The organism is Shinella sp. GW821-FHT11G07 (assembly GCF_058808115.1).
Genome location: NZ_JBXARJ010000021.1, coordinates 1 through 55,489 on the forward strand (window position 1 = coordinate 1; position 55,489 = coordinate 55,489).

A 55,489-nucleotide genomic window follows, 5' to 3' on the forward strand; every position below is an offset into this window, starting at 1 on the left:
GGTTGCGCTTCATTCCCTGGTCCTCTCAATGGGCCAGAGCTTACTTCAAAATGGATTATTTCAACGGGGCAAGGTCAGAAGGGCGCTCGACCCTTATCGGGGAGCGCCCTTCCGACCCGGAGGACTACAAACGCGCGACGATGGATCGTCGCTGCAGGCAGTCATCGACGGCGGGTAGTAAGCGAGGGATGGGGGAAGGTATCCGACAAATCAAGGTCATCCGGATGGGTCAACACCTGAACAGGCGTTTCGAGGCAGGCGTCGCAGATCCCGCACCCATCATCGTCCATCGGCTGCCCAGCCTGACCACAGCAGGCGCAGACCACTGGTTGGCTCCCCCCGTAGCATCGCCGAGGCAGTGTAATTACAACAGCGTCATCGGACAGGATGTCGATGGCAATTTCTCGCATCGCAGGTTTCTCCCTCAATTCGTGATGAGGAAATAGTTTCGGCCAAGGGCTTTGCAATGGCGAGTTCTCACCATTGGTGTGCCCGTCTTGCCGCCATGTCGTGCCGCACTATCTCCGATGGACGGATGGTGAATTCGTCTCCGCTTCCGAGAGGACAACCAGTCGTTCCGACGGCACGCGGATGCGAGCCCGCGCGTCCGGCGGTTTTTTGTATGATGCACGATTGGAGGCCTAGATGGATAGACATGATCCTTTCAAGCTCTCACGATTTGTCGACGCTCAGGAACTCGCATTTCCTGCGGCCCTCGACGAACTGCGGGCGGGACGCAAAGAGACCCACTGGATTTGGTTCATCTTCCCGCAACTGCGCGCACTGGGCCGTTCGCCGACCGCCCAGTTCTATGGATTTGTATCATTGGAAGAAGCACGGACCTATCTCGAACATCCTGTCCTGGCAGACCGCCTTGCGCAGGTCACAGATGCCGTTCTCACGAATCGCGGTCGAACCGCTCATAACATCTTCGGTTCGCCCGATGACGAGAAGTTCCGCTCCTCGATGACGCTGTTCTACGAGGCTTGCGACCACACTATTCCGCGGTTTCGCATCGCCTTAGAACGCTACTTCGACGGCGAGGCGGACAGCCGCACCCTGGAGCTTATCCGACGCTGATGACCAATTGCAGAAAACTGCTTCGCGCTGGCGGCGCTTCAAAAGGAGCGGGCCGCTACGTCTTTTCGCATCTAAGCGGCCGTGTCTCGACTGTAGAACATCCTCGCAGACGCCTCGACGACCGAGCGATGCTTCTTTGCATCAAAGGCACCGGCCGGAAATGTTTCGATGAGATATTTGGCAAAGGCCTCCTTGGCGCCATCGGAGGCGTCAAACCAAGGTTGCACGGTCATTTCGTCGAACAGCAGTTTAAGGCCGTGTAGCTCCTCTGGTTCAAATGCCGTCTTGACGAAAATATGATCCATGTGCGCCTCCCAAAATGCGCGCTTCAGATAAGAGACTTCGTTACTATTTCAAGACATTGCCGCTCCACGTGACTATAGATAGTTTCCGCCGGCACGCGGGCCGAACGCAACATCCAGCTGGCTCAATTAGGCACCGCCGCGAAAGGCGTGCCAGGCAAAAGGCCCGATCCTCCAGGACCGGGCCTTTCGCCGCGACTGCTGCTGGCTGAAGCACACACACTCCAGCAACAGCCCACCCCCGGATGATGTGATCCTACGCCAGCGCGACCGTCGCCGCTTTAAACTTTGACATACTGATCATGCGTCCACATCGTTCCTCGACCGCCGTCCCGCAAATTAGAACTGCTAGAAAGCAGGTTCTGCTATGGGAAGAATTTTGGGGGTCGGGATGTTCGAACGATTTTCAAGATAGACTCTGGCCGGCGCGAATGCTTCATTTACGTCTTGAAGGAATGCCTATGGTGTACGAGTGGGATGAAATGCGCGCCCGACGGACGCGAGTAATTAAAATTGCCTCGATGCTGGCTTTGACAGCGTCTGCAATCAGTGTGCCGGTCGCGTTGCTGCTGACCGCCTCGCCGCTCTAGATGGTTTGCATATGCATCGTGGCCTTAGAGCGCTTATGCAAACCGCACGGACAAAAGCGCCCAATGCGATCGATATCACGGTCGGTCGACGTAATCGTCAGCGGCGTGCAATGCTGAGTTTTAGCCAAACCAAACTGCCCACTGAGGTGGGGGGACGTTTCAGCAGGTGCAAAAGCACGAAAAAGGGCGTAGATAGCGTCGGATCGAGCCGCTGGCAAAGCATCGCCCGATTTCTCGAGGTTCCAGTATCGTATTTTTTTGACCTCGGAGCCTCCCGGTTAGAACAGGCCACTGCCTCTAGCGAAACTTTGTACGACTTCGTACTTTCCAGGGAAGGCCTGGAGCTAAATTAAGCTTTTCTCTCGCTTACCTCTCGGCAATGACCAAGATGACATCGATATCGAGGAAGCGCACGCTGGAGACTAGGTCTCAGTGACCAATTCGTGGTGCGCATATGTCCTCGCTCAAATCATAATCTCACCTCCCGTGACGGGTATGATCGCACCGGTCATATAGCTGCCGAGATCAGAGGCGAGCAGAACGAATGCTCCCGCCAGTTCAGCGGGCTGGCCTGCGCGGCCAAGCAACGCCTGCTTCCCGAAACTCTTTGTCTTTTCTGGCGGCATCGTCGAGGGGATGAGCGGTGTCCATATCGGCCCCGGTGCGACTGCATTGACGCGGATGCCCTTGTCAGCGACCATTTCGGCAAGGCCAGCGGTAAAATTCGATATCGCGCCCTTCGTTGCGGCGTAGGCTAGGAGATGGGGCGACGGCTGGCGTGATTGAATCGATGTCGTGTTGATAATTGCGCTTCCGGGTTTCATGTGCGGGATTGCCGCCCGCGCGAGAAAAAATGGCGCATAGATGTTGGTTCGAAAGGTTCGATCCCATTCCTCGGTGCTGATATCGCTAATGTCAGCATAGGTTCGCTGGAAGGCAGCATTGTTCACGAGAACATCGAGCCGGCCGAAGTTTTCCAGGCACTGGCGTACGAGATGCTCGCAGTGATCTTCGCTGGTGATATCGCCAGGAAGGATAACAGCTCGTCGGCCCGCATCCTCAACCCACCGCGCCGTTTCGTTCGCATCCTCGTCTTCGCTTTGATAAGAAATGACGATGTCGGCACCCTCGCGCGCAAATGCGATCGCGACAGCGCGGCCGATACCCGAGTCTGCCCCTGTGATTAGTGCCACCTTCTGTTTAAGGTGCCCCGATCCTGCGTAGCTTTCTTCACCGTGGTCTGGAATAGGCTGCATGTTTTTCGTTAGACCAGGTGGAACCTGTTCCTGAGCGGGTTGCGGCGGCATTGGACGGTGTACAGCGTCGTCACGCATCCCTATCTCCGTTGGTAAGGGGCTTCACCACCAAACTCGCGGTCGCCATTTATGTTCCCTGCTTCGAGAGACCACAGCCCGTTTGGACACTATGCGCGGCCGGAACTTTTGAAATTGATGGACGGTTTTCTCTTCCACCTGATCACCGGGTGAAGGAGAAATTTATGAAAATCGCCACCTACAACGTCAACGGCATCAACGGCCATCTACCCGTCCTCCTTCGGTGGCTGGGGGAAGATGCGCCCGACATCGTGTGCCTGCAGGAACTCAAATCACCGAACGAGCGCTTTCCTCTGCGCGAACTGCAGGCGGAAGGTTACGAGGCCGTCTGGGAGGGGCAGAAGAGCTGGAACGGCGTCGCGATCCTCGCAAAGGGTAGGTTGCCCGTATTGACGCGACGCGGCCTGCCGGGAGAACTCGACGATCGCCATAGTCGCTATATCGAGGCCGCTGTCGACGGCATCCTGATCGGCTGCCTATACCTACCGAACGGCAATCCAGCGCCCGGCCAGAAGTTTGACTATAAGCTGCGCTGGTTCGAGCGTTTGCAGACTTATGCGGCGGACCTACTCGCACTCGACCTGCCGGTGGCGCTGATCGGCGACTTCAACGTCATGCCGACCGATCTCGACGTCTACGCGCCGGAGCGCTGGCGCGACGACGCATTGTTCCGACCGGAGGTCAGAAAAGCCTATGCCGATCTCCTCGCACAGGGATGGACCGACGCAATCCGCCACCTGCACCCCAAGGAACGCATCTACACTTTCTGGAAATACTGGCGCGGCTCCTTCGAACGTGACGCCGGCCTGCGCATCGACCATCTCCTCCTCAGCCCGGCGCTTGCGCCCTGGCTGAAGAAGGCGAGCGTCCGCCGCGCGCCGCGAACCTGGAAGCATACCAGCGACCACGCGCCGGTTATAATGGAGATCGAGCCGCCATCGGAATGACGTCAGGCCAACGGCTGCGGCCACGCCCGGCGCTCGCGCGCCCTCGCGGTTCGCCGCGCCTCGCGCAATTCCTCAAGAGTCGGCAGCCACCATCCACGAAGGCGCTCATACTCTTCCGGCGCCTTTTTCGAGGGCCAGGTCTGCACCAGCTCCTCCAGCGAAGGCGTTCGCCATAGAACCCAGACATGATCTTCCGCGACGTCCGGATAGAGATCGGCAATCTCGTCGCGCTCGACCAGCTCACCGGTGATGTCGATCAAGACAACGATCCCATAAAGCCTAGTCGCAAGCGGCCGATCCAACAGCGGCAAATCATCGCCTGGAAGAGGGATGCGACGGCGCTTGCGCTCGGCCGCCCGGCGGCGGGACAGTCTTTCCTCGTCGGTTCCCTTGCGCGCCTCGGCCCGCTTGCGCCGTTCTTCGGGTTCATTTCGCAGCGCTTCCACCTCGATAGTCTCCCAACGATCGACAAGATCGTCATAGGAAGCGAACGGCACACGCCAGACCTTATGCTCGCCATCCCAGCGGGCAAATGGAACCTGCCGGATTTCCTCGACGAGTTTGCGTGAAAAAGGCGTTCGGATGCGAAACCCGTCCCTGTCGACGCTGAGATAGGGGCTGAGGATCGGCTCGAACGCATAAGCGTCCCTACCCTTTGCCTCGGCGTATGGATCGACTCGGGATTCTTCCTTAGCCAGCCAGCGATCGATGCGCCGGCGCGCGGTCGTGCCGGGGACGATCCACGCCTTTCGCCGGTCGCTCCAGCGAGCACGCGGAAAAGCCTCGCGAAACCGCTGCACGGTCACCCGGTCGAATCGAAACGCGACGGTGGCGCGCTCGTCGGCCTCCACGGCTGTACCGCTAATCTCGTCATCTTCGACCATCGCATCACCCGTCACGCTTCTTCTAGTTGCGATCCTAAAGGAACGCGCGCCACGACGGAAAGATGCAGCGAATCAACGGCATGATCGAGACCCGTCAAGAGCGAGGGACAAGCGGTCTAACTTATTGATTCCCGATTCTTTTCGACTCGGAACAAATTCGCTCGTGATTCGCTTGAGTCGCTTTGGTTGCGTCGAGTCGGGAGTTTTCAAGAATGGGCGGTCACCGTGCTCAGCGGAAGGGTTTCATCAAGTTCGGCGAAGTGAGTTGCGGTGTCGGCCTATACACGGCCGCCAGCACGTCCGAGCGCATCTCGTTTCACACGATCAACCGCCGCACCGGCAATCGCGTCAATCGTGTCTTCGTCGATAGCGGCACCGGCAAGGAGGTCGAGCGCGAGGACCAGACCAAGGGCTTCGAGATCGAGAACGGCCAGTACATCATGATCGATCCGGAGGAGGTGGCCGCTACCATTCCGGACAGCGGCAAGACGCTGCAGATCGAAGCCTTCATCTCCTGCTCCGACGTTGACGACGTCTATTTCGACAAACCCTACTATCTCGTGCCGACCGACCGGGTTTCGTCGGACGCCTTCACCGCGTTGCGCGATGCGATGGAGAAGTCGAAGGTCGCCGCTGTCGCGCGGACGGTCCTGTTCCGCCGCATGCGCACCGTGCTGATCCGCACCCATGGCAAAGGGCTGATCGCCACCACGATGCAGTATGATTACGAAGTCCGCTCCTCCGAGAAGGCCTTCGACGAGATACCCAAGCTGCGGATCAAGGGCGAAATGCTCGATCTCGCCAAGCACATCATCGCCACCAAGAAGGGGACCTTCGACCCGGCCGCGTTCGACGATCGCTATGAGACGGCGGTCGCTGAACTGGTGAAGGCGAAAATCGAAGGAAAGGCCTTGCGGAAGCGCAAGGCGGTCAAGGTCTCCAAACCGGACGACCTGTTGGCCGCGCTGCGCGAAAGTGCGAAGATGCTGAAGGCCGGTGGCGGTGAATCAAAGCGGTCCGCCGCCAATGCCAACAAGGGCGCCGCGCGCAAGCCCGCGGCGCGCGCCCCGGCATCGAAGGCGCGCGGCTCGTCGTCCGCACGGCGTAAAGCCGGCTGAGGAGAACGATCATGGCACCGCGTCCCTATTGGAAAGGCTATCTGAAGCTTTCCCTGGTCACCTGCCCCGTCTCAATGTCCCCGGCAACGTCGGAGAGCGAGAAGGTCCGCTTCCACACCTTGAACAGGCAGACAGGAAATCGTGTCGTCTCGCAATATGTCGACGCGGTCACGCGCAAGCCGGTGAAGGAGGAGGATGAGGTGAAGGGCTATGCCCGTGGCGAAAACGACTATGTCCTCCTCACCGACGACGAACTGGAAGACGTCGCGCTCGATACGGTGAAGACGATCGACATCGACAAGTTCGTGCCGCGCGACAGCATCGAGTGGATCTATCTGGAAAAGCCGCATTATCTCGTACCCGACGACCCCGTCGGCCATGAGGCCTTCGCCGTCATTCGCGACGCCATGGCGTCCGACAAGGTGCTCGGTATATCGAAACTCGTCATCGGCCGGCGCGAGCGCGCCGTCGTGCTCGAGCCGCGCTGCGAAGGCATCGTTCTCTGGACGCTGCGCTTCGGCGACGAGGTCAGGCCGGAAGAGTCCTATTTCGAGAATATCGACGATGAATCGGACCCCGATCTCATTCCCCTTGTCGAGAAATTCATCAAGCAGCACACCAAGACCTGGTGCCCGGACATGGTTTCCGACCCCGTGCAGGATGCTCTCCTCGACATCATCTCGAAAAAGAAGAAGGCGCTGAAACCCTCGAAGAAGAGCAAGGCCAAGGAAGAAACCGGCGCGGCTGGCAGCAACGTCATCGACATTATGGACGCTCTTCGCAAGAGCTTGGCGGCGAGCGGAAAAGGAAAGCGCGCATCCTGAAATCTTTACGCGGGGCACTTACGTTCATACTCTCCCACGCATGATGGATCTCCATGAAAGTGAAGCGCCGATCAGCCGTACCCTTGCTCGATGAATCCGGCACTGCGCTGCGGTCGCGGCCGGTCCGCCGACGCGACCCCGAGCAGCCAAGCTTGCCCTTCGATCCGATGCCCGAACGCGTCGAGCCGTGCCTGGCGCTTCTCCGGCCGACCGCGCCGGAAGGACCGGAATGGCTCTATGAGATCAAATGGGACGGTTATCGTCTCGCCATCCACATCGAGCCGAAGGGCGTGCGGATCATCACCCGCGGGGGCCATGACTGGACCCATCGCTTTCCCGGGATCGCGGAAGCGGCGAAGAAGCTCGGCGTCGGGACCTCCATCCTCGACGGCGAGGCCGTGGTTCTCAACAAGGAGGGCCACGCGGATTTCGGGGCGCTGCAACGCTCGCTGGGCGGGCGCGGTGGCAAGCGCGCGTCGACGGAGGCGGTCTTTTTTGCATTCGATCTCCTCTATTTCGATGGCCACGATCTGACGAACACGGAGCTTTCGGTTCGCCGGCATCTCCTTTCGGACTTTCTTGACGGCGCAATCGGCGCGGTGCAGCTTTCGGAAGAAGCCTACGGCGATGGCGTCGAGCTGCTGGCGAATGCCTGCTCGATGGGCCTCGAAGGCATTGTCGCCAAGCACCGCGAGCGGCCATACCGGTCGGGACGAACAGGCGACTGGGTCAAAATCAAATGCGTCCAGAGCGAGAGCTTCATAATCGTCGGCTACGAGCAGTCCGTTGCAGCGCGTGGCGGGATCGGTAGCCTTCTGCTTGCCGCCCGACGCGGCGATAGTTGGGTGCCGGTCGGCTCTGTCGGAACCGGGTTCAAGGCGAAGGATGCCGAATACCTGCGCAAGACATTGGACAAGCTGAAGACGAAGAAACCGGTCGTGCCAGTCAAGGGAAAGAACTACGTCTTCGCGCTGCCGACGCTCATCGCCGAGATCGAGTTCCGCGGCTGGACCGACGACGGAAATCTGCGCCACGCCTCCTATAAGGGTCTACGCGAACGACAGGACAATGCCGCTGTCTTCGACATGGATATCTTGGCCAGCCGCAAGTGATCGTCGCTACCGATCGAGATCTGCGTGATCGAGGCCGAAGTGGTCCAGCACCAGCTGCAGATTGCGGCGATTGGATTTGAAATAGACGTCAAAGACGTCGCCGAGCACCGGCACGCTTCCTGCAACCGTGTCGAGGCCGACATTGACGAGCATCTTCACCAGCCTGTCATTCGGCACGCCGAGACGGCGCGCCTCGTTGACGATGACGAGGCTGATGGCCGCCGCTGCGATATCGCCGACGCCGGGGATCAGGCCAAAAACGGAGTCTGCGCCAAGCGATATGCGCGTGCCGGGAACGCGGAGCGCCGTGTCCATCAGCCGCGCCAAGCCGCGAATGCGCCGAAGGCGGATCAGGTGCTCGATGGGAAGACTGTGATTTTTCATGCTTCCTATGTGGTCTTGGCGCGCTGCCGTTCAAAGATCATGCCGCAGCCTTGTGCTTGCCGAGCCGCTTGATGGCCTGTTCGAGCGCGCGCTGTCCGTCGCAATAGTCCTCCCAGGCGCTTGTCTTTGCCAGCAGCGCCGGCACGGTCCGTATGGTGAACCGCTTCGGATCAAGGTCGGATTTGACCTGAGTCCAGGTCAGCGGCATCGACACTGTGGCGCCTGGCCGCGCTCGCGGTGACAGGGTCGCGACGGCGGTCGCCATCCGGTCGTTGCGCAGATAGTCGAGGAAGATGCGCCCGTCCCGCAAGCTCTTGGTCATCTTGATGAGATAGGCGTCGGGGTTGTCGCGGGCCATCTCCTGGCAGACGTCATGGGCAAAGCCTTTGGCCTCAGCCCAGGAGAGCGGCTTTCGTGCATTGACGGCAAGCGGCGTCACGACATGCAGTCCCTTGCCGCCCGTGGTCTTGCAGAAGCTGATGAGGCCGAGATCATCCAGCCGGTCGCGCATTTCACGGGCGGCCGTAACCACCGCCGAGAACGGCACAGCCGGACCGGGGTCGAGGTCGAAGACCAGCCGGCCCGGCACCTCGGGTTTTCCGGGTTCGCAGTTCCATGGATGCAATTCGATACCGCCGATCTGGGCGATGGCGACGAGGCCTTCGACACGGTCAACCTGCAGGTATGGGTTCTTGTCACCGAAGACCTTGACCAGTTCCAGCAGGTTCGAGGTGCCGGGCATGGCGTGGCGTTGGAAGAACGCTTCGCCGCCAATGCCGTCCGGCGCGCGGATGATCGAACACGGCCGGCCCTTAACGTGCTCGATCAACCAGGCGCCGACGGCCTCGTGATAACGGGCAAGATCCTCCTTGGTAACGGGCTTGTCGTCACCGGCGTCCGGCCAAAGCGGTTTGTCCGGATTGGAGATGAAAACGCCCATGACCTCCGCTTTGGAGCCCTTGCGCCGCGCGGGATTTCTGTTGGTGTCCGGCGCGGGCTCGGGCGTCTCCGTCTTCGCTGGCGGGGCCGGCTTCTGGGCTTCGACCTCCGGTGCCGGCTTGTCTTCCCGAAGGCCTTTGAAGGCAGCCTGGCGGACGAGACCATCAGCGGTCCCGCCAGCGAATTCGATCTCGGCCACCAGCTCGGGCTTGAGCCAAAAGACTCCCTTCTCTCTTTTCGGCGCCCCGATCCCGGTGAAGGGCGATCGTGAAGTTTCGAGCGCCTTGAGTTTGGGCAGAAGCGTTTCGACCTTCTTCGCGCCATAGCCCGTGCCGACCCGGCCGACGTAGACGAAGTGGTCTCCACGATTGACGCCGACGAGGAGGGAGCGGAACTTTCCGTTCGTCTTGGCATAGGCGCCGATCACAACCTCGTGCCCGGCCCGGCATTTCGATTTCGCCCAGGTGTCGGTGCGGCCGGAGTGGTAGGGCGCATCCGCCTGTTTCGAGACGATCCCCTCAAGCGAGAGCTTGCAGGCGGAGCGTAGAACCGCATCGCCGCCCGTCTCGAAATGCTCGACGAAACGCAGATGCGCATCCTTGGTCGCGTCCACAAGCAACTGCTGCAGGCGGGCTTTGCGGTCGACCAGAGGCTTTCTGCGAAGGTCTTCCCCGCCATCGAACAGGAGGTCGAATGCAAAATAGACGAGATTGCCGGTGTTGCGCTCCGACAGCGCTGCCTGCAGTGCGGCAAAGTCCGGGGCGCCGTTGTCGTCGAGCGCGCAAATCTCCCCGTCTATGATGCAATCGGGAAGCGCCGTGGCTGCTTCCGCAATCTCAGGATACTTCGCGGTCCAGTCCAACCCCTTGCGGGTTTTCAGCGTCACCCCGCCGTCGGCGACCCGCATCTGAATCCTGTACCCGTCGAACTTGATCTCATGCAGCCAGTTGTCGCCGCCCGGAGGGCGTTCGAGCGTCTGGCAGAGTTGCGGCGGTATGAAGTCGGGCACGTCAGCGACGGTCGATGTAGCTACATCCTTGCTGGCCCTCTTTTTGCGCTCGTCGGCCGCGAGGCCGTGCTTGCTGTCCCACACAGCATCGGCCTCAACCTCGCCGCTTGCCGTCATGAACGCTACCGGCTTCCGCCCCTTGCCGGCGGCGATCTGTTCCATCTTCCGGCCGGATGCGACCGACGTCATGTTCTCGTCCAGGATGGCAGCGCCGTTCTCATCGACGGCGTGTTCGTCGTGATGCTTGATCAGCAGCCAGTTGGTCCGCTTACCGCCATCGCGATCATTGCGCATCCGCACCAGAACGAAGCTGCCATTCAGGCGCTTGCCATCGAGCATGAACTTGAGGTCACCCTTCTTCAAAGCTTCTTCCGGGGACTTGTTGCCTTCGGGTTCCCAGTAGCCGCGATCCCACAGCATGACCGTACCACCGCCATATTGGCCTTTCGGGATGGTGCCTTCGAAGTCGCCATAGTCCAGGGGGTGGTCCTCGACTTCGACGGCCAGCCGCTTGTCATGCGGATCGAGCGATGGGCCCTTCGTCACCGCCCAAGATTTGAAGACGCCGTCGAGTTCGAGGCGAAGATCGTAGTGAAGGCGAGTGGCATCGTGCTTCTGGACAATGAAGCGAAGCTGATTTGATTGTCGCACAGCGGCAGAACCGCTTGGTTCCTGCGTTTGCTTGAAGTTGCGCTTGCTCTTGTAGGTTGAGAGCTTGTCACTCGCCATGTTGACCTCGTTACTTTCGCTCCACGGAGGCGCTCACCTACTACCAGATCCTTCGGTCCAGCTGCGTGGCGATCATCAGGACGGCCGCAGCGCCGGGAACACCGAGACGTAGGCTCCGGACGAGCCGGCCAAGAAGACAGGTTATGGCTATGGTTGCAGCGATCCTTAGCCAAGGATGACGTTCGCCCCGCGACAGTGGTGTATCAATCCCCTCCGCCTGCCCATGAATCGCGACAAATCTGCCGCGAAGGTCAGCGACTTCCCGTCCAAGCGCCGCGAGCTGTCCCTCTGTGGAGAGGTTATCGCTCTTCACATCTGGATTGCTGACCAGACGAGCCTCTTCGATTTCCCACAGGTGCTCGCGCAACTGAGCTGGGCTGTCGAACCCCTTCGCTCTGATATCGGTCATCCTAAATATCTCCATCGCCAAATTCAAAGCCAGCAACCAGAAACATGGGCGCTGTGCGTTGGAAACCCCGCTGCACGACAGTTGTTCCCATCGCCCGCGCGTCGCCGATCGCGTACACGCGGGCGGGTAGCATTGGCCGAATGACGGACTGCTGAAGCGGGCACCGTACGGCGGCACTATGAAAAAATTGACAGACGTTGACGATTGCTCCGCATGACCTAGCTTTGGTCAAATGGAGGCATGGATCATGCGCGTTCTGATTGTCGAAGATAATTTTTGATTGCTTCTCATCTGGAAACCATTGTCGAAGAACAAGGGAACGACAGCTTGGTCCGGTTGCAACGGTCGAGCAGGCTCTTGTCCATGCGCCGCGAGCGGACGTCGCATTCGTGGATGTCGGACTTTCCGACGGGAACAGCGGGCAATTGCTGGCGCGCCGCCTTGTCGACCGCTTCGGGATAGAGGTTATTTTCGTGACTGGGGATCCGGGCACCCTTCAAAACGGCTTTGATGGGGCTCGCGCGGTCATACGGAAGCCTTTTCGCGAGGAGGACATCATATCAGCGCTTACTGCAGCGCTCGACCGACGCCAAAGGATGGTCGGAAAAGCACGCTTACCACAATAATCTCGCCAAGGAATTTGCATGCCACCACAATGGGACGGCCGTATCGACCCAGATGAAGCGGGGGCAATTGTGCTTGAGATTTCAGGCCTTGCCTGCGGTACTATAGTGATCGTGCAAGCGCCACCATTTGTAGGGCTCTCCCGGGGTCGACCGAGAGGTGCATCCTGCCAGATTTCCTGCCGGCCTAGGGGCGATAGATCAAGAAGCGTGAAGATCGGGCCTACTGCCTCCACACCGCGACCGTTCATGAAATAGGTGCGATACGCTCGATCACCGTTTCGGACGAAGACATTGATGCCGAACATGTCCTCGACATCGAAATCCTGAGAAAACCGATTGTCCGGCAGCGTCACCCACGGCGTCGACCAGCCCATCCGCTGCTTGTAGGCGGCGATTCTGTCCTGCGATGCGGTCGACGCGAACGTAATGTCCCGGGCTGCAGGGAACTGGATAAGAACATGCCAAGATTCTACTTCCACATTCGCGACGGAGAGAGCTAGGAGCTGGATATCGTTGGGGCGGAGGTCGACAGTCTCGAATCTGGCTCGACGCGATCCTGCCTCGCTGCGCGTGACCCATCGGTCAGGGAACCGGCCTCGGCCTCTCGATGATTTACGGGTTCGCCCAGCAATCAGGTGGACATGTCCATATCTACAGCCGTGTCGGTCTGGGAACGACAATCAAGCTATACTTGCCGCGAAGCCTCGATGAGAGACTATAGGATGATGGCATAATCGAACAAGGGCCCGCCCCACCCCGCGGCGAAGGTCAAACGGTGCTGGTCGTTGAGGATGACGATTCGGTTCGCATGCTCGTCGTCGATCTCCTGAAGGAACTTGGATATCGCGTAATCGAAGCCATCGACGGCGCAGAGGAGATGCCCGTGATCGAGGGCAAGGGACGCCTTGACCTCCTGGTCTCTGACGTCGGACTGCCCGGACTAAACGGCAGGCAACTGGCGGAGATTGCGATCGCGGCTCGCCCATCGCTCAAAATACTCTTTATCACCGCTTACGCGGCGACCGCGGCATCGCGCGCTGATTTCCTTGCACCAGGCATGGAGATGATCACCAAGCCATTTGCAATCGACTCGCTCGCAAAAAAGGTAAGTGAGATGCTCAACGCCGGTCCGTAGACACTTCGAACTCTCGCAACGTTCGTGAGTAGACCGGGTCGGCGCGGTGCGTCAACGGCAAATCGACTACAAGTAAAAAGGCCGGCAATTGCCGGCCTTCTCCTTGAACGCTTTATCGCCTGTAGCGCAGGCGTTCCTGTTCGATTTCGGCAGGGCCGTAGGGGTCCAAGGTTTCGTCGAAGCGCGTCCAGCCGCCCTCGGCATACACGGCACGCCGCTGATCAGGATCGACCCAGTTGGACTTGCGCAGGATCGCTTCGGCCTCTATCTGGAGGCTTTCGTCCACCTTCGCGGTCACGAGCGTTCCGCCGCGGCGCACACCTTCGGCATAGACATGCGCATGGTCCTCGGGCACGCCGGATTCGGTCATAGCGCCGATCAGGCCACCCGCTGCACCGCCTGCCACCGCACCGGCAACTGCGCCGGCAGCTGTGGCGGCGAGCCAACCGGCCGCCACAACGGGGCCGACGCCGGGGATGGCCATGATGCCGAGGCCGGTCAGGAGGCCGCCGACGCCGCCGACGGCAGCACCGATGCCAGCGCCAGCGCCAGCGCCTTCAGCGGCATTGGTTTCCTTGCCGTGGCGTTGGTCCGCATTGTTGGAAACGATGCTGATATCGCTGGAGGGCACGCCGCGTGCCTCGAGCGCGCTGACGGCAGCGCTCGCATCTGAGTAGTCGTCGAAAAGTCCGGTAACGGTTTTCATGGGAATCTCCTGAAGTCTGAAGTTACTTGGCGACGATGTTGCCCTGGTAGTCGAGCGCGACGGTCACGGCCTTGCCGTCCTTCATCGCCTTGGCCTGCCAGATGCCCTTGTCGTCCAGGGCAAGGTCGGTCACGTCGGCATATCCGGCCTCGGTGATGCGTTCCTTTGCCTGGTCTTCTGTGAAGCTGTTGGCTCCCTCGACCGGTGCTGTCGCATTCTTGGTGTCCGGCGTGGCAACCGCGGGTGTGTCGCCATCAGTCGTCGGGGTCGTGGACGTCTGAGCAAAGGCGCCAAAAGTCGAGGCGCCCACAAGCGCTGCGGCTAGGAGAAGTTTTTTCATGATTCTATCCTCGTTGAAGCCTGAGAGCAGGCTCCATAGGAACACCGCTCCGGCTGCATGGTTCCATCAGAAGAAAAATAGAAAATGGCGATGATAGGCCGTGGAACATCAGCCGTTTCAAAGAGTTGAGGCGCCATGCTGCGAACATTCGCTCGCAGGCAATTGGAGGTCTTCAAATGGGTCGCGGTATTCTTCTTTGGCTTCTGGGCATTCCCCTGCCGATCGTCATCCTGCTCGTTCTCTTCCTGCGATAGGAGGCGTATATGTCTCTTTCCAGCTCAGGTGTTTCCGACGTCGGCGTGGAATCTAGCACGCCCGCTTTAGCGTGGGGTCCCGTCATCGGCGGCGCGGTGGCCGCAGCGGCAACCTCAATAATTCTCCTTCTTCTCGGCTCTGGCGTCGGCCTTACGATGGTGTCGCCATGGGCAGGCGACAGCGCGTCCTTTACCACCGTGGGCGTCACGGCCGCGATCTGGTTCGTGGTCGTGCAATGGCTCGCTTCCGCTCTCGGAGGGTATTTGACCGGCCGCTTGCGAACCAAGTGGGCGAATGTCCATACGGATGAGGTGTTTTTCCGCGATACCGCTCACGGTTTTCTGAGCTGGGCGCTGGCAACTGTGGTCGTCGTGGGTATGGCGGGATCCGCCTTTACGTCGCTTGCCGGGACGGGCGTGCAGGCCGCGTCGACAGTCGCAGCAACCGCGACGGTTGCAGGCTCGGCCGCGGCGGCAAGCAGTGATGCGTCGCCCGACGCGGCCACCGGCTACTTCACCGACCTTCTGCTTCGGCCCCAGGATCTCACGACAAGGGCGCAGGCTGACGACGCATCGGCGACGGCAGAGGTTTCCCGCATCCTGTTGCAAGGTGCGGTCAGTGACGGCGTTCCGGAAGCCGATAGGGCCTACATCGCTGCAATCGTCTCCTCGCGCACCGGGGTGACGCCCGAGGAGGCCAAGGCCCGCGTCGACCAGGTGCTGCAGCAGATAGACGATGCGAAGAACGCCGCGATCAAGGCTGCGGACGAGGCAAGAAAGTCTGCGGCCACCGCCGCGATGCTCGGGGCGTTGTCGCTTCTCGTCGGCGCATTCATCGCCTCCGCAGCCGCCGCCCTTGGTGGACGCCAGCGGGACGACGAGGAAGTTGCATTCATTGTTAAACGCTAAGCTCTTGTCATCGCGAAGCCGCCCTCGTTGGGCGGCTTTTTTTTGCAGCAACAGATTTATTGTGCAGCGCAGCAACCTTATCGCTGCTGATGGGTTAGGGTGTATGTGCGCCAGCCCGGCGCATCCCTGGAGCACCCCATGAGATCGTTATCCGATACACTCGAACGCATCGCACGGATGCGGACGGTCAAGCCCGATGCCACGACCGGTTCCATCCTGCGCAAGCTCGATCCGTTCGGGAGCAATCCCGGTGCCCTGACCGCGTGGCACCATGTTCCCAAACAATTGCCGGCCGCCCCGGCCCTGGTGGTGGTTCTGCATGGCTGCACGCAGTCCGCCGCCGGCTATGACGTCGGCTCCGGCTGGTCCGCACTCGCCGAAGATTACGGCTTCGTCGTCCTCTTTCCCGAACAGGTTCGGCAGAATAACGCGAACCTGTGTTTCAACTGGTTCAACGCTGCTGACACACGGCGTGACCAGGGCGAGGCCCTGTCCGTCCGGCAGATGATCACCGCGATGGTGGCGCAGCATTCCATCGATGAACGGCGGATCTACATCACCGGCCTCTCGGCCGGCGGCGCGATGGCAAATGCGATGCTCGCCTGCTACCCGGAGGTCTTCGCCGGCGGCGCGATCATCGCCGGTCTCCCCTATGCCTCGGCTTCGACCGTTCCGGAGGCGTTCGATCGCATGCGGGGACAAGGGCTTGCCAACACGAACGCTTCGCAGGCCAGCCTGCGCGCCGCCTCCCGACACGAGGGCGCGTGGCCGACAATTTCCGTCTGGCATGGCACGAGCGACAACACGGTTGTTCCGGACAACGCGGCCGCGATCGTTGCGCAATGGCGCGGCATGCATGCGCTGCCGGACCTGCCAACATCCTCCGAGACGTTCGACCGCTACTCCCGGTCGGTCTGGCGCGACGAGCGCGGCATCGATGCAATCGAGCTCTATCGGATCTCCGGCATGGCCCATGGCACACCCGTCGACACCTCCACCGGCTATGGCCGCGGCGCGCCCTTCATGCTTGATGTCGGCGTGTCCTCGACGGTCGAGATCGCACGGAGCTGGGGCCTCGCAGCCTCCTTCGAGCGCCGCGAGCGCCCGAAGGCTGAAACCTTCGATGGGAAGCCAGCCGCGCAGCACAACGGAGGGGCCGGAAGCAAGATCCAGTCGGTCATCGAGAACGCGCTGCGCTCGGCCGGGCTGATGAAATGACATCAGATCGGAATCACCAGACACTTTTCAGGCTTATGGTCAGCCCAACACGGCATTCCGCCATTGGTATGGCAGCGGGCCGGCGGCCCATCCATCGAGAAAGGAGCCTCGGCGGAGACGAGGTCAGCCTGCGCCACACGGCATGCGGGGATCGTGTATACCCGTCTCGCTCCGCCTGGTAGGCCGGGATCGGACAACTGGCTTATGTCTTCGTGAGCGCCTCTGGCTTGTGCGCTGCCTGCTTGCCCGATTTGTCGCTTTCGACGATGAGCTGAGGATTTGCCTTCGTGGCCTTGACGGTGTGGCCTTTGATTTTCATGCCACGGGTCTGTTTTCGCACGACCTTGCCTTCGGTTTCGCCCTGGCTGGTCTCCCATTTAACCTTGTCGCCTTTTATGAAACTTCCGCTCATTTCGAGCCTCCTGCAGTTTCGATCGGGGTTTGCCACCGATGGCGGTTTTGCGGGCTCGCGTTCCCCGTCCTCGCGCGCGAATTTATCGTCCGTTTGCTGATTGGCCCGGGTACGGTCGTCCGACTCCTCCTCGGTCAACTCCAGCTCCTCGCCGGCGCGCTTCCAATCGTCATCATATCGACCGTCCGAACGGCCTACCTCTTCCCAGATTTTATAGGCGCTCGCGTTGCCGCTGCTCGATGTCCACCATTTCAGTTGCTCCAGCGAGGCTTGAGAGGATCAACGAACGAAAAGCCCGGCATCGAGCCGGGCTTCGGGTCTGCGGAAATGCCTGTCAGTGATGGTGCTCGGGCATTTCCTTGAGCTGATCCTTGGTCCACGCCGTTACAGCGTGAACGTCACCGTCCTCGTCGCGCATGAACTCCAGGTCGGTCAGCGGAACGCCGACCGGCTTCGCGCCAATGCCGAGGAAGCCGCCGACGTCGATCACGGCCGTGCTGCCGGAGCCAGCACCGTGGATATGGTCTAGGGTGCCGACCTTGTGGTCGTCTGCACCGTAAATGGTTGCACCCTTCAGCACGTCGGGGGTGAGTTCGGCAACGGTGAGGCGTACGTGGTTCGTATGGTCCATGTTGGTTTCCTCCATGTGGATTGGAGTGGTGGAAATCCGCATCGATCGCCTTTGTTCCGCGTCCACTTGACCCACCCCTCTGGTTTCGAAGGGGGGGTGTCGTCCAGCAGGACCAATGGCGTGGGTTTGGCCACGCCCACCAGATATCGTTTTTTCTCGAAGTCGGCCATGATCAAAGAGACAGCCTTTGCATTGATTCCATCGGCTTGCCTGTCCTCAGCCCACTTGGATTGGATGCCCGGGACGCCGACGCCGTCCTCCCATTGGCTCACCCCGTCAAGGGTAAGACTGCGCACCGTCGCGCCCGCAGCTCTCAAGCCTTCCAGTTGATTGTCGAAGTTGGCATCCATGACCGGTCCGAGCGCCGCGTAGGATTTTTCGCCCGCCCGGCGGATGACGTCGCGGTATTACTGCGCCAAGGCGTCCCAAAAGGACTTGTTCATTGCGAGGATGTGGACATGTCCAAGCCACAGGTCTTTCGAGACCAGAACGTTCGGCGCGGTCTCGTGGACCTTGGCCGCTGTCGACATTGACCATGAGCCCGTCCAACGTCTTCTGCTTCAGGGCGTCATAGAATTCCGGCCTCCAATGCACGATTGAATGTGGAATCGCGGCTTCTCGCCCGGTCATATCTTGCAGCGGCGTCCAAGGAGCTAGCAAACGGCACGTCCAACCAGCTTTGAGCCGCCGACCTGGATCAGCCATCGTGCGCCTGGGCCCAGTGCGGATAGGTCACATAGGCCGTAAGCGCCCCCTCTCCTTCGGTCGTGATCGTCACCGACTCACCTTTGGGCATGTACACGATCTCTCCCGGCCCCGCTGTGACGGCGCCATCGCCCGTCGAGACGGCAAGCCGCCCTTCCAGGACGATCATGACATCATCGACCGCCATCGTTTCGGTAAGGGTTTGCGCCGGTGCATAGCGTCCGTATCCGATGGTAATCGGCCCGCCGTGCCTTTCGTCCACCATGTTGGCTACGAATATATCGCCGTCTTGTCCTGGGGATCGAGCCATCTCGGCGTCGGTGATGCTGAACTTCTGGACGTTCATTTCGTTCTCCCGCGTCTACGTCAAGTTGAGATAGCGCGGTCGAAAACGCTGCCAAGGCGGCACCGTCGCGCGCCCAAGCAGAATGAACAACCGGGCACAAAGCGCCCATATGTTTTCCCGATCAGAAGGGACCGCTGCAAAGAACAGGACCCCCGGCCGCGCAAGAGCCTGGCGCTTTGTTTAGGCGGCGAAGCAGGTTTCGTTCCGTCAGGCAAAGGGATGCGATCATAAGGCGCGTAGTTCCAACGACTCTCGTCGCCGGTACCATGAAGAATTTATTTTATAGGCGGAGGAACGTCGTCCCCGATCAACGGTTTCTTGAGTCCCGCCTCTCAAAAACGTGATCGGATTTCTCAATGGCAACTCAAAAGACCCTACACGACCTCTTCCTTGACACGCTCAAGGATATCTATTTCGCTGAAAAACAGATCCTGAAGGCATTGCCCAAGATGGCGCGCGCGGCCCAGTCGGAAGAAGGCAAGGCCGGCTTCCTGCAGCACCGCGACGAGACGCAGGGCCAGATCGAGCGCCTCGAACAGGTGTTCGAGCTCCTTGGCAAATCGGCCCGCGGCAAGACCTGTGAGGCCATCCAGGGCATCATCGCGGAAGGCGAAGAGATCATGGAAGACTACAAGGGCACCGATGCCCTGGATGCCGGCCTCATTTCGTCGGCCCAAGCGGTCGAGCACTATGAGATCGCCAGGTACGGTACGCTGAAGGCCTGGGCGAAACAGCTTGGGCTGAAGGACGCGATACCCCTTCTCGATGCCAATCTCCAGGAGGAGATCGCCACCGACCGGAAGCTGACTGCGCTTGGCGAAGCCTCGGCGAACGCCAAGGGCTCGATGAAAAAAGCCAGCTAGAATGCCGACAACACGATCAGGCCGCCCTTCAAGGGCGGCCTTTCTGCTTTCGGGCCATCGGCGCCCGTTGAAACCAGTTCATCAGGAGTCCATCATGGCCAAGAAGACAACCGCTTCGCCGCGCACTGCAACCGACACCGCTATAATCCACGATGTGAAACTACAGCGTGGGGCTGGGGGCGAACTGCACCAGACGGCAGAGGGCGACACGCCCGTGTTGACGACAGCCCAGGGCGGGCCGGTCGCGGACGACCAGAACTCGCTGCGCGTAGGCCCGCGCGGGCCGCTCGTGGTCGACGACTTTCATTTCCGGGAAAAGATCTTCCACTTCGATCACGAGCGTATCCCGGAGCGCGTCGTCCATGCCCGCGGCTACGGCGCGCACGGCTTCTTCGAGACTTACGAGTCGCTGGCCGCCTACACCAAGGCCGACCTCTTCCAGCGCGCGGGCGAACGCACTCCGGTCTTCGTGCGCTTCTCCACGGTGGCCGGCAACAAGGGCTCGGCCGACCTTGCCCGCGACGTGCGCGGCTTCGCAGTCAAGCTCTACACCCAAGAGGGCAACTGGGATCTCGTCGGCAACAACATTCCGGTGTTCTTCATTCAGGACGCCATCAAGTTTCCGGACCTGATCCATGCAGCCAAGCAGGAGCCCGACCGGGCGTTCCCGCAGGCACAAACCGCCCATGACAATTTCTGGGACTTCATCAGCCTGACGCCGGAAAGCATGCACATGGTCATGTGGACCATGTCGGACCGGGCCATTCCGCGGTCCTTGCGCTTCATGGAGGGTTTTGGCGTTCATACCTTCCGCTTCGTCAATGCCAAGGACGAATCGACCTTCGTCAAATTCCACTGGAAGCCGAAGCTGGGCCTTCAGTCCGTCGCCTGGAACGAGGCGGTCAAGATCAACGGCGCCGACCCGGACTTCCACCGCCGCGACCTCTGGCAGGCGATCCAGTCTGGCAACTTCCCCGAATGGGAATTGCAGGTCCAGCTTTTCGACCAGGAGTTCGCCGACAGCTTCGATTTCGACGTGCTCGACCCGACGAAGCTCATCCCGGAGGAAATCCTCAAGCCGCAGCCGATCGGTCGATTGGTGCTCGATCGCATGCCGGAGAATTTCTTCGCCGAGACCGAGCAGGTCGCGTTCATGACGCAAAATGTACCCCCGGGCATCGACTTCAGCAATGACCCCCTGCTGCAGGGCCGCAACTTCTCCTATCTGGATACGCAGCTGAAGCGCCTCGGCGGCCCGAACTTCACCCATCTGCCGATCAACGCGCCAAAGTGTCCCTTCGCGCATTTCCAGCAGGATGGACATATGGCGATGCGCAATCCGGTCGGGCGGGTGAATTATCAGCCGAATTCGTTCAACGCAGGTCCGCGTGAATCTCCGATGCGCGGCCACCGTCCCTTCCCTGCCGAAGAGCAGGGAACCAAGGCCCGGCTGCGCCCGGAAAGCTTCGCCGACCACTATAGCCAGGCCCGGCAGTTCTACATCAGCCAGACTCCGCCGGAGCAACGCCACATCGCAGCCGCCCTCACCTTCGAACTCAGCAAGGTCGAAACGCCGGCGATCCGAGAGCGAATGGTGTCGCACCTCCTGAACATAGACGAGACACTCGCGACGACGGTCGCCCAGAAGCTGGGCCTCCCGTCCATGCCGAAGCCGGCCGATGCGGCTGTTCCGACGCGCCAGGATCTCGACCCCTCGCCCGCGCTCAGCATCGTCGAGAACGGGCCGAAGCGCTTCGAGGGCCGCAAGCTTGGAATCGTTGTCACGGACGGCGTCGATGCCAAGCTGTTGAACGGACTGATCACGGCGGTCAACAAGGAAAAGGGCACCTGCGAACTGATCGCGCCCAAAGTCGGCGGCGTCACGGCATCGGACGGATCGTTGGTCAAAGCCCATCATATGATTGACGGCGGGCCGTCGGTTCTTTTCGACGCGGTCGCGTTGCTGACCTCTGCCGAGGCGATCGACGACCTGGTGGCGGAGGCCGCCGCGCGCGACTTCGTAGCGGACGCCTTCCAGCACTGCAAGTTCATCGGTTACGACCAGTCGGCCATGCCGTTGTTGGCCAAGGCCGGGATCGCCGATGCGCTTGATGAGGGGGTACTTGCCCTTCCGGGCGAAGACGGTCTTTCCGGGTTCGTGTCAGAACTCGGCAATCTGCGCGTTTGGGGAAGGGAGCCATCCGTGAAACTCGGAAAGGCATCCCCTCACGTCAAGTAACTCGTAGGGACGCGCTGCTCGCGAAAAGTGGCGCGTCCTGCACGGTGTCCATTTGCGGGATGGGCACCCTTCTCATGAACAAGGCAAGTCCTATCGGCGTCAAGGGCCTTGGCGAAATCGGCATCGTCGGTGTTGCGGCGGCCGTCTCAAACGCCATCTTCCATGCCACGGGGAAACGGATCCGCAATTTTCCGATCACGATCGACAAAATCCTCGAAAGCGAGACCGTGCAATGACAAACCATGTTTTCACGCGCCCGCTCCGTTACCGTCCAGACGTTGAGCATGTGGGACCCGACGAGCCGCAGACCGCGCGCGGTCTGACTGAGGCCATGCTGTCTATCGCCCACAAGACTTACGCCGACACGGGTCACGCCATGCGATCGGTCCACGCGAAGAGCCACGGCTTGCTTTCGGCTCGGCTTGAGGTCCTGCCCGACCTTCCCTCAGAACTAAGGCAGGGCCTCTTTGCGGAACCACACAACTTCGAGGCCATCATCAGGCTTTCGACGACCCCGGGCGATCTTTTGCATGACAGCGTTTCCACACCACGCGGAATGGCTCTCAAGGTCCTCGACGTCGACGGTCGCCGCCTGCCAGGGTCGGAGCAGTCCACCAGTCAGGACTTCGTGATGGTCAATGGCAAGGAATTCAACTCGCCGAGCGGCAAGGCCTTTCTCAAGAATCTCAAATTTCTTGCCGCAACCACCGGTCGGCTGGAGGGCACGAAGGAATTCGTGGCGAAGGTTGTTCAAGGGCTTGGAAACCGCATTGGAGGCGGTCGGCGGCAAAAGCGCCCTCCTGAAATCGCTCGGCGAAAATCCCGAGACCCATATCCTGGGCACCAGCTTCTTTTCCCAACTCCCCCTACGCTACGGCGATTTCATCGCCAAGGTCGCGGTCGTGCCATCGTCGGACAGTCTCAAGGTCCTGGAGGGCGCCACTCTCGATACCGGCGCCGATCCGGATGTGATCCGCCATGCAGTGGAACGGTTCTTCGCATGCGAGACGGCGGTGTGGAATGTACAAGTGCAGCTTTGCACGGACATCGACGCGATGCCTCTCGAAGGCATCGCCCCCTGGGACGAAGAGAAAAGTGCGTTCATCCCGGTTGCACGTCTGGTGGCAGGGACGCAAACCTCCTGGAGCGAACGCCGCGCGGAAACCGTCGATGACGGGATGCACTTCAGCCCGTGGAACGGCATCGAAGAGCACCAACCGCTCGGTGCCATCATGCGTTTGCGCAAGCTGGCTTATGAGAGATCGGCGGCCTTCCGCTCACAACGCAACGCAACGCCTGTCACGGAGCCCCGGCTCTGTCCGTTCGATCATGGTGGTGGACCACCATCGTACAACAATCGCGCAGCGGAGTAGTTGACAAGGCCGCTGGACTTCTAATCTCCCGCTTTCGCGGTCGCCGTGGCGCCATGCGGAAAAATCCGCAGGAACCGCGCAAGCAATTGGTACATGTAGGAGGTTTCGAGCGACGCGTGTCCCTAGGCGTAAAAGACGACCTTCTTCTGATCGCGGCTTTGGATTGTACAGAGCGCGCGGCCTATTCCCTCGAACGCCTCCTACCAGGCTACCGGCAGACATCTGTCGGAGTTGGAATCGTAGCGCACCGGTGGCTCAGGCGACCGGCTTTTTCGAAATGGTGGTCATCGCATTCTCGAAAATGTGAAACCGGATCCCGGGCGAAAAACCTGGTGTCGACCTGCTTGCTCGTGAGTTCCCAAAAGGTCGCCTTCGCACCGTTTTCGCTGAATTCGGCTGCGCGTGGCGGCGCCGATTTGGCCACGCGCAGCCTACACAAACAAGCCCTTTCGGCTTGCTCTGGTAAAGGAGCGCTTTGCCTTCAGCAAACCGCGTCCCGCTCAGAACGGCATTCATGAAATGCGAGCGGACGAACCCCACCCGCCGGCAGGCGCGTCATAGCGAACGATGCGGGGGGCGGATATACTGATGGAACCTCCAACGTGCGACCCCGTGCCGGACGCGCCATCCTGTTCACATCGTGACTTTGGCATTGTCGCCCATATCCGGTCGGGCGTGACTGACCGCCGCAGCTGCCATCTTGATGTAGCTGATGATCGTGCCGGGGCTATCCCAGTACTCTGCGGACTCGGGAGTGACCTTCAGAATCCGAATTGAGGGATCGTCAGGGTTGTCCCACCAGGCCTTGGCCGGTGTCGCCCAGAGTTCACGGATCTTCTCGCGGTCGTCAAGAACCTCTGCCCTGCCGGATATCGAGACATATTTCTGGCCCTTGGAATCCGCGAAAGCCAGACAGACATTTGGCTGGCGCTCGATCTCGTCGTCTTTGTGGCTGTTCACATTGGTGAGAAAATAGAAGGCGTTTTCGATGATTTCTGCATAGGCCGACATCGGGCGAGCACGAATAGCGTCGCCGGTCTGTGTCGCAAGCATGCAGAACCCAATCTTCTCGGCCAGGTCCCAGACCTTCGTCTGGTCGTCTTGAACATGTGACATTGCATTCTCCTTTGGGCGTAAATGGTGGCGGGTTGGGTATGTGAGCGTGGCAGCCTATGTCCGTGGCTTAGACCGTTCCGGACGCCTTCGTGGCCTTTTCGAGGTCGATGAGGGCTATGCCGAGCTCGGGCCGGTGCTTTCGCCGGAGATCGGAAGGTGTCTCGCGCAGCATTACTTCCAATGTGGGACGGACGTGGCCTTGCAGAAAATGCCCGCCCTTCGTGCTTCCATCGGAAAAACCGAGCACGACATGCAGATGCAGACTGACCTTGCCGTCGTCGTCGATCGCCACGTCGCCTAGCATGCTCAGCACTTCGGATTGCACCTCCACGGGGATCTTCCGGTAGTTCCTGTTCTCGAATTCGAAGAAGGCAATCGTTGCGGAGCGAAAGGCGCCGATGGCGGTAATCGATGCGGCGGTCACATTTTCGTTTTCAGCAAAATCGGTGATGCACTTGAACGCTTCATCGCCCTCGTCGAGAACAAGGATGTACGTGCGCTCGCCTGCATCGTTTGCCAAAAGTTTGTGCTGCATGTTCCGCCTCCGATAGTTCGGGGGAGAATGGCCTAGGACGCACTTCTGTTCCGAGCAATCGCGACGCCCCCCCAATTGAAGCTAGTTCACACTCCCTGCATCGCTACCCCTTGCCCGCCGGAAGATGCGAACCATATCGCTTCAGGACACTCGAATGGAGCGAGAGAAATTTCCCGACGCGCCCTGCCCATGCTGTTGATCTCGTTGAGCGGCTGTTCCGGCACGCAGTCGGCGTTGGATCCTGCCGGCGAAGAGGCAGCCGCTATCTACACGCTCTTCTTCGTCATGGTCGTCGGCGGCACCCTCGTCTGGCTCTCGGTCGTGGGGCTTCTCCTCTACGCAGCGCGGCGGCGGGAGGTACCATGGCGTGAAGAGACCGCCGGGCGACTGATCGCCTGGGGCGGGGTCGCGTTGCCCATCGCCGTATTGTTTGCACTGCTCGCCTATGCGGTCTGGCTCATGCCGGCGATCCGCCCTTGGCTAGCGCGTGTCGCCCCGGCACCGGAAACGATCGAGGTCACCGGCGAGCAATTCTGGTGGCGCATCCACTATCCGGCCAGCGACGGCATGGCGGGTTTCGAGACGGCAAACGAACTGCGGCTACCGGTCGGAACGCGCACCGCCTTTTCGCTTAAGGCGGCCGATGTCATCCATTCCTTCTGGATACCGGCACTCGGCGGCAAGATGGACATGATCCCCGGTCGGACCAACACGCTGTCGCTGGAGCCCACGCGCACCGGCCTTTTTCGCGCGCCCTGCGCGGAATTCTGCGGCACGTCGCACACGCTGATGGCCTTCTCCGTCATTGTCATGGAGCCCGCGGACTATATGGCGTGGCGGCGCGCGCAGGCGGCGGGCGGCGTTCCTGTTGGCGGCGAGGGCGAACAGCTCTTCGCCCGACACGGCTGCGCGGGTTGTCATGGCGTGCGCGGCGTGACGGGGTGGGCAACCCTCGGCCCGGACCTCACCTTTTTCGGCCATCGCCAGACGGTCGGCGCCGGCACACTTGCCAACACGGCGGAGAATGTCGCCCGTTTCATCCGCGACCCAGGCGCGGTTAAACCCGGCGCGAAAATGCCGGCCTTCGACATGCTGCCGGACCAGGACATCGCCGCCATCGCCACTTACCTGGTGGGGCTTCAATGACCGATCCCTCCAGCGAGGACAGGGCGGCACAGGAGGCGGAGCTACGCGAGGTCTGGCGCACGCCCTCCGGCTGGCGTTACTGGACCTCCGTCAACAATACCGAGATCGGCCTGTGGTACGGCGCGGCCGCCTTCATCTTCATGCTGTTTGCCGGTGTTCTGGCCCTGCTCGTACGTGTTCAGCTCGCCGTGCCCGAGAACGACTTCCTCTCCGCCGACACATTCAACCAGGCTTTCACGCTCCACGGGACGGTGATGATGTTCCTCTTCGCCGTGCCGATCTTCGAGGCCGTGGCGATCTTCCTGCTCCCTTCCATGCTCGGCGCGCGCGAACTGCCCTTCCCACGGCTTTCAGCCTTCGGCTTCTGGAGTTTCGCGCTCGGCGGCGTCTTCGTCTGCGGCTCGATCTTTTTTGGTGCGGCGCCGAACACCGGGTGGTTCATGTATCCGCCGCTCGCCACCGACAAGGAATATTCCGGTATCGGCGCGGATATCTGGCTGCTCGGTCTCTCCTTCATCGAGGTCGCGTCGATCGCCGCCGCGGTGGAGCTGATCGTCGGCATCATGAAGTGCCGCGCTCCCGGCATGCGTATCAATATGATGCCGCTCTTTGCCTGGTATCTCTTGATCGTCGCCGGCATGATCCTCTTCGCCTTCCCACCGCTGATTGCCGGCGACATCCTGTTCGAGATGGAACGGATGTTCGACTGGCCGTTTTTTGATGCCGCGCGCGGCGGCGATCCGCTGCTGTGGCAGCACCTGTTCTGGATCTTCGGCCATCCGGAAGTCTACATCATCTTCCTGCCGGCCATCGCGCTGATGGCGATGATCGTGCCAACCTTTTCGCAGCGTCCCATCGTCGGTTACTCCTGGATCGTGCTCGCTGCCGTCGGGACAGGTTTCCTGAGTTTCGGCCTGTGGGTCCACCACATGTTCACTACAGGCCTGCCGCAGATCTCGCTCGCATTCTTCTCCGCCGCCTCCGAGGCGGTGGCGATCCCGACCGGCGTGCAGATCTTCGTCTTCATTGCCACCATGCTCGCCGGCCGCGTCATCTTTTCCGTTCCGATGCTGTTTGGCGCAGGCGGGCTCGCAATCTTCATCATCGGTGGACTGACCGGCGTCATGGTGGCGCTGGTGCCCTTCGACTGGCAGGCGCACGACACCTATTTCATCGTCGCGCATCTGCATTATGTGCTGATAGGCGGCATGCTCTTCCCGATTGTCGCAGGTATCTACTATTACTACCCGCTGCTGGATGCGCGAAAACTCTCCGACCGGCTGGGGAAAATCGCCTTCTGGCTGATGTTCATCGGCTTCAACGTGGCCTTCTTCCCGATGCATCTGGCGGGCCTGCGCGGCATGCCGCGGCGCGTCTTCACCTACCCGGCCGATATCGGCTGGGACTGGTTCAATCTGATCTCCACCATAGGCGCCTTCATTTTCGCCTCCGGCGTCGCCCTCGTGGTGATCGACGTGCTGCGCCCGAAACACCGCCACCCGAAGGGCGAGCAGAACCCCTGGAACGCCGGCACGCTGGAATGGATCAGCGAACCGGAGGAGAAATGGGGCGTGCGCTCCATCCCGATCATCAGGAGCCGCTACCCGATCTGGGACCAGCCCGGTCTGATCGAGGACATCAAAGCCGGCCGTTTCTACCTGCCCGACGCCAGGGACGATGCACGCGAAACGCTGGTCACGTCCGTGCTCGATGCCGAGCCCATTCAATGTTTGCGCGTCGGCGGCACCTCGACCCTCACCATCATCGCCGCCTTTTCGCTCGGCGGCGTCTTCATCGCGCTGACCTTCCATTGGTGGATCACGACGATCGTCTGCGCAGTGGCGACACTTGCCGCAATCGTTGCCTGGCTCTGGACCGGAACCGCTGTGATTCCACGCGAGAAGATGCGTGATGTGGGTCTCGGCAAGACCTTGCCGCTCTACACATCCGGGCCGGAGTCGGTCGGCTGGTGGGCTATGTTCATCACCATGGCCGGCGACGGGACAGCCTATGCCAGCCTGATGTTCGGCTATTTCTACTACTGGACGATCCACGAGGATTTCACCGCCGGCCATGCGGGTCCCGGTATGCTCCGGCCGCTTACCGCCGCCGGCCTCTTCACGCTCGCCTGGGCGACCATGCTTGTCGCGCGGCGGGTCAATGAAGCCGACCGGCGCGGCCTCACCCGACTCGCGCTCGCCGTCGCCATGCTCCTGACGCTCGCCGCCTGTTGCGCGGGGCTTGCCGGGCCTTATCTCACCGACATGGATCCGACCGTGCATGTCTATCCGGCGATCGTCTGGGTGGTCGCCCTCTGGACCGTCGTGCATGGCGGCGTCGGCATCATCATGCAAATCTACTGCCTCGCCAGGAACCTTGCCGGGCGGATGAGCGCGCGCCACGACATGGATCTTCGCAATGTCGTGCTCTACTGGCATTTCCTCGTCATCACGGCGATCACGTCCTTCGGTGTGCTCGGCCTCTTTCCGGGTTTGAGGTGACACAATGCGCCTCATCCCAAAGGACGTCGAAAGCCTCTGGACCCTGTTCACCGCACCGACCATCTGGGCGCTGCATTTCCTCGTCTGTTATGTCACCGCCGCCGTCTTCTGTGCCAAGGCGGGTGCGGCCCCCTTTTCCTTCGAGGCGATGCGGTTCGCCCTCTGTGCCGTCACACTGGTTGCCCTGTCGGGCATCGTGCTCTCGGCCTATCTCGCCTGGCGCCAATGGGGTTTTGGCACAGGCGATCCTCCGCACGACGAGCCGACCCGCAAAGACCGCCTGCTTTTCCAGGGCTTCGCGACCCTGCTCCTTTCCGGCCTCAGCTTCGTGGCCGTGCTCTTCGTGGCCGTGCCCCTTGTCTTCATAGAGGCGTGCCAGCCATGACATACATCGCACGCCTCCTTGGCCTCGTGCTGCTCGCCGTGCTCGGTGCGCTATTTCTTGCCAGCTTCGGTGGCGGCTCGTTTACGGCCCACATGGTGATCCACATGGGGATCGTCGCAATAGCCGCGCCGCTCATCGCCTACGGCTTGCGTGACACGCGGCTCGATCCACTGCCGGGAACCCTCAGGGTAAGCCCCATGCTCGCGTCGTTCATCGAGCTCGTCGTCGTCTGGTTCTGGCATTTGCCCGCTTTCCGAGCGAGCGCCGATGCCAGTCTCATCCTGTCCCTTGTCGAACAGGCAAGCTTTCTGATGGCCGGCGTCTTGCTCTGGCATGCCTGCTTCCGGCCGAAAGACGGCCGCCTCGCCGGCGCGGCTGGGCTGTTGTTCACCTCCATGCACATGACCCTGCTCGGAGTGCTACTCGCACTCGCTCCGCGTCCGCTTTATGGCGATGGCGATATCACCTGTTTCGGCATTCCATTGCCTGCTGCCGCCGACCAGCAGATCGGCGGCGTCGTCATGCTGATGGTCGGGGCGCTGGCCTACCTCCTGGGCGGCATCCTGCTTCTTGCCGGCGTATTGCGAGACGGCGAGACGCTGCGGGAGAAACCGCGATGGTGATCAGGTGGAGACATGTTGTCGCCGTCCTCCTTGCCGGCATATTGGCGGCCTTCCTCGTCGCCTGGTCCGGACTGATCAGCGTCAAGGCGAGCACAGGCCATTGGAGGATCACGGACATCGTCCTGCATTGGGTGATGCGATCGTCGGTCCGCACCGCCGCGATCGGCACGAAGGTTCCAGCCTTCACGGAGGGCATGTTGCCAATGGCGGCCGGCCACTTCGAGGCCGGGTGTGCGATCTGCCACGGCTCCCCCGCCATTCCGAGGCCGGAGAGCGTCGCCAGAATGCTGCCCCCACCGCCCGATCTCAAGGACAAGATCGCCACCTGGCGCGACGCGGAGCTGTTCCAGATCGTCCAGCATGGCGTTCGCTATACGGGCATGCCCGCCTGGCCGGTCGCCGATCGCGAGGATGAGGCGTGGGCCATGGTTGCCTTCCTGCGCCGGTACCCGGAGCTCGATGGCGATCAATACCGCGTGCTGACGGGCCTCACCGCAACCGCGTCGCAGGGGATGGACCGGCTCGTCGCGACCTGCAATGGCTGTCATGCACCAGACCGTCTTGGGCCCGAAAGCCTCATTCCCCGGCTTGCCGGGCAGTCCGCCACCTACCTCGAACAGGCTCTCACCGCCTACGCCGACGGAACGCGCCATAGCGGAGTCATGGCTGTCGCGATCGAGAAATTCACCGAAGCAGAGCTAAAGGATCTTGCCCGCCGTTTCGCGGGCGAACACCCCGATCCTGTGCCCCAATTGGCTGGCAATCTATTCGAGCGGGGCCAGACGCTCGCTTTAAAAGGCCATCCGAGCCGCGGCGTTCCCGCATGCCTCTCCTGTCATGACAAAGCCGAAGCAAACCCCAGTTACCCCCGCCTGTCCGGCCAACCCGCCGCCTATCTCGCAAACCAGCTTCGGCTCTTCGTCGAGAAAAAGCGCGGCGGCGGACCGTTCAAAGAGGTGATGATCCGCGCGGCTGCCAAGCTCGAAGCGAACGAAATCTCGGCGTTGGCGGCCTACTTCTCTGCTCGCGATATGGCGGATCAAACCGCCGCGAATTGATCGGAACATCGCGTGCGAGAGCCTGTTTATCGCGTGAAGCCTCGCAGAGGCGGTGGTTGCACACAAACCGGTGGCCGCTTCCATGTGAAGCATCGTGTCCGAGACGTGCAGCTCTTGGCATCAAAACGAAACGAAAGAGGGTTTGAGGAGACTTCGAATGGATACGCTCGTTCGGCATCGCCGTGTTTCGGTTGCAGGGATCGACACTTTCTATCGCGAGGCTGGCCCACGGGATGCCCCAGTCATCCTGCTGCCACACGGCTATCCCTGCTCCTCCTATGAGTTCCGCAATCTCATGCCTTGCCTTGGGGATCGCTGGCGTCTGGTCGCGCCGGATTTCCCGGGCGCAGGCTACAGCGCAACCCCTGACGATTTCGACTATAGCTTCGATGGATATGCTGCCTTCCTGGAGACCTTCGTCGGAACCCTCGGGATCGACCGTTTCGTGCTCTACCTTCACGATTTCGGATCGCCAATCGGGGCACGGCTGGCGATCCGGCAACCGGACCGCATCGTTGCGCTCATCATCCAGAATGGAGACATTCCATACGAGGACGCGCTGGGTCCGAAATATGCGGATATAGAGAAGACATGGGCGCTTCCGACTGCTGAGATGAAGAAGGCTTTGGCGGGGGCAGTGACGGAAGAGGCGTTCAGGGAGGAGTTCCTCAACGACCTGAAACCGGAGTTGGCAGCAGCGATCCCGCCTGATCTGTGGAAGCTCCATTGGTCGCTGGTCACGCCAAGACGCAAGGAGATCGCCATCGACCTGATCGCGGGGCTAAAGCAGAACCGGGCCTGGTTTCCGGACCATCGCAAATACCTGCGCGAACACCAGCCACCGACACTCATCGTATGGGGTCCCAACGATCACTATATGCCAGAACGCTCGGCGCGTGCCTATCTGCGAGACCTTCCGGAGGCTGAATTGCATTTTCTCGATGGCGGGCACTGGCTGCTCGAAACCCATCTCGAGGAAGTGGTCCACCGTGCTCGCGATTTTCTCGGACGGGCGCATCCGGGTTGATTGGTATCAACTTTATGAGCGACAGTTTCCTGCGCAGACCGCAGCAATCCCGATCCGAAGAGCATACAGACTAAGGACGCAAAATAGGCCAATGCCATCTAATTGGCTGGGCGGGACGAGCGGGACGATCAGATGAAAACGCAAGGACGCTAGTCTTCAATCGTTCTGCCTTGCGCTGCTCCACGGTCAAGCCCTCGCCCCACCCGACTACTGACCGTCCTCGGGGGAAACCGCCGGTGCAATGTCGGTTTGAGAGGCGTTTCGTTCCTGGACGGCATCCCGCGTCGAACCTTGGTCGTCGTTTGTCACGGCAGAGGTCGTTACCCGGTCGCTCGGTATTGGCTGCGCTGTCATTGAACCATCGGCCGCGGCGACGCGCCAGACGGTGTTTCCGGCATCGTCCGCGATCAATAACGCCCCCGTGCCATCGATTCCAAGCCCAACCGGACGCCCATGGACCTGGTCGTTTTCAAGAAACCCGGTAACGATATCCTGTGCCTTGCCAGAAGGTTTTCCATCGACGAACGGGACATAGATGACCTTGTAGCCGTTGAAAGCATTGCGGTTCCAGCTACCGCGGTTTCCGACAAAAGCTCCGTTGCGAAATGCCTCGGGCAAAGCAGAGTCGTTGGTGAAGGCAAGACCCAGGGCCGCGACGTGGCTCGACAGCGCAAAGTCGGGCGAGATCGCCTTTTCCACGAGATCGGGGCGTTCTGGACGGACCCGCGGATCGACGTGCTGGCCGTAATAGCTCCAGGGCCAGCCGTAAAAGCCGCCTTCCTTCACGGATGTCATGTAATCCGGAACGAGATTCGGGCCGAGCTCGTCGCGCTCGTTCACCACCGTCCAGAGCGCGCCCGTCTGGGGATGAAAGTTGAGCCCGTTGGGATTGCGAATGCCCGATGCAAAAACCTTTGCTGCACCCGACTGGCGATCGACCTGCCAGATTGCGGCACGCCCCTTCTCCGCCTCGATCCCCCTTTCGCCCGCGTTGGAGTTGGATCCGACCGAAGCGTACAAGAAGGGGCCGTCGGGGCTGAGGGCGAGATCCTTTGTCCAATGGTGGTTGATCGGCCCGCCAGGCAGAGGTGTGAGGATCCGGGGCTGCGCCGTGACCGCGCCGCCACCAAGCTCGTAGGGATAGGCGACAATTGCATCGGCAGCAGCGACGTAGAGCGTGTTTTCATACCAGGCGACGCCGAACGGCGAATTCAGCCCAGTCAGAAGGTCGACCCGCTCGTCAACGGTACCGTTCCGATCGCTGTCCCGCAGAAGAGTGATGCGGTTTGTTTCACCGCCACCGCCCGCATCACCTGCGGCCATGGACATAATCCAGCCGCGAATGATGTCCTTCGGTCGTTCAAGGGGCTTGCCGGCGGGCGCCTTCGACTGGACCACAAGGATGTCGCCATTCGGAAGCGTATGAACGGTGCGCGGATTGGCCAGATCTTTCGCATAGACGGTGATCGTCAATCGAGCCGGAACTTTCGGAAGTTGGCCATCCTGCCAGCCGACGACCGGCGCGACGTTAAGATCCGGAAGAAGACTCTGCGAGGGCTCCGGCAGAACCGGATCGGGCCCAACTTGCTGCGCCGTATCGAAATCACCTTCACTACCGCTGCAGCCGACGAGAACAACACCGGCGACGAAGGTCGCAAGTGAACTGCGGGCCTTAGACATTTGCACCTCCTCTGCGACCGGCAAGACCTGCAACGGCCATGACGAGCACTGTGGCGACGGAAACCACAAGCCCATAGGGCATGACCGCTGTCCAGCCGTCTGCCGTGTGTATAAAACTGTTGAGGACCGCGAGTGCAAACGCAGTGACCTGTGCCAGCAACCCGAACCAAGTTGGCCCGTACCATCGCGCAACGAGGGCGATGAACGCGACGATGATGGCGACCGCACCGAACACGAGGCCGGCGAGGAGCAGCCATTCCGAGAAGTGAAGCCAGATCAGGTTGGTCGTTTGCCAGTACGCAACATCCGTCAAAAGGGCCAGGAAGAAGCAGGCAATCGGGAACGACAAGAAGAAGCGATAGACTGCGTAGGCTAGAGGATGGGTGACCGGCATGGTGTAGAGGGTCATTGCGTCAGCCTGCCATTTCAATGTGGAGCTGTGGACATACGCACGCGGGCCGAAATTGTTCCCTCTTTCCTTCTGGACCAGGCTTTGGTTTCAAGACCACCAGTTCTGACGCCACGATACAAATCTACCCCCGGCAGCGTGGGCGCCTCCATGGAGTCGCGCATAGCATCGAACAGACGGCTTATCGGCGAGTGTGGTGCCATTGTCGCGCACACCGTATTGACGCCTAGAGAGGGGGCAGTTGCGTTGGTGGACAATAGGGCAATGGCCTGAACTATCCCCGTCTGGTATCAAACCGGCTACTCTGAATCCCGCACACCACCGCCGTTAACGCGTGGAATTTACCACTTTGATCGAGCGAACACCGTCTGTGCGATCCTCTGCGACCAATTCGTCAGCTTCGTCATCGACCTCTTTCTCCGCCTGTAGCCAATGAGCCAAGCTGCGGCCATCGAGGCAACCCTCCCGCTGCCACAGTTCAAAGGCTCGTGCTGTAATGCGGCGTTGGCGTTCGTCGGTCATCATCGTACTCTCCGAAATGGAAAGGCCCGCCGGAACGACGGGCCTTCGTTGGATCACCAGGTCTGACGGCCATACCAATTATCGATATCCCGGGACACGCGATCCTTTTCAAAGCCGTAACGCTCCTGGATCTTGCCTTCGAGCTGGTCACGCTTGCCTTCGATCACGTCCAGATCATCATCGGTGAGCTTGCCCCACTGCTCTGTGATCTTACCCTTGACCTGCTTCCAATTTCCTTCGACTCGGTTCCAGTCCATCGTGATTCCCTTTCGTAAAGGCTGATCTTAATCAAATGCGTGAGGCCGACTTTTGATCCAGCGACGAGTTCCCATCTTCTTGCGTGTCGCCTGTCTTGGAATGCGCCGCAACACACCTATATTGCGATGCACTATAGGAGATGCGCACGATGATGAATGTAGGAAATCCGATCGCTGAGCTTAGGAAGACGACGGGATACTCTCTTGAGCAGCTTTCAGTGATTTCCGGTTTGACCGAACTTGAAATCACCAAGCTTGGAAGCGGAGAACTCAACGACCCGGTGAGGCTTTCTCGGCTGCTGACGGCGGCAGGCATAAAACAAGCCTAGTTTCTAACGGCAACACACTTGCCAACCCCGGACAATGCCATACTTCGTCAAGTGCACTCGGCTCGTGGTTCGCTATGAAAGGGATCGGAAAATGGGAATCTTCAGCTCCATCAAGGAAAAGCTCTTCGGCAAGGCGGCGGAGACAACAGATGTTGAGAGCGCACCGACGAGAACAGTCCTTGCCAACGATGTTCAGACCAAGGCCGCGGGCGTTATCGCAACGCCCGATCTCGAAAGTGAGGTCGCAGCGACGCTGGCGGGGGCCAACGCCGAACCCGCTTCCCAACGGCAGAGTGCCCCTGTTGACTTAGCGGCCATCCTTGATGAAGCAGTGAAGAAAAACGGACAGAAGCTCGACTGGCGCCACTCGATTGTGGATTTGCTAAAGGCTCTGGGACTCGAAGCAAGCCTTGCTGAGCGCAAGGAACTTGCGGACGAGCTTGGCTACACGGGCGACAAGAGCGACTCCGCCACGATGAACATATGGCTTCACAAGGCGCTTCTGAAGGCATTGTCCGAAAATGGCGGGAAAGTCCCTGCCGATATGCTGGATTGACAGATGTTGTAGGTCAAACTCTTCGCTGCCCTTGAGTTATCTTACCACACGCCCAGAGGTTTCGTTTTGATCGCTTGGACCTCACGTAAACGATGAGCGCACCCTACCTCACCGAAAGCAGATATTGTTCGCCGCGTTCATGGCGTTGCCGTACCGAGCCGCTTCGGTGGCATCACGCCGACAAGACTGCAAGGCAATCTCATCGGCTTTCTCGGAGAGGCCAACGAGGTCGGCGTCGATGAATCGGCAGCATTCGTCACGAAGTAGGCAAAATTTTGCATTTCGCCATGAGAACGACCGTTTCGATCCCACGTAAGGCAGGCCACAAATGATCTGCGCACCTCTAGAATATGTTCTCAGTTGGAAGTCCGAGTGCGAGTGAACCGGCGTATTGTGCCTGGGCTCCGGGCTGCATCGGATGATAGCGAGCGCCCTGTATATCCCGAAAACGGCGTTCCAGTCCGTTGTCCCGATAGAATGCCGCGCCACCGGCAACCTCCATTGCAAGCTCCGTCACTTCGATCGCGTGTCGTGCGACCAAGGAACGGCCGATCATAACCTCGTTAATGGTTTCGGCGGACGGCGCATTTCGCCCAACCACATCCAACATCCAGCGATGTGCGATCTGGGCGGCTCTGAGAGACGTTTCCATGCGCCCGACCAGCCCGATCACGTAATCGCTGGTGGCTTTATCACGGACCATTTTGACCGCGATATCGCGCGCGCTCTCGGCGACGCCGACATAGACTGCGTAAATCAGAGGAAACGCGATCGTCCCGATGATTTGGAATACGGGGTGCCATTGCCCTGCAGCTCTGGAAAATGCAACACTGCCATCCGGCACGAAGAGGTTTTCGACCATGACGTCGTTCGACCCCGTTCCCCGCATTCCAAGCGTTCGCCAGGTATCCTCGATCGAAACCTCCGGCGATGCCATCGAAACGCCGAAATGAACGACGGAGCGAACGCCGCTCTCTTCTTCATGAACAGCTCCGGTCATCAGGATGTTTCCTGCCGCCGCACCTGACGTGAAGCGCTTGCGCGCGGTGATCCTGTATCCGCCATCAACTTTCACGGCTTTCCCTGATCCGCCGATCCAGTCCGATCCGCCGCTCGAAAGCAATACTACTTGCTCCGATGCAACACGTTTCAGGAGCGGTTCCACCGCGGCCACCTTCTGATGCCGCCAGCGCCAGGCAGGGATTGCGACTTGATGGGTGTGCATGGAAAAGGCAAGCGCCGTTGACCCGCAGACCCGCGCAATGGATTTGAGCATCTCAGCAAGTTCCGGTACTTCCGCACCCAGTCCGCCCAGTTCGATGGGAACGCCTGCCCGCATGAGACCGGTGTCCTTCAGCAATGCGTAATTCTCACCGACGAAGGCATCGCTGTCGTCGATCGATGCGGCACGTTGGGCTAAGGTGGGCAGGATTGAATTGGTCAACTCGGCGATCGACAAACCGCCGCCAGGATTCTCCGCTGTTTCTATAATTCCGAGCATATCAGTACCTCCTATCTGATTAGGATTTAAACTGTGCGCTCGTTTCAGATTAGCGGCTAGTACACGAACTGTACCCGATGTCGTCGCGGTATAGCGAGGAAGGGGTGATTGGCGGATCGATTGCTTTGCAATATCTTACCTGATCCAGACCGTTGGAGGTCCCCATGGTAGAGCGTGCCGGCTATGGGCAATTCTGCCCAGTCTCGATGGCGTCGGAAGTTCTCTGCTCACGTTGGACGACACTGGTTGTCCGCGAGTTCCTTTGCGGTTCGACGCGCTTCAATGAACTGCGCCGCGGTGTGCCAAAAATGTCTCCCGCACTCCTGTCTAAACGGCTGAAAGAGTTGGAACAATCCGGAATTATCACGACAAGGAATGTAAACGGTACCACCCATTACCTGCTCACAGCAGCTGGCGAAGAATTGAGGCCTTTGATCATAGGGCTTGGCAACTGGGCGCAACGGTGGATGGAGTCACGACTTTCCCTGAGGAACCTAGACCCTTCTCTGCTTATGTGGGACATGCGGCGGAACCTCGATACGAAAACGCTCCCGGCTCGCCGTTGCACGATACAGTTTCTGTACCCCGAACTTTCAGCCTCCCAAAAGTGTTGGTGGCTGGTGGTCGAAAACGGAAAAGTCGATCTTTGCAATTTTGATCCCGGCTATGATGTGGACCTGCTTGTTGAAGCAGCGCTTAGTTCGATGACCGCAATTTGGATGGGCCTCTCGACCATACGGCAGGAAATCGATGCGGAAACGCTGAGACTGGAAGGGGACAAGGGTCTCGCGCGCAACATTCAAGAATGGCTCGGTCTGAGTGTATTCGCCAAGATACCTCGAATGAGATCCATTGGAGACTCTCGAAAGAATGTAGCTGTTGAATGAAGAATGCGCCGTATGTGAAATTGCCGCGCGGCTGCGCGACGGCCATACCAAGGATTGACACGAAGCAGCCGAGGCGGTCGTTCGAGATGAAATTCCTTCAGCTCGATATCGCAGGCGCTTGAAGCCCATGCGCAATCGCGAGCAGTTTACTCGGGGTCACGGTGATGAAAGCAGCATGCTCAGCTCAATACCCGCCTGAGGGGCGGGACGCGGGCACAGGATATTGGCATCTTATGCTTGAAGTTGCCGTTACATCAAGGTGATATACTCGCGCCTATGTAAGGATTTGCCCTACCCGATTCCGGGCGGCTTTCTAAACCAGTATCATCTTTGAAGCGGGGCCCTGCGTCCACGCTAGGGTGGATGCTTACATCGAGCGACTGTAATGCGATCGCGCTGAACATTCAACGATCTTGCGGAACCGTGTCGGCTCAATCTGACCTATGGAATAGGTGTCTATCAGATAACGTGCGAATGATAATCGTGCTTCGTCGGTCTTCGAGAACCACTCTTGCGTCACGATGTCATCGTACACTTGTTTGACGGCGGTTAGTTCTTCGGGCTGTAGGTGGTTGGAATGCATGGAAGTCTCCTGACTTCTCAGCGAAAACACCAGCGCTTTGTGAATGCCATGGCGCGCTACGATGGTGCCGAGCCGCCCGAATGTACGCTCGACACCCACCCGGTACTATTAACTTTGACGTGCTTCGTAATTGAGAAAGTGTGAAACGAAAAGCCGGGACAATGTTACGCGCGCCATCGCCCCTGCTTCTCACATTAGTGAGGCACATTTCGTCACAGAGCCTTTTGGTAGCCCCGCGACTGATAGATTAGCACATGCTTACATTTTGGCAACCCGATAATGCACGCCACGAGGGAGAATGACCTACATGGGTTCAGAGGAGAGGTTGGGAAACGCATGCGCGATGACCATTCGCACAGGGGCCGTCTTTTGTTCTGATGAACAATCCAAAAGTTGGGGCAATCACGCTGACAACCGCCCCGGCGATACCGCACCAAGGCTGGCGTTGAGAAAGCTTCAGCACGCCCGGCCTAAATTAGCAGCTCCGTCAATTGGAGCAAGGAGCAGCTGGTTCAAAAAAGAACGCGACTTAGCGGAGCCGCGTTCCTTCTTACAGTCGAGTATCAGGGTTGCAGGGGCATCCCGACTGCGACAGAACATTAGCATTTACTGCCGGATGAGCAAGGATCACGGCATAGACACATAGAGTGAGTTCACTCAGGATTGTGGGCGGCAAGGATTAGATAACGCCGATCATGCCCCCATATACCCCATGGCGCATGGCGGCTAGTATTTGTCGCGTAGAGAAGAACAAACCCGAGTGAACACATTCGACTTCACTAAACTTCAACGCGAAATGCGGAACGTTTGAGGCCCAATCCAGGAACTATTGCGCCGCTGTACGCCATTTGGGGGAGGAAATCGTCGTTCGTCTTATCAGCTAGGTCAATTGCAACTTAATCTATTTCCACAATTGTACTGCAATCATTGTCAGATAGGCGGAATTGATGAGCGACGTTTTGTATCTCGTCACCTGCGCAGCCCTTGAAGGCGTCCTGGCAGCCTGAGCCTAAGCGATTATGACGTGCTATGTGCATGACACAGGCGGCGCATCACAAAAGTCGATGGCAAGACAACGCCCGGTCTTCGGGATGGCGCAAAGGGGACGGATACGAAGGACATTTTTAGTGGAATTTGCTCGTTGGAAGTGATTGACGCCTACACCATGACCGGCCATCAACGCTCAGAGCTCCCCTGATTTCGGGTAATGGTACAGTTGATTTATGTAGTCGGGCGATCTTGCATGACCGCAGTCGGTGAACAAACGTCCTCTACGATCACGCAGTTTCGATTGCCAGCCATAGGGGGTTCGACTCATCGAGCGCTGCCAACGAGGATTTCGCAAGGTACCTGATTGAATGTTCCCCGCAAAAGACTTCGATCCGCTTCGGCATCGGTTCGTCGCGGAATCATCAGCATGCGTATTCATTACCAAATGACGACTGCTGATGCGCCCTAGTTGGCAGAGCGTTATTCCCGGGCACCTCAAGTCTGCCCGGCCCAGGGAGACTGCTGAGACCCCCTCAGCGGTCTTCCCGCCTTATCGATGTCTCGGGGGCGCTGGGAACAACGCGTTGCAGCCGCCGTTCTTGCTCGACGGAGGTGCCGATGCCAAAATATTTCTTCCACATTCGTGACGGGGGTGGGCTGGAAGTTGACTCTGTTGGCACCGATTTTGCGACCCTCGAACTTGCAGTGAGCGACGCAGAATTGGCTGCGCGGGAAATGATCTCAGAGCTATTGATGGCCGGTGAAATCCTCGACGGTCAGCAGTTCGAGATAGCCGACAATCGAGGTGAGATCGTCGCGACCGTGCCCTTTCGGTCAGTACTCCGACTTCATTGAGCCCACCGCTGTGTTTCGGCGTAGCGTTTGACCCCACCATCGGCGCAGATGGTTGCCCCGAGTGTCGAGCTCGTGCGAATGGAATGACCGATATGAGGCCGGCGGCGGAGCATACGCTTCAAGGGTGCGAAATGAGATGGCTGCCGTTCGGCAGCAAATTGACCGACGGCAACGTCCGACCCATTACCTTCATTCAAGGCATATCAGCGATCTCTCAAATCTGTCGCGTTCCGTTCCTATCGGTGCGACATGTGGGACCACTGACACAATGACTCGGAGGCCAATAGGCAACAAACCAGACCTATGTTCCTCGGATTTTGTAAACCAAAGGGCTGGCAGGGTTTGTATAGTTCTCTATATGCAACCACGCGACCGAGAGTGTGATCCGGGGTGGACGTGCCAAGCGAGAACGAATTAGATTTCAACAGCGAAGCCCAAGCAGATGCCGCCGAGCTATTCACCGGCTCCGGCGAAGTACGCTCGCTTGCACGAGATTTCGACTGGTCGATGACGCCACTAGGACCGTCAACCGGCTGGTCACCAGCGTTGCGAACGATGGCACGGTCGATCTTCGACTCGCCTTTCCCGATCTGTCTTTGGTCGGGTCCGCAGTACGCGCTCATCTACAACGACCCCTATCGACGCATCCTGGGTGCTAAGCACCCATCCGCACTCGGACAACCTGGATCGCGTGTCTGGGCCGAAATTTGGGAGGAGCTCCGACCTCAGTTCGACAGTGTGCGGACGGGCGGCGATCCGATCTATTTCGAGGATGCGCCTTTCGTCATGGCCCGGCTTGAGGGCGGAGGCTCGGAAACCGCATGGTTTAACTATTCGTTGTCGGCCCTCCGCGACGAAGACGGCAGTGTCGCTGCAGTTCTCAATATCACGCCCGAAACGACCGGCCGTGTCTTGCTTGAGAAGCGCCTCCACGAGGAGCAGACTGCGCTGGAAATGAGCGAAGAGCGTCTTCGGCTTGCGGTCAATAATGCCGATATCGGCTTCTGGGACGTTGATGTAATTCAGGATCGGTTGACCTGGCCCCCTCGCACAAAGGCCATGTTTGGCATTTCGGCCGACGACCCGGTGACCATGCTGGACTTCTATCAGGGACTCCACCCCGATGACCGCGAAGCGACGATTACGGCATATTCTGCTGCAGCCGATCCGTCCCAGCGCGCTGTCTACGATGTGGAATATCGAACTATAGGCAAGGAAGACGGTGTCGAGCGGTGGGTCGCGGCAAAGGGCCGTGGCGTGTTCGACAATTCGGGTCGCTGTGTCCGGGTCACTGGCACCGCTCTCGAAGTTACAGCCCGCAAGACTGCGGAGATCCGCCGCAATGCACTTGTAGAGCTCACTCACGCTATCCGGGACCTTCAGGAACCCTCCGAGATCGCATTCGCCGCCGCAGAAGTGCTGGGCCGAACACTTGGGGCCAGTCGGGTGGGTTATTCCGCAATAGACCATGTATCCGAGACACTTCAGACCGACCGCGATTGGACTGCACCTGGGGTAGAGACGCTCGCTGGCGTCGTGGCCCTGCGAGACTATGGCTCCTTCATCGACAGCCTCAAACGAGGCGAGTTCACAGTTATCAATGATGTTCGCGCGGATCCTCGAACCGAGGGGGTTGCCGCTGCTGCATTGGAGGGCAAGAGCACGCGTTCGTTCGTCAACGCGCCGGTGCTCGAACAGGAAAGACTTGTCGCTGTCTTCTTCGTCAATCATGTTGACATCAGACACTGGAACAGCGGCGATCTTGGTCTCATCAAGGAGTTCGCAGAACGCACGCGTATTGCTGTTGCACGCGCCCGTGGCGAGCATGCCCTGCGCGATAGCGAGACGCGGCTCCGAGAACTGAATGAGACGCTGGAGGCTCAGGTCGAGGCGCGCTCGGCGGAACGCGATCGGTTATGGAACCTGTCTCAAGACATGCTGGCGCGGGCGGACTATACTGGCATGATGTCGGCGGTCAGTCCTGCCTGGACCCAGGTTCTGGGCTGGACCGAGCGCGAATTGCTTACGCGGGGCTACGCAACCTTTATGCATCCCGATGACGAGCCCCCGACACTTGAGGCGATCGGCCGCATGGCGCAGACTGGTCGGCCGGCGCGCTTCGAGAACCGCATCAGCACCAGTGATGGCGGGTGGAAACACATTGAATGGACCGTCGCTCCGGAGCTGGATGGTGTGAACTTCATCGCCGTCGGGCGCGATCTCAGCCACGTGAAGGCGCGCGAGGCCGAGCTGGAGCAAGCCCAGGAGGCGTTACGTCAGAGCCAGAAGATGGAGGCGGTCGGGCAACTCACCGGTGGCCTCGCTCATGACTTCAACAACATACTCGCGGGCATAAGCGGGAGTTTGGAAATAATCTCAAAGCGCCTTTCACAAGGCCGGTTGAGTGATGTTGACCGGTACGTCGTTGCGGCGCAGGGAGCTACGAAACGCGCCGCCAATCTTACGAACAGACTTCTCGCATTTTCCCGCCGGCAGACCCTTATCCCGAAGCCGTCCAAACTCGATGATCTGGTGCTCGATATGTTGGACCTTGTGAGCCGGAGCGTTGGGCCGCAAATCCGCGTCGAGACAGTAAATTCCGCCGGAATTTGGAACACTTTCGCCGACGTTGGGCAGGTCGAAAATGCACTGCTTAATCTTTGCATCAACGCACGCGACGCGATGCCGGACGGCGGTACCGTCACAATTACCACCGAGAATACGGAAATCGACCAGGTTGCAGCTCGTGCACTGTCCCTCGCGCCCGGCCAGTATGTGCGTCTTTGCGTGAGAGACGAAGGCGTGGGCATGTCGAGAGCCGTTCTCGAGCGTGCCACTGAACCATTCTTCACGACCAAACCGATGGGCCTAGGAACAGGGTTGGGGCTGTCGATGGTGTACGGCTTCGCCGCGCAGTCAGGCGGTGCGGTAAACATCAAATCTGAAGTTGGCAAGGGCACAGAAGTAACCATCTATTTGCCTCGGTATACCTGGCACATACCGGGCGAAACGGAGGACGAAGTTAAAACACCGGTCGTGGTGGCCGACGTCAGGAAGACGATCCTGCTGGTGGACGACGAGGCGCTCGTCCGGATGGTCCTCGCCGAAGAGTTGGAAGACCTGGGCTATACGATCGTGGAAGCTGGCGACGCACAGCAGGCGATGAAGCTCGTCAACGAGATCGGCAAGATTGACCTGCTACTCACTGACGTTGGCCTTCCAAATGGGATGAATGGTAGGCAGTTGGCCGATGCAATTTTGCAGGCGAAACCCGGGCTTCCAGTCATTTTCATTACCGGGTACGCAGAAAAGACAGTCCTGAACGATGGTGATCTTGGAGCTGGTATGCGAGTCATGACAAAGCCGTTCGCGACGGAGAAGCTGGCCCAGTTGGTGCGGGACGTTCTAAGCCGATAAATGTTGAATATCAGCCGAGTTTGACCCAGTTTTTCATTTTGCGCTGCCCCAGCTGAACCGGCATAAAGGCATCGATGAACAAGCAGCTTTCTGGTTGAGAGTGGATCACGGTGAAGTAACAAACAGGGTCAAATTCGGCTGACAATCAACACTACTGGAGTAAAGGGTTAGGTACTCAGCAACTGATGCAACCAGAGTGCGCGGCTCAACCAAAGCTTCGAATTCGTTTCTTAGTAGGCTGGAACAGGCGTAGCTGAGCCATATCCCCTGGCACGCTGAGACAGAGAGTCGAATAGCGCTCCCGCCTATGGAGTGGCGCTATGCCTAGATATTTTTTCCACGTGTTGGACGGCCGAGCAGCGATCGACGAAGAAATGAACGTTTGGCTCGGCAACGAGTGGATGATGGCTGTCGCAGACGAGAGCGGAACCCTTCTGTTTAAATTGAAGTTTTCAGTCGAACTGCCGAAGCGTTCTATCGCAACAGGCTATTTAAGCGAATGAGTAAACCCGCCTCTTGAAAAGACCAGGCCTGCCTTTCTCATTCCTAGCTGCTATCCCGACTAATATTGGCAGAGAATAGAAGTCGTCGTCGATCCGTTGTAGCAAAGAAGGAGTGCGTCATGACCGCTTATATGATTAGCTACGACCCTCGGACCGCCGAAAAATCTGATGCGCTAAGCAATCAGTTGAGCGAATGGAACTGCGTCCGGCTTTTGGAATCGTTGTGGTTTGGAAACCTGAATGGCGATGCCCTGACAATCCGCGAATTGCTCAGGGCACTGATCGGCGGGAACGACGGTCTTTTCGTCTGTGAAATCAAACCTTCCGGCGATTGGGCAAGCGTGAAACTGCACAGCACTGTCACTGCTTGGGTGCGCGCGAACATTGGACCGTGATGCTCTGACCTAGGATAGGGATGAAGCCGGCCGGGTAAAGCCACAGGCCGCCGAAATGGCCTTCAAATGACCTCTTTTCAAGCATTGCTAAAGAAGCACAGAAGGCGCACGGTGATGTCTCCAGCAGCCATCGATACGGGCGCTGCTGTTTGAGGGTTGGGTACCCTAGCCCCAAACAAAAAGGAGGACTTAATGTCTTCCCTTTTCGCTTTCCGCCAAGATAGATACTTTTTGACCACTACGACCGCTGATTTGGCCGTCGCTGCCAGCCTGACCGTAATTCTCTACATCCTGACCGAGGGGTGGCTAGGGTGATCCTACTGTTCACTGGCGTCACGAAGAGTTCGATACCTCATAGGACAATTCTGCGACAGGTCCTGCGGGATGCGAACTGCGAAAACGCAAACCTTGTGGGGGGTGTTGGCACCCAGCACGAGGAAGCGCGGAACGTTGTGCGGCTCATCAAGGCCGCGACAATCGGCGCCGACAAATACCCTCTTTCCCAAAACTCCGTAGAACGGAACCGACTAGCCGGCGTCGACGTCTGGGAAGACGAGGGCGGCGCGATCCACGGAGAAGCAAGGTGTCCACCCGCCTGACCGCCCGAATTGTCCTTACGTTGTGTTCGGCTGGATTGATCTGGGCCTAGCGACCTGACCAGAGTCGGTACGAGAGGCTAAATCCGGGTCAGATGCGCCAAGTAGTGGTACCGCCCATACGGATTAGGAGATCGTGATGACAGAGAGAACAACAGAATCCGAGATCGCATTCATGCATCCGTTTTTTTTGGATGCTCTCGTTGCACCCCAGCCGGCCGGCACCTATCGCCTGGTCGTCGATGAGGAGCTCATCGAAGGATTAAGTTTCACCGCCTACAAGCGAGTCGCCACGCATCTTGAGATCCCGGCGATATCGGTAGCGTCGGGGAAACGCCAGTTTTTGCAAGTCACACAGGCCGAGATCGACGCCGCTCTCGAGTTGGATTCGCAAACATAAATTTGCCTCTTGCCCAACGCGTCGAACCACAATCTGAATTGCATGCTTGAGCATCACGCGAAATTTGAATTCGACGCGATACTGAACCGATGTGGTTAAGATCCGCCTTGAGCGGGATCGAACCTACGACCCCGCTGTTCTTCCGCGCTGATCTCATGCGAGCTCCGAGAGACGTCAGAAACTTTAAATCCTCGTCCCCGGTCGCCAGTGCCTTGCCCATGACATAAGGAGGACCGTCTCGAGTTGCTGATAGCTCTCGTACTCGTATATCCCTCGCCTCGCTGCAAAAGTCTGGATTCGGTCGGGTTAAGAACTGCCACTCATCTGGATCACTACAGACAAATCAGACTAACTCTCCGTGGAGATTGGATGGAAATGGATGGATAAATAGTGCATAACAGCGTTTCGGGGAATTGGGTGGGAATGGATGAGTAAATGGAACTTTTAAATACGGTGACCGTCCGGATCACGCCCGAAGTCCTGTTGCTGATCGCCGAAATCGACGAATTCAAGGGTGCTTGGCGTGCTATCGGCCGGATCGCGCTTGAGCGGCTGTCCAGCCTCCGGCGGGTGGCCACGATCGAAAGCGTCGGTTCGTCCACACGTATCGAAGGGGTACGCTTCACTGACCGAGAGGTCGAAAAGCTTCTGGCAAACATCCGCCTGGGGTCGTTTACGACACGCGACGAGCAAGAGGTTGCCGGCTATGCGGAGGTGATGGAGACCATCTTCAGTGCTTACGAAGCTATTTCGTTCACCGAGAATCATATCCGTCAGCTCCACCGCGACCTTCTTGCGCATTCGACGAAGGACGAGCGGCATCGCGGCGCCTACAAAACCCTCTCCAACAACGTGGAAGCGTTCAACGAACAGGGCCAGAGCCTCGGCATAGTTTTCGAAACGGCATCGCCGTTCGATACGCCGCGTCGAATGGAAGAACTGATCGCCTGGCTGGATGAGCAAGGGCGAGAAAAGCGGCTCCATCCACTTTTGGTCGTCGCGATCTTCGTTGTCGTTTTCCTGGAAATCCATCCATTCCAGGATGGCAATGGCCGCCTATCGCGTATTCTGACCACCATGTTGCTCCTACGGGCAGGCTACGCTTACGTCCCTTACAGCTCGCTCGAAAGCATCATCGAGCAAAGCAAGGAGAGCTATTACATCTCGCTTCGGCGCACGCAGGGAACGATCCGCAACGCCGAGCCCGACTGGAATCCCTGGATCGAGTACTTTCTGAGAGCGCTTCATCGGCAGAAAACGCGGCTTGAAAAGAAAATGGAGCGCGAGCGTATTATCCTCGCCGACATGCCGGAATTATCCGTGACATTGCTCGAGTTGGCACGCGAGCACGGGCGGATTACGGTCGCAGAGGCTACGCGGATTACCGATGCAAGCCGTCACACCATTAAGGATCATTTCAGGGCGCTCGTGGATCAAGGGCACCTCGTCCTGCACGGTGCCGGCCGCGGCGCCTGGTACGGTCTTTCCTAATGAAGGGGTGTCAGGCCCCATCTGAATGGTCCCCCGTCGGACGTGTGAAGCTATCTTGCTGCAGCCGGTAGATTTGCGTTACCGCAAGCCGCGAAATCGATATGCGGAAAACCCAAGCGCGTGCGCTGCCCATCCGCGAATCTGGCCGCATGCTTGTGAAGACGGAAGGGGTGAAGAGACTCGCCACCGTCTTCAATGACGATGACCGACCACTCTTTCTTGTCTGCAAAAAGTATAACAGAGCTACGCGACAGATCATGTCCCAAGGAGTGGTTTAGCTCCGGCGATCGCCATGCTTTCCGGACGGAGCCGGGAATGGGTCAGCTTGCCGCAGCGGGCAGGCTGATGAGCGGATCATCGCTCATTGCGGCGATGGTCTCAAGGGTCAGGTATCTGGAGCGCTGGACAGCCCACTCGTCGTTCTGTTCGAGCAGCAATGCGCCGACGAGGCGGACGATGGCGTCATCGTTGGGGAAGATGCCGACGACCTCGGTGCGCCGCTTGATCTCGCCATTGAGGCGCTCGATGGGGTTGGTGCTGTGAAGCTTGGTCCAGTGCTGCCTGGGAAAGGTCATATAGGCGAGCACGTCTTCTTCAGCGGTGTCCATGAGTTGGGCGAGCTTCGGCACTTTCGGCCTGATCTGGTCGGCGACATTGCGCCACTGAGTGCTTGCGGTCTCCGGCGTATCCTGGGCGAAGGCCGTGGCGATGAAGGCGGAGACCACTCGTCGGCCGCTCTTTCCGGCATGGGCCAGCGCGTTTCTCATGAAGTGAACCCTGCACCTCTGCCAGGTGGCCGATAGAACCTTGGAGACGGCGGCCTTGATCCCTTCATGGGCATCGGAGACGACGAGCTTGACGCCTCTGAGACCCCGTCGCGTCAGTTTGCGCAGAAAATCCGTCCAGATCGGCTCGGCCTCGGATGTGCCAATCTCCATGCCCAAGACCTCGCGCCGTCCGTCGGTGCTGACGCCGACGGCGATGATGACGGCAACCGAGACGATGCGGCCACCGCGACGAACCTTCAGATAGGTGGCGTCGATCCACAGATAAGTCGCCTTCCATGGGGCGGCTGAGGAACGCCTTCACCTTGTCGTCGATCTCCTCGCACAGCCTCGAGACCTGGCTCTTGGAGATGCCGCTCATGCCCATCGCGTTGACCAGATCGTCGACGGAGCGGGTCGAAACGCCCTGGATATAGGCTTCCTGAATTACGGCCGTCAGAGCCTTCTCGGCCATGCGACGCGGCTCGAGAAGGCTTGGGAAATAGGTGCCGGTACGAAGCTTCGGGATGCGCAGTTCCGCCGTCCCGGCCCGTGTTTCCCAGTCGCGCTCGCGGTAGCCGTTACGTTGGGCAAGCCGAAAGGCGTTCTTCTCGCCATAGGCCGCGCCCGTCTTCGCCCCGACCTCCAGCTCCATCAGCTTCTCGGCAGCAAAGCCGATCATCTCCCGCAGCAAATCCACATCCGCGCTCTTCTCAACAAGCGAGCGCAGGTTCATCATCTCGTCGGTCATCGGTGATCTTTCCATCAGGTTGGGCTTGAACAACCCGACCCTACCGGAAAAACACTGATGGCCGCCTTCCTGCTACACCACCTCACGGGACACGATCACGCGACATCTTTCGCCTCACCAATCGGGACGAAAGTTGTTAGACTCTCATGGTCGCACCCATTGATAGACAACCGGTGATGCAACCATACGCTTATACTAGCGTCTGTCGAATGAAAAAGGACCCGGCTCATCTCTGAACCGAGTCCCACATCCACCCCCGGATGATAGTCATCTCAAACGGCTGTAATGCGACCGCGCCGAACTTTCTACGATTGCCCGGAACCGCTCCGGTTCGATTGTATCAATCGAGTACGTCTCGATCAGGTAGCGTGCGAACGACGAGCGTTTGTCAGCGCAATCATCAAACCAGTCCAGTGCCACGATGGCATCGTATATTAGTTTTACCAAATTCAACTCTTCAGGCTGAAACTGAGTGGAGTGTATAGCAAGCTCCTGCCTTGCCGGCGAAAACATGAGCACTTTTGTGAGGGTTATCGCGCGCTCAAATGCTGCCAATCCGTTCAATCTATGCTGCTCACCTTAGTCGCGCTATTAACTTTGACGTGTTGTGCGGTCGATCAAATGCGGACACGAAAAAGCCGGGACAATGTTTTCGCGCGCCATCGTCCCGACTTTCTCACATTAGTGAGGCACATTTCGTTACAAGACTTTTGGGTAGTCTTGCAGGAAAAATATTAGCACACGCGTGCATTGTGACAAGTCGACAATGCACGCCAAGAGGGAGCATCCCGAATTTGTCCAACGAAGGCATTGTCGAAGTGCATGCAAAAAAAGCCGAAGCGATCACGCTGACAATCGCCTCGGCTCTATGGGTGCACATATCATCGCAGGACGCACTATCAGGTTGGGAGAGTTCCTGCGACGTGAAAACATTAGCATGTCGGCACATTCGAGCAAAGCAGCAACGTACGCCGAGCACAAAGCACCCCAATCTGTTCAGGCTGGTTGCCTCCATCCCAGGCTGCGGAATCTACAATCCCTATATCGGCCGCGTGGCCATCAAGGGTTGGTTGCCGCATGGTCCTCGTAACGTTCGCGGCATCCTGGCGACTCATGTCCTCAAGTGGAAAGGAGCCTAAGAGCAGGCGAGTACACGATCCAGGACACGCCGGATGTCGTGAAGTAGCACTATGGCCGTTCGCTGCCGCAAGACAAGGCGCCACTGGCAGCCAAGATACTCAAGCAGGTCTGGGTGGTAGCTTAGCCCCATATGTTGAGTTGACGGCTCGCCACCCCGCCAACGCCCCTTGTCCACTGGGCGTCTTTCGCACGCCTACTGAACCGTACCTGCAAGCGATCCGCTCTATTGCGGCGGGCAGTGCTTTAGACGCCGGTTAGCGCGGCCACCCTAGACTTCGAACCCGGTGAGCAAAGGCAATGCTGGCGCTGTGCTGCCAGGTACCTTCGGCTTGCGCAGGGCGGGTTTACCTTTCTTCGCTTTTCGCAGCGGGTCGACGGGCGCTGTCAGCTCGAGTTGCTCGACGCCCGTCAACAATGTCTCGTTAGTCGGCAGCGGCATGTTGGTGTTAAGAGATATAGGTGCCGGTTCCGTCGCGGCCTGAACCTGTGGCACGACGACGGGTCGTGGTTTAGGGCTCGGAGATTTTGGAGCCACCCGCTCCTGCGGGACTTCGGGCTCGACATAGCGGAAATAGCGAATCATCAGCAGCAAGCCTCCATAATGTTCGCTAATCGTTCTCATTTGAAGAGGTAGGTGTCAACGCGAGAGATTGGATCTCTGACCGACAGGCATTCGATCCTGAGCCATCTTTCGCTAACGAAACAGAACAACTCGAAACCCGCAGCCAACGAGCCGCGCTGGCGTCTTTCAACCCGTTGGATCACTATGACTGCAGACTCGATCATTGAGGGGAAGCAGCATGCCGCCACGTTTCGTTTGTCAGCTCCGACAATTAGGTGCGCTTGCTGCTGCATCGGCAATTATCGTCTTCACCGCACCGACAACTCAAGCGGCGGGCAGTGAGTGCAGCACTCGAGGCGCCGACATCATCAGGCAAGCTTACCCCACTGCGCAAAACGTTTCCGAACGGACGTTCAGGGTTGGCGGCGAAACCATCGCGTTACCGGCAGATGCTGGCGACAACCCTCATGAGCTAATCTGCAGGACGTGGCCTGCCCAGCCAGAGCTCATGCTCGTCGCGGTGCCCCTCATGACTGGCAAGTCGGAGGATGGCAACGACGGAGATGTCGAACTCCTCGTTGTCGAAAGCCACAGTCTCAAGCTCAGGCAACGGCTGCGCCTTCCAGATCTTCTCACTGACGATGCCTTCTTCGTCTCACGCGTCGCTTTTGACACCGCATACTACCGGCTTTCAGGCAGCGATCTTGCGTTCGGCTTGCGCATTGAGCGGCGCGGAAGTTCAGGTCCCAATCCGTTTCGGGAAACCACCCTGTGGCTCTTTGTCATCGACGACAACAGACTGAGACCCGTCCTCGATAACATCGTGGTTGCGGGCCACCAAGGCGAATGGGATACCAACTGCGCTGGGGAATTCCAGACGACCGAGCGCACGCTCGCTATGGGGCACCCTTCACCAAACGGCTTCTCCGACATTTTGGTCACAGAAACGAAAACAAAGACTATCAGCACATTAGGTCGGGACGGAGGGTGTGTGGACGAGAAAAACGCGATTACAACCGTCCAGCGCCTTTCCTCTCAGGGGATCACCTATCAAGTCCCCGAAGACCTCAAACGGATTGAGTAATGGCTCACGAAAGCCACTACGCGATTCTTGCGGTTTGATAGGATCGTATCGCTATAAGACCACGTGCTGTCTCCATCCCAAAACAATCGGCAAACTACTCCTCCTCGCCCTCGATTGCCACCAACGCCTCCTTCTGCACGCCTTTTCGACTCAGCAATCGTGCATCCTCCAGCGCTTCGATGTGGGGTGTTGTTAAGCGTTGAAGTTTGCCCCCTTCGGCACGGAAGAATGACCCCGGTCTTGGTAGATTAACATGATGATTAATTCGTGGTTTGTCCCATGTCACTGGGGTCCACCGTCGGCGCTGATGGTGGGGTCAGGCACCACGCCGAAACACACCCAGCTGCTAACCCTTCTCGGGGCACAGCAACCGCCACGCGCCGATATCGCGCAGATGGAACAGGCAGCGATGCGCATCATGGAGGCAATCGGTGTTCAGGTGCTGGTAATTGACGAGGTGCATTATCCTCGCCGGAACCTATCGCGAGCAACGCATCGTCCTCAACTCCCTCTTCGCCTGCGTGCAATTTTCGCGTTTTTCGATCTTTCTTTTCGCCAGTGCCGCCATACCTACGCCCTACCGCGCAATTCAGCGTAGGCTTATGGAGTTGGGGCTTTGGCTACTTCAGTGCTCATCAGCATTCTTATTACATTTCTCGTCATCGTCCTGGTCCTCTATCTCATCGGGCGACTTCCGCTTGACGGCCGTGCCAAACAGATTGCTCAGGTCGTTGTCATCATCATCGGAATTATCGCTCTGCTGAAGTATATTGCCGTCTTCTGACCCCTCTGCTCGATATCGAGATGACCCGGATGCCCTGCATAACGCAGGGCATTTTCTCAGTTTCAGCCGACGAGCGGTGTGCGCAATCACAAGCCTGAGCTCTTGATGGGAGTCGAACCGCTGACCCGAACTCTGACACCCACTCGCCGCAAGCGCGGGCCCCCTTCACTTCAACACTTTTCGAACCCGAGTCGATTGACGAGACCGTCCCTAGCGACGGCTGCCGCCTTGAGCATATCAAAAGAGCTTGTCGAGCTCTACGGCGGCGCATTGCGATGGAGCTGATGATGCCAAGCCTGAGAGTTGACCTTACGCCGCCAATGCAATCGAAACTTGCAGACCAATCCGACTGGAGCTTTTTCATCTGATCAGACTCGTGGGAGTTGCTTCGCTTAGGTACCTTACAGCCGGCATCACGAGCAATGGCTGGTAGGTGATCCAAATGAGGTCTGAACCGCTAGATGGGGAGGTGGGCTTGGCAAACGAGCTCGCCCTTCAGACGGGCCGTCTCCAGGCCCAACTCAATGAACCGATGGGCATGGCGGGCGAGCGCGAGGTTGTCGTCCCAGAGATTGCGCCAGATCGCGGTCTTCAGCGACAGGTCCTTGTCGACGATCGTCGTGGAGAAGGATTCGAAGGTGACATAGTCGTCCCAGCCGATCGCCACTAGTGCATCGAAGATCGCGGCAAAATCGATGGTGCCAGTGCCGAGGTAACCACGGTGGCTTTCACCGATATGGATATAGCCGATCTTGTCGGCGGCGTGACGGATGGCGAGGCCGACATCGGCCTCCTCGATGTTCATGTGGAAGGTATCGAGATGCAGCAGCACGTTCGATGCGCCCGTATCGAGGATATAGGCCATGCCCTGCGCCGCGGTGTTCAACATATTGCTTTCGAAGCGGTTGACGATCTCCAGATTGAGCGTGACGCCGGCGGCCCTGGCTCTGTCCGCCACCTTGGAGAGTGCCGAGACGCTGGTGTCCCAGCTCTTCCGGGTTAGCGTATGCTCCTGCTTGCCGTGCGCGGAACTCAGGATACCGGCAAGCTTCGTGCCGCCGAGATCCCGCACGAGCGCTACCGCACGATCGAGAATATCCGTGCCATTGGCGACCACCGCGGTATCATCGCTGGAAATATCGCCTTCCGGAGGCAGGCCCATGCTGATCGCCACATCAAGGCCGAGCTCACGGATACGACCGGCAAGCCACGTTACATCAACCTGCTGCGGATCGAGATAGGAGAATTCGATGAGCTTGTAGCCAAGCCTGTGCGTGTTCTCGAGCGCCTTTTCAAGCTCGCCGCGCGAGGAGCCAGCGCTCCAGACGAAGGAATGGACCCCGATTTTCGACATATCTCGGCTGCTTTCTCAGAAAATGGATTGAAACAGGGTCGGCCGGGCGCGCAGCTTTCGCCTGCGCGCCCGGCCGTCTGGGAGGAACGTTTAGCGAGCGGCACTCCAGCCCTTGTAATCCTTTACGTTTTCCGCGGTGATGAGTTGCGGGTCGAGCAACACGACCGGCTCAGCGGGCTTGGTGCCGTTCAGAACCTCAACGCCCAACTTCAGCGCCTGGCCGGCCATGACGTAAGGGTCCTGCGATGCCGATGCCTTGATCATCGAATTGCCGCTGGCAAGCGACGTTTCAATATCCGGAGCACCATCGACCGCAGTGAAGAAGAATTCGCTACGGTTCAGCTGCTTGGCGGCAAGCTCTGCGCCGATCGCGGTCGGGTCGTTGATTGCGAATACCGCATCGATCTTGTCGAAACGGGTGAGCAGGCCCTGCATCACGGCAAGTCCGCCATCGCGCGAGCCCTGGCCGTTCTGGTCGTCGGAGAGGATCTTGATGTCGGCGTGCTTGCCGAGCGCATCCTTGCAGCCCTGAACGCGTTCGAGGATCGAGGAGGAGGCCGGGCCGTTAATGATGACGACGTCACCCTTGTTGCCGAGCTTGTCGGCGATGTAGTTGCAGGCTTCTTCACCGGCCTTGACGTTGTTGGTCATGACGGTGACGTCGGCACCGGGGGCGGAGACGTCGAAGGCGGCGACAACGATGCCGGCGGCCTGCGCTTTCTTCACGGCGGGTGTAATGGCCTTTGCATCGACGGCATTCAGCATGATGATGTCGACACCGGCGGCAATGAAGTTGTCGACCTGGGAAACCTGCTTGTTGAGATCGTAATCGGCCGAAACCGAAATGACCTCGACATTCGGATTGATCTCCTTGGCGCGATCCTCGATGCCTTTGATGGTGGCAACAAAGAATGGGTTGCCGAGAAGACCGACCGAAATGCCGATTTTGTTGAGGTCCTTGGCGGCTGCGGGCATGGCGAGCGCGGCGGCCATGGCGGTGCCGACGAGCAACGTGGACATAAGACGCATGTTTTCCTCCTTTGGTGGCGCTTGTCGCGCCGTTGTCTCCGGTTGCGACCGGTTCGTTCAGCCAGACCTCACGTCCGGCCAAGCCCTTTGAGCCTGTAGCGATCGAGGCCGACGGCGACGATGATGACGAGGCCCTTGATGATGTACTGCCAGATGTCCGAGACCCCCACGAGGATGAGGCCGTTGGAGAGGACCGCGATGATCAGCGCGCCGATGAGCGTGCCCCAGATGGAGCCGACACCGCCGACGAAGCTGGTGCCGCCGAGGATGACCGCGGCGATCGCGTCGAGTTCGTAGGCCTGCCCAAGCTGGAGGCCGTTGGCCGCATAGAGGCGGGCTGCCGACATGGCGCCACCGAGGCCGGAGAGCAGGCCCGACATAGAGTAGACGAAGAGCAGCACCAGAGGCACCTTGATGCCGGTGAGGCGTGCCGCCTCGGAGTTGCCGCCGACGGCATAGATCCAGGTGCCCAGCACCGTGCGCTTCAGAATGAACCAGGACGCGATAATCGTTGCGATCGCGATCACCGCGAGCCACGGCACGCCGAACAGCGAGCCGTTGCCGATGAAGTCGAACGGCAGGTCCGGGTTGAAGACGGTCGTATCACCACCGAGCAGGCGCGCCACGCCGCGAATGGCGGTCAGCGAGCCGAGCGTCACGATGAAGGGCGGCAGTTTCAGCCAGGCGATGATCGCGCCGTTGAGGAAGCCGCAGGCAAGGCCGGCCGAGATCGCCGCGGGAATGCCGAGCATGCCGAGATCCGGCACCAGCGAAACCATGACCGCGACCATGGCCGAGGCCGCGAGAATCGAGCCGACGGAAAGGTCGATGCCGCCCGTCA

55 protein-coding genes and 4 pseudogenes (1 of these 59 cut by a window edge) are annotated in these 55,489 nt (G+C 59.2%); 33 read left to right on the forward strand and 26 right to left on the reverse strand.

The genetic code is table 11. The annotated features are described in order from the left end of the window. Both AC1RT2_RS28835 and AC1RT2_RS28840 read left to right on the forward strand, forming a co-directional pair. Positions 1–446, forward strand: a 446-nt coding sequence (locus AC1RT2_RS28835; protein WP_493107482.1) for a hypothetical protein, incomplete at its 5' end; no start/stop codon positions are given. A 199-nt stretch (positions 447–645) separates the two neighbouring features. Continuing rightward, positions 646–1,080 carry a DUF1810 domain-containing protein gene (locus AC1RT2_RS28840; protein WP_493107484.1) on the forward strand — a complete coding sequence of 145 codons (435 nt, stop codon included), beginning with the start codon at positions 646–648 and terminating at the stop codon, positions 1,078–1,080. 71 nt (positions 1,081–1,151) lie between these two features. Here the strand turns inward: AC1RT2_RS28840 and AC1RT2_RS28845 are convergent, their stop codons facing one another. Both AC1RT2_RS28845 and AC1RT2_RS28850 read right to left on the reverse strand, forming a co-directional pair. Beyond that, positions 1,152–1,385 carry a hypothetical protein gene (locus AC1RT2_RS28845; protein ID WP_069062404.1) on the reverse strand — a complete coding sequence of 78 codons (234 nt, stop codon included), beginning with the start codon at positions 1,383–1,385 and terminating at the stop codon, positions 1,152–1,154. A gap of 1,051 nt (positions 1,386–2,436) precedes the next feature. Further along, complete coding sequence (locus AC1RT2_RS28850; RefSeq protein WP_493107486.1) at positions 2,437–3,306, reverse strand: SDR family oxidoreductase; 870 nt, start codon at positions 3,304–3,306, stop codon at positions 2,437–2,439. Positions 3,307–3,470: 164 nt separating this feature from the next. On the opposite strand from AC1RT2_RS28850, the gene xth reads away from it, so the two are divergent. Then, complete coding sequence (gene xth / locus AC1RT2_RS28855) at positions 3,471–4,253, forward strand: exodeoxyribonuclease III (protein WP_493107488.1); 783 nt, start codon at positions 3,471–3,473, stop codon at positions 4,251–4,253. Between the two features lie 2 nt (positions 4,254–4,255). Here the strand turns inward: xth and AC1RT2_RS28860 are convergent, their stop codons facing one another. Continuing rightward, entirely contained in the window at positions 4,256–5,137 is an 882-nt protein-coding gene (locus AC1RT2_RS28860) for a hypothetical protein (protein ID WP_493107490.1), read from the reverse strand. Between the two features lie 212 nt (positions 5,138–5,349). Between AC1RT2_RS28860 and ku (AC1RT2_RS28865) the strand changes: the two genes are divergently transcribed. Genes ku (AC1RT2_RS28865) through ligD (AC1RT2_RS28875) form a run of 3 tightly spaced genes read left to right on the forward strand, consistent with a single transcriptional unit; the run spans position 5,350 to position 8,191 of the window. Then, positions 5,350–6,255 (forward strand): non-homologous end joining protein Ku, encoded by a 906-nt coding sequence (gene ku, locus AC1RT2_RS28865; protein WP_493107492.1) that lies wholly within the window; start codon positions 5,350–5,352, stop codon positions 6,253–6,255. 11 nt (positions 6,256–6,266) lie between these two features. Then, positions 6,267–7,079, forward strand: a complete 813-nt coding sequence (ku, locus tag AC1RT2_RS28870; protein ID WP_493107494.1) for a non-homologous end joining protein Ku — start codon at positions 6,267–6,269, stop codon at positions 7,077–7,079. 53 nt (positions 7,080–7,132) lie between these two features. Continuing rightward, a complete protein-coding gene (ligD, locus tag AC1RT2_RS28875; RefSeq protein WP_493107496.1) occupies positions 7,133–8,191 on the forward strand; it encodes a non-homologous end-joining DNA ligase in 1,059 nt (352 codons plus the stop codon). Between the two features lie 6 nt (positions 8,192–8,197). Here the strand turns inward: ligD (AC1RT2_RS28875) and AC1RT2_RS28880 are convergent, their stop codons facing one another. The 4 genes from AC1RT2_RS28880 to AC1RT2_RS28895 form a co-directional block, all read right to left on the reverse strand. Next, positions 8,198–8,575, reverse strand: a complete 378-nt coding sequence (locus AC1RT2_RS28880) for a DUF4112 domain-containing protein (RefSeq protein WP_493107498.1) — start codon at positions 8,573–8,575, stop codon at positions 8,198–8,200. A 37-nt stretch (positions 8,576–8,612) separates the two neighbouring features. Beyond that, complete coding sequence (gene ligD, locus AC1RT2_RS28885) at positions 8,613–11,252, reverse strand: DNA ligase D (RefSeq protein WP_493107500.1); 2,640 nt, start codon at positions 11,250–11,252, stop codon at positions 8,613–8,615. 40 nt (positions 11,253–11,292) lie between these two features. Then, on the reverse strand, positions 11,293–11,661 hold the full coding sequence (locus AC1RT2_RS28890) for a hypothetical protein (RefSeq protein ID WP_493107502.1): 369 nt from the start codon (positions 11,659–11,661) through the stop codon (positions 11,293–11,295). A 496-nt stretch (positions 11,662–12,157) separates the two neighbouring features. Beyond that, positions 12,158–12,766 carry a DUF899 family protein gene (locus tag AC1RT2_RS28895; protein ID WP_493107504.1) on the reverse strand — a complete coding sequence of 203 codons (609 nt, stop codon included), beginning with the start codon at positions 12,764–12,766 and terminating at the stop codon, positions 12,158–12,160. Positions 12,767–12,864: 98 nt separating this feature from the next. Here AC1RT2_RS28895 and AC1RT2_RS28900 point away from each other — a divergent pair, with 98 nt between their 5' ends. Both AC1RT2_RS28900 and AC1RT2_RS28905 read left to right on the forward strand, forming a co-directional pair. Next, entirely contained in the window at positions 12,865–13,008 is a 144-nt protein-coding gene (locus AC1RT2_RS28900) for an ATP-binding protein (RefSeq protein ID WP_493107654.1), read from the forward strand. Positions 13,009–13,062: 54 nt separating this feature from the next. Continuing rightward, positions 13,063–13,422, forward strand: coding sequence for a response regulator (locus AC1RT2_RS28905; RefSeq protein ID WP_493107506.1), 360 nt, complete (start codon positions 13,063–13,065; stop codon positions 13,420–13,422). A 112-nt stretch (positions 13,423–13,534) separates the two neighbouring features. Here AC1RT2_RS28905 and AC1RT2_RS28910 read toward each other — a convergent pair whose 3' ends face one another. Further along, entirely contained in the window at positions 13,535–14,128 is a 594-nt protein-coding gene (locus AC1RT2_RS28910) for a general stress protein (protein WP_493107508.1), read from the reverse strand. 22 nt (positions 14,129–14,150) lie between these two features. Continuing rightward, the gene (locus AC1RT2_RS28915; RefSeq protein ID WP_493107510.1) at positions 14,151–14,468 is read right to left on the reverse strand and encodes a PepSY domain-containing protein; all 318 of its coding nucleotides are present in this window, start codon (positions 14,466–14,468) and stop codon (positions 14,151–14,153) included. A 263-nt stretch (positions 14,469–14,731) separates the two neighbouring features. Between AC1RT2_RS28915 and AC1RT2_RS28920 the strand changes: the two genes are divergently transcribed. Continuing rightward, on the forward strand, positions 14,732–15,631 hold the full coding sequence (locus AC1RT2_RS28920; protein ID WP_493107512.1) for a hypothetical protein: 900 nt from the start codon (positions 14,732–14,734) through the stop codon (positions 15,629–15,631). A gap of 138 nt (positions 15,632–15,769) precedes the next feature. Further along, positions 15,770–16,849 (forward strand): extracellular catalytic domain type 1 short-chain-length polyhydroxyalkanoate depolymerase, encoded by a 1,080-nt coding sequence (locus tag AC1RT2_RS28925; protein ID WP_493107514.1) that lies wholly within the window; start codon positions 15,770–15,772, stop codon positions 16,847–16,849. Between the two features lie 202 nt (positions 16,850–17,051). Here the strand turns inward: AC1RT2_RS28925 and AC1RT2_RS28930 are convergent, their stop codons facing one another. From AC1RT2_RS28930 to AC1RT2_RS28945, 4 genes and pseudogenes are all read right to left on the reverse strand, one after another. Further along, a complete protein-coding gene (locus AC1RT2_RS28930) occupies positions 17,052–17,261 on the reverse strand; it encodes a hypervirulence associated TUDOR domain-containing protein (RefSeq protein WP_493107656.1) in 210 nt (69 codons plus the stop codon). A 150-nt stretch (positions 17,262–17,411) separates the two neighbouring features. Further along, positions 17,412–17,525 (reverse strand): annotated as a pseudogene (locus AC1RT2_RS28935) (DUF2934 domain-containing protein); the annotation flags it as partial. A 70-nt stretch (positions 17,526–17,595) separates the two neighbouring features. Further along, positions 17,596–17,892 (reverse strand): PRC-barrel domain-containing protein, encoded by a 297-nt coding sequence (locus AC1RT2_RS28940; RefSeq protein WP_493107516.1) that lies wholly within the window; start codon positions 17,890–17,892, stop codon positions 17,596–17,598. 697 nt (positions 17,893–18,589) lie between these two features. Continuing rightward, positions 18,590–18,943 (reverse strand): AraC family ligand binding domain-containing protein, encoded by a 354-nt coding sequence (locus AC1RT2_RS28945; protein WP_493107518.1) that lies wholly within the window; start codon positions 18,941–18,943, stop codon positions 18,590–18,592. 356 nt (positions 18,944–19,299) lie between these two features. Here AC1RT2_RS28945 and AC1RT2_RS28950 point away from each other — a divergent pair, with 356 nt between their 5' ends. From AC1RT2_RS28950 to AC1RT2_RS28960, 3 genes are all read left to right on the forward strand, one after another. After that, a complete protein-coding gene (locus AC1RT2_RS28950) occupies positions 19,300–19,806 on the forward strand; it encodes a YciE/YciF ferroxidase family protein (protein ID WP_493107520.1) in 507 nt (168 codons plus the stop codon). A gap of 94 nt (positions 19,807–19,900) precedes the next feature. Further along, positions 19,901–22,045, forward strand: a complete 2,145-nt coding sequence (gene katE, locus AC1RT2_RS28955) for a catalase (protein ID WP_493107522.1) — start codon at positions 19,901–19,903, stop codon at positions 22,043–22,045. Positions 22,046–22,119: 74 nt separating this feature from the next. Then, entirely contained in the window at positions 22,120–22,281 is a 162-nt protein-coding gene (locus AC1RT2_RS28960) for a hypothetical protein (protein WP_493107664.1), read from the forward strand. Between the two features lie 215 nt (positions 22,282–22,496). On the opposite strand, the gene AC1RT2_RS28965 is transcribed toward AC1RT2_RS28960, so the two are convergent. After that, entirely contained in the window at positions 22,497–22,835 is a 339-nt protein-coding gene (locus AC1RT2_RS28965) for a hypothetical protein (protein WP_493107524.1), read from the reverse strand. Between AC1RT2_RS28965 and AC1RT2_RS28970 the strand changes: the two genes are divergently transcribed. After that, positions 22,816–23,418 carry a catalase family protein gene (locus AC1RT2_RS28970; protein WP_493107526.1) on the forward strand — a complete coding sequence of 201 codons (603 nt, stop codon included), beginning with the start codon at positions 22,816–22,818 and terminating at the stop codon, positions 23,416–23,418. The two genes, AC1RT2_RS28965 and AC1RT2_RS28970, sit on opposite strands and share 20 nt — an antisense overlap. Positions 23,419–24,051: 633 nt before the next feature. On the opposite strand, the gene AC1RT2_RS28975 is transcribed toward AC1RT2_RS28970, so the two are convergent. After that, positions 24,052–24,534: a pyridoxamine 5'-phosphate oxidase family protein gene (locus AC1RT2_RS28975; RefSeq protein ID WP_493107528.1), complete on the reverse strand. Its 483-nt coding sequence runs from the start codon at positions 24,532–24,534 to the stop codon at positions 24,052–24,054. A 67-nt stretch (positions 24,535–24,601) separates the two neighbouring features. Continuing rightward, entirely contained in the window at positions 24,602–25,069 is a 468-nt protein-coding gene (locus AC1RT2_RS28980) for a PPC domain-containing DNA-binding protein (protein ID WP_493107530.1), read from the reverse strand. A 189-nt stretch (positions 25,070–25,258) separates the two neighbouring features. On the opposite strand from AC1RT2_RS28980, the gene coxB reads away from it, so the two are divergent. The 6 genes from coxB (at position 25,259) to AC1RT2_RS29010 (ending at position 31,809) form a co-directional block, all read left to right on the forward strand. Beyond that, positions 25,259–26,215, forward strand: coding sequence for a cytochrome c oxidase subunit II (gene coxB / locus AC1RT2_RS28985; RefSeq protein ID WP_493107532.1), 957 nt, complete (start codon positions 25,259–25,261; stop codon positions 26,213–26,215). Continuing rightward, positions 26,212–28,716 (forward strand): cytochrome c oxidase subunit I, encoded by a 2,505-nt coding sequence (gene ctaD, locus AC1RT2_RS28990; protein ID WP_493107534.1) that lies wholly within the window; start codon positions 26,212–26,214, stop codon positions 28,714–28,716. Before coxB ends, ctaD begins: the two co-directional genes overlap by 4 nt. A 4-nt stretch (positions 28,717–28,720) precedes the next feature. Then, entirely contained in the window at positions 28,721–29,101 is a 381-nt protein-coding gene (locus AC1RT2_RS28995; protein ID WP_493107536.1) for a hypothetical protein, read from the forward strand. Continuing rightward, positions 29,098–29,724: a cytochrome c oxidase assembly protein gene (locus tag AC1RT2_RS29000; RefSeq protein ID WP_493107538.1), complete on the forward strand. Its 627-nt coding sequence runs from the start codon at positions 29,098–29,100 to the stop codon at positions 29,722–29,724. Before AC1RT2_RS28995 ends, AC1RT2_RS29000 begins: the two co-directional genes overlap by 4 nt. Continuing rightward, on the forward strand, positions 29,718–30,782 hold the full coding sequence (locus tag AC1RT2_RS29005; RefSeq protein WP_493107539.1) for a c-type cytochrome: 1,065 nt from the start codon (positions 29,718–29,720) through the stop codon (positions 30,780–30,782). The genes AC1RT2_RS29000 and AC1RT2_RS29005 overlap by 7 nt, the downstream gene beginning before the upstream one ends. A gap of 157 nt (positions 30,783–30,939) precedes the next feature. Next, the gene (locus AC1RT2_RS29010; protein WP_493107541.1) at positions 30,940–31,809 is read left to right on the forward strand and encodes an alpha/beta fold hydrolase; all 870 of its coding nucleotides are present in this window, start codon (positions 30,940–30,942) and stop codon (positions 31,807–31,809) included. Positions 31,810–32,016: 207 nt separating this feature from the next. Here AC1RT2_RS29010 and AC1RT2_RS29015 read toward each other — a convergent pair whose 3' ends face one another. The 4 genes from AC1RT2_RS29015 to AC1RT2_RS29030 form a co-directional block, all read right to left on the reverse strand. Next, positions 32,017–33,489, reverse strand: coding sequence for a PQQ-dependent sugar dehydrogenase (locus AC1RT2_RS29015; protein ID WP_493107543.1), 1,473 nt, complete (start codon positions 33,487–33,489; stop codon positions 32,017–32,019). After that, positions 33,482–33,898 (reverse strand): DUF2231 domain-containing protein, encoded by a 417-nt coding sequence (locus tag AC1RT2_RS29020; protein WP_493107545.1) that lies wholly within the window; start codon positions 33,896–33,898, stop codon positions 33,482–33,484. Before AC1RT2_RS29020 ends, AC1RT2_RS29015 begins: the two co-directional genes overlap by 8 nt. Positions 33,899–34,225: 327 nt before the next feature. Next, a complete protein-coding gene (locus tag AC1RT2_RS29025) occupies positions 34,226–34,423 on the reverse strand; it encodes a DUF2934 domain-containing protein (RefSeq protein ID WP_493107547.1) in 198 nt (65 codons plus the stop codon). Between the two features lie 50 nt (positions 34,424–34,473). Then, on the reverse strand, positions 34,474–34,677 hold the full coding sequence (locus tag AC1RT2_RS29030; protein ID WP_493107549.1) for a CsbD family protein: 204 nt from the start codon (positions 34,675–34,677) through the stop codon (positions 34,474–34,476). A gap of 149 nt (positions 34,678–34,826) precedes the next feature. On the opposite strand from AC1RT2_RS29030, the gene AC1RT2_RS29035 reads away from it, so the two are divergent. Together AC1RT2_RS29035 and AC1RT2_RS29040 are read left to right on the forward strand one after the other, a co-directional pair. Then, on the forward strand, positions 34,827–35,006 hold the full coding sequence (locus AC1RT2_RS29035; RefSeq protein ID WP_493107551.1) for a hypothetical protein: 180 nt from the start codon (positions 34,827–34,829) through the stop codon (positions 35,004–35,006). A gap of 91 nt (positions 35,007–35,097) precedes the next feature. After that, positions 35,098–35,562, forward strand: coding sequence for a DUF3597 domain-containing protein (locus AC1RT2_RS29040; protein WP_493107553.1), 465 nt, complete (start codon positions 35,098–35,100; stop codon positions 35,560–35,562). Between the two features lie 343 nt (positions 35,563–35,905). Here AC1RT2_RS29040 and AC1RT2_RS29045 read toward each other — a convergent pair whose 3' ends face one another. Further along, complete coding sequence (locus AC1RT2_RS29045) at positions 35,906–37,063, reverse strand: acyl-CoA dehydrogenase family protein (protein ID WP_493107555.1); 1,158 nt, start codon at positions 37,061–37,063, stop codon at positions 35,906–35,908. 164 nt (positions 37,064–37,227) lie between these two features. Between AC1RT2_RS29045 and AC1RT2_RS29050 the strand changes: the two genes are divergently transcribed. The 7 genes from AC1RT2_RS29050 to AC1RT2_RS29080 all read left to right on the forward strand — a co-directional run bounded on the left by AC1RT2_RS29050 (position 37,228) and on the right by AC1RT2_RS29080 (position 47,180). Then, positions 37,228–37,950: a winged helix-turn-helix transcriptional regulator gene (locus AC1RT2_RS29050; protein WP_493107557.1), complete on the forward strand. Its 723-nt coding sequence runs from the start codon at positions 37,228–37,230 to the stop codon at positions 37,948–37,950. 2,191 nt (positions 37,951–40,141) lie between these two features. After that, on the forward strand, positions 40,142–40,378 hold the full coding sequence (locus AC1RT2_RS29055; protein WP_493107559.1) for a DUF6894 family protein: 237 nt from the start codon (positions 40,142–40,144) through the stop codon (positions 40,376–40,378). Positions 40,379–40,774: 396 nt separating this feature from the next. Continuing rightward, positions 40,775–43,795 (forward strand): PAS domain-containing protein, encoded by a 3,021-nt coding sequence (locus AC1RT2_RS29060; protein ID WP_493107561.1) that lies wholly within the window; start codon positions 40,775–40,777, stop codon positions 43,793–43,795. Positions 43,796–44,115: 320 nt separating this feature from the next. Beyond that, entirely contained in the window at positions 44,116–44,298 is a 183-nt protein-coding gene (locus tag AC1RT2_RS29065) for a hypothetical protein (RefSeq protein WP_493107562.1), read from the forward strand. Positions 44,299–44,417: 119 nt separating this feature from the next. Further along, entirely contained in the window at positions 44,418–44,693 is a 276-nt protein-coding gene (locus AC1RT2_RS29070; RefSeq protein WP_493107564.1) for a hypothetical protein, read from the forward strand. Between the two features lie 735 nt (positions 44,694–45,428). Further along, the gene (locus tag AC1RT2_RS29075; protein ID WP_493107566.1) at positions 45,429–45,689 is read left to right on the forward strand and encodes a hypothetical protein; all 261 of its coding nucleotides are present in this window, start codon (positions 45,429–45,431) and stop codon (positions 45,687–45,689) included. 435 nt (positions 45,690–46,124) lie between these two features. Then, positions 46,125–47,180, forward strand: coding sequence for a Fic family protein (locus AC1RT2_RS29080; protein ID WP_493107568.1), 1,056 nt, complete (start codon positions 46,125–46,127; stop codon positions 47,178–47,180). A 320-nt stretch (positions 47,181–47,500) separates the two neighbouring features. Here the strand turns inward: AC1RT2_RS29080 and AC1RT2_RS29085 are convergent. Continuing rightward, positions 47,501–48,695, reverse strand: a pseudogene (locus AC1RT2_RS29085) (IS256 family transposase). Positions 48,696–49,720: 1,025 nt separating this feature from the next. Here AC1RT2_RS29085 and AC1RT2_RS29090 point away from each other — a divergent pair. Next, positions 49,721–49,959, forward strand: a pseudogene (locus AC1RT2_RS29090) (hypothetical protein); the annotation flags it as partial. Positions 49,960–50,103: 144 nt separating this feature from the next. Here the strand turns inward: AC1RT2_RS29090 and AC1RT2_RS29095 are convergent. Beyond that, positions 50,104–50,418, reverse strand: a complete 315-nt coding sequence (locus AC1RT2_RS29095) for a hypothetical protein (RefSeq protein ID WP_493107570.1) — start codon at positions 50,416–50,418, stop codon at positions 50,104–50,106. 217 nt (positions 50,419–50,635) lie between these two features. Here AC1RT2_RS29095 and AC1RT2_RS29100 point away from each other — a divergent pair, with 217 nt between their 5' ends. The 3 genes and pseudogenes from AC1RT2_RS29100 (at position 50,636) to AC1RT2_RS29110 (ending at position 52,265) form a co-directional block, all read left to right on the forward strand. Beyond that, positions 50,636–51,481, forward strand: coding sequence for a PA3715 family protein (locus tag AC1RT2_RS29100; RefSeq protein ID WP_493107572.1), 846 nt, complete (start codon positions 50,636–50,638; stop codon positions 51,479–51,481). A gap of 334 nt (positions 51,482–51,815) precedes the next feature. Further along, a pseudogene (locus AC1RT2_RS29105) lies at positions 51,816–51,993 on the forward strand (TniB family NTP-binding protein); the annotation flags it as partial. A 104-nt stretch (positions 51,994–52,097) separates the two neighbouring features. Continuing rightward, positions 52,098–52,265 carry a Thivi_2564 family membrane protein gene (locus AC1RT2_RS29110; protein ID WP_257951385.1) on the forward strand — a complete coding sequence of 56 codons (168 nt, stop codon included), beginning with the start codon at positions 52,098–52,100 and terminating at the stop codon, positions 52,263–52,265. Between the two features lie 457 nt (positions 52,266–52,722). On the opposite strand, the gene AC1RT2_RS29115 is transcribed toward AC1RT2_RS29110, so the two are convergent. The 3 genes from AC1RT2_RS29115 to AC1RT2_RS29125 form a co-directional block, all read right to left on the reverse strand. Then, entirely contained in the window at positions 52,723–53,619 is an 897-nt protein-coding gene (locus AC1RT2_RS29115) for a sugar phosphate isomerase/epimerase family protein (protein WP_493107574.1), read from the reverse strand. A 90-nt stretch (positions 53,620–53,709) separates the two neighbouring features. After that, the gene (locus tag AC1RT2_RS29120) at positions 53,710–54,648 is read right to left on the reverse strand and encodes an ABC transporter substrate-binding protein (protein WP_493107576.1); all 939 of its coding nucleotides are present in this window, start codon (positions 54,646–54,648) and stop codon (positions 53,710–53,712) included. 68 nt (positions 54,649–54,716) lie between these two features. After that, positions 54,717–55,489, reverse strand: the 3' portion of a protein-coding gene (locus AC1RT2_RS29125; RefSeq protein ID WP_493107578.1) for an ABC transporter permease subunit. It continues 211 nt past the right edge of the window; only the last 773 of its 984 coding nucleotides appear in the window; its start codon lies beyond the right edge, outside the window; it ends in the stop codon at positions 54,717–54,719.

Excerpts from the sequence above, each read along its gene's own strand:
- AC1RT2_RS28840 (WP_493107484.1), top strand. The coding sequence starts at position 646 with ATGGATAGACATGATCCTTTCAAGCTCTCACGATTTGTCGACGCTCAG.
- AC1RT2_RS28845 (WP_069062404.1), bottom strand. The coding sequence starts at position 1,385 with ATGGATCATATTTTCGTCAAGACGGCATTTGAACCAGAGGAGCTACAC.
- AC1RT2_RS28850 (WP_493107486.1), bottom strand. The coding sequence starts at position 3,306 with ATGCGTGACGACGCTGTACACCGTCCAATGCCGCCGCAACCCGCTCAG.
- xth (WP_493107488.1), top strand. The coding sequence starts at position 3,471 with ATGAAAATCGCCACCTACAACGTCAACGGCATCAACGGCCATCTACCC.
- AC1RT2_RS28860 (WP_493107490.1), bottom strand. The coding sequence starts at position 5,137 with ATGGTCGAAGATGACGAGATTAGCGGTACAGCCGTGGAGGCCGACGAG.
- ku (WP_493107492.1), top strand. The coding sequence starts at position 5,350 with ATGGGCGGTCACCGTGCTCAGCGGAAGGGTTTCATCAAGTTCGGCGAA.
- ku (WP_493107494.1), top strand. The coding sequence starts at position 6,267 with ATGGCACCGCGTCCCTATTGGAAAGGCTATCTGAAGCTTTCCCTGGTC.
- ligD (WP_493107496.1), top strand. The coding sequence starts at position 7,133 with ATGAAAGTGAAGCGCCGATCAGCCGTACCCTTGCTCGATGAATCCGGC.
- AC1RT2_RS28880 (WP_493107498.1), bottom strand. The coding sequence starts at position 8,575 with ATGAAAAATCACAGTCTTCCCATCGAGCACCTGATCCGCCTTCGGCGC.
- ligD (WP_493107500.1), bottom strand. The coding sequence starts at position 11,252 with ATGGCGAGTGACAAGCTCTCAACCTACAAGAGCAAGCGCAACTTCAAG.
- AC1RT2_RS28890 (WP_493107502.1), bottom strand. The coding sequence starts at position 11,661 with ATGACCGATATCAGAGCGAAGGGGTTCGACAGCCCAGCTCAGTTGCGC.
- AC1RT2_RS28910 (WP_493107508.1), bottom strand. The coding sequence starts at position 14,128 with ATGAAAACCGTTACCGGACTTTTCGACGACTACTCAGATGCGAGCGCT.
- AC1RT2_RS28915 (WP_493107510.1), bottom strand. The coding sequence starts at position 14,468 with ATGAAAAAACTTCTCCTAGCCGCAGCGCTTGTGGGCGCCTCGACTTTT.
- AC1RT2_RS28920 (WP_493107512.1), top strand. The coding sequence starts at position 14,732 with ATGTCTCTTTCCAGCTCAGGTGTTTCCGACGTCGGCGTGGAATCTAGC.
- AC1RT2_RS28925 (WP_493107514.1), top strand. The coding sequence starts at position 15,770 with ATGAGATCGTTATCCGATACACTCGAACGCATCGCACGGATGCGGACG.
- AC1RT2_RS28930 (WP_493107656.1), bottom strand. The coding sequence starts at position 17,261 with ATGAGCGGAAGTTTCATAAAAGGCGACAAGGTTAAATGGGAGACCAGC.
- AC1RT2_RS28940 (WP_493107516.1), bottom strand. The coding sequence starts at position 17,892 with ATGGACCATACGAACCACGTACGCCTCACCGTTGCCGAACTCACCCCC.
- AC1RT2_RS28945 (WP_493107518.1), bottom strand. The coding sequence starts at position 18,943 with ATGAACGTCCAGAAGTTCAGCATCACCGACGCCGAGATGGCTCGATCC.
- AC1RT2_RS28950 (WP_493107520.1), top strand. The coding sequence starts at position 19,300 with ATGGCAACTCAAAAGACCCTACACGACCTCTTCCTTGACACGCTCAAG.
- katE (WP_493107522.1), top strand. The coding sequence starts at position 19,901 with ATGGCCAAGAAGACAACCGCTTCGCCGCGCACTGCAACCGACACCGCT.
- AC1RT2_RS28960 (WP_493107664.1), top strand. The coding sequence starts at position 22,120 with ATGAACAAGGCAAGTCCTATCGGCGTCAAGGGCCTTGGCGAAATCGGC.
- AC1RT2_RS28975 (WP_493107528.1), bottom strand. The coding sequence starts at position 24,534 with ATGTCACATGTTCAAGACGACCAGACGAAGGTCTGGGACCTGGCCGAG.
- AC1RT2_RS28980 (WP_493107530.1), bottom strand. The coding sequence starts at position 25,069 with ATGCAGCACAAACTTTTGGCAAACGATGCAGGCGAGCGCACGTACATC.
- coxB (WP_493107532.1), top strand. The coding sequence starts at position 25,259 with ATGCTGTTGATCTCGTTGAGCGGCTGTTCCGGCACGCAGTCGGCGTTG.
- ctaD (WP_493107534.1), top strand. The coding sequence starts at position 26,212 with ATGACCGATCCCTCCAGCGAGGACAGGGCGGCACAGGAGGCGGAGCTA.
- AC1RT2_RS28995 (WP_493107536.1), top strand. The coding sequence starts at position 28,721 with ATGCGCCTCATCCCAAAGGACGTCGAAAGCCTCTGGACCCTGTTCACC.
- AC1RT2_RS29000 (WP_493107538.1), top strand. The coding sequence starts at position 29,098 with ATGACATACATCGCACGCCTCCTTGGCCTCGTGCTGCTCGCCGTGCTC.
- AC1RT2_RS29005 (WP_493107539.1), top strand. The coding sequence starts at position 29,718 with ATGGTGATCAGGTGGAGACATGTTGTCGCCGTCCTCCTTGCCGGCATA.
- AC1RT2_RS29010 (WP_493107541.1), top strand. The coding sequence starts at position 30,940 with ATGGATACGCTCGTTCGGCATCGCCGTGTTTCGGTTGCAGGGATCGAC.
- AC1RT2_RS29015 (WP_493107543.1), bottom strand. The coding sequence starts at position 33,489 with ATGTCTAAGGCCCGCAGTTCACTTGCGACCTTCGTCGCCGGTGTTGTT.
- AC1RT2_RS29020 (WP_493107545.1), bottom strand. The coding sequence starts at position 33,898 with ATGACCCTCTACACCATGCCGGTCACCCATCCTCTAGCCTACGCAGTC.
- AC1RT2_RS29025 (WP_493107547.1), bottom strand. The coding sequence starts at position 34,423 with ATGATGACCGACGAACGCCAACGCCGCATTACAGCACGAGCCTTTGAA.
- AC1RT2_RS29030 (WP_493107549.1), bottom strand. The coding sequence starts at position 34,677 with ATGGACTGGAACCGAGTCGAAGGAAATTGGAAGCAGGTCAAGGGTAAG.
- AC1RT2_RS29035 (WP_493107551.1), top strand. The coding sequence starts at position 34,827 with ATGATGAATGTAGGAAATCCGATCGCTGAGCTTAGGAAGACGACGGGA.
- AC1RT2_RS29040 (WP_493107553.1), top strand. The coding sequence starts at position 35,098 with ATGGGAATCTTCAGCTCCATCAAGGAAAAGCTCTTCGGCAAGGCGGCG.
- AC1RT2_RS29045 (WP_493107555.1), bottom strand. The coding sequence starts at position 37,063 with ATGCTCGGAATTATAGAAACAGCGGAGAATCCTGGCGGCGGTTTGTCG.
- AC1RT2_RS29050 (WP_493107557.1), top strand. The coding sequence starts at position 37,228 with ATGGTAGAGCGTGCCGGCTATGGGCAATTCTGCCCAGTCTCGATGGCG.
- AC1RT2_RS29055 (WP_493107559.1), top strand. The coding sequence starts at position 40,142 with ATGCCAAAATATTTCTTCCACATTCGTGACGGGGGTGGGCTGGAAGTT.
- AC1RT2_RS29065 (WP_493107562.1), top strand. The coding sequence starts at position 44,116 with ATGCCTAGATATTTTTTCCACGTGTTGGACGGCCGAGCAGCGATCGAC.
- AC1RT2_RS29070 (WP_493107564.1), top strand. The coding sequence starts at position 44,418 with ATGACCGCTTATATGATTAGCTACGACCCTCGGACCGCCGAAAAATCT.
- AC1RT2_RS29075 (WP_493107566.1), top strand. The coding sequence starts at position 45,429 with ATGACAGAGAGAACAACAGAATCCGAGATCGCATTCATGCATCCGTTT.
- AC1RT2_RS29080 (WP_493107568.1), top strand. The coding sequence starts at position 46,125 with ATGGAACTTTTAAATACGGTGACCGTCCGGATCACGCCCGAAGTCCTG.
- AC1RT2_RS29095 (WP_493107570.1), bottom strand. The coding sequence starts at position 50,418 with ATGATTCGCTATTTCCGCTATGTCGAGCCCGAAGTCCCGCAGGAGCGG.
- AC1RT2_RS29100 (WP_493107572.1), top strand. The coding sequence starts at position 50,636 with ATGCCGCCACGTTTCGTTTGTCAGCTCCGACAATTAGGTGCGCTTGCT.
- AC1RT2_RS29115 (WP_493107574.1), bottom strand. The coding sequence starts at position 53,619 with ATGTCGAAAATCGGGGTCCATTCCTTCGTCTGGAGCGCTGGCTCCTCG.
- AC1RT2_RS29120 (WP_493107576.1), bottom strand. The coding sequence starts at position 54,648 with ATGCGTCTTATGTCCACGTTGCTCGTCGGCACCGCCATGGCCGCCGCG.